Annotated in this window: 37 protein-coding genes and 2 rRNA genes (2 of these 39 running past the window's edge); 10 read left to right on the top strand and 29 right to left on the bottom strand. The window is 43.3% G+C overall.

The features are described from left to right. The 6 genes in view from prsK to ACLD71_RS02265 are tightly spaced (at most 54 nt apart) and all read right to left on the bottom strand, a layout consistent with a single transcriptional unit that may run on beyond the window. Positions 1 to 699 carry the start of an XrtA/PEP-CTERM system histidine kinase PrsK gene (prsK, locus tag ACLD71_RS02240; RefSeq protein WP_411992753.1) on the bottom strand. It extends 1,341 nt beyond the left edge of the window, so the window shows 699 of its 2,040 coding nt (coding positions 1–699); it begins with the start codon at positions 697 to 699; its stop codon lies beyond the left edge, outside the window. A 54-nt stretch (positions 700 to 753) separates the two neighbouring features. Further along, complete coding sequence (locus ACLD71_RS02245; protein WP_411992755.1) at positions 754 to 1,824, bottom strand: XrtA/PEP-CTERM system-associated ATPase; 1,071 nt, start codon at positions 1,822 to 1,824, stop codon at positions 754 to 756. Between the two features lie 2 nt (positions 1,825 to 1,826). After that, positions 1,827 to 3,314 (bottom strand): TIGR03016 family PEP-CTERM system-associated outer membrane protein, encoded by a 1,488-nt coding sequence (locus tag ACLD71_RS02250; protein ID WP_411992757.1) that lies wholly within the window; start codon positions 3,312 to 3,314, stop codon positions 1,827 to 1,829. Then, a complete protein-coding gene (locus tag ACLD71_RS02255; RefSeq protein WP_411992758.1) occupies positions 3,268 to 4,164 on the bottom strand; it encodes an XrtA-associated tyrosine autokinase in 897 nt (298 codons plus the stop codon). The genes ACLD71_RS02250 and ACLD71_RS02255 overlap by 47 nt, the downstream gene beginning before the upstream one ends. Continuing rightward, on the bottom strand, positions 4,161 to 5,723 hold the full coding sequence (locus ACLD71_RS02260; protein WP_303554020.1) for an XrtA system polysaccharide chain length determinant: 1,563 nt from the start codon (positions 5,721 to 5,723) through the stop codon (positions 4,161 to 4,163). Before ACLD71_RS02260 ends, ACLD71_RS02255 begins: the two co-directional genes overlap by 4 nt. A 17-nt stretch (positions 5,724 to 5,740) precedes the next feature. Beyond that, complete coding sequence (locus ACLD71_RS02265) at positions 5,741 to 6,382, bottom strand: XrtA/PEP-CTERM system exopolysaccharide export protein (RefSeq protein ID WP_174235956.1); 642 nt, start codon at positions 6,380 to 6,382, stop codon at positions 5,741 to 5,743. A gap of 280 nt (positions 6,383 to 6,662) precedes the next feature. Here ACLD71_RS02265 and ACLD71_RS02270 point away from each other — a divergent pair, with 280 nt between their 5' ends. After that, positions 6,663 to 8,066, top strand: a complete 1,404-nt coding sequence (locus ACLD71_RS02270) for a TIGR03013 family XrtA/PEP-CTERM system glycosyltransferase (RefSeq protein WP_411992761.1) — start codon at positions 6,663 to 6,665, stop codon at positions 8,064 to 8,066. Between the two features lie 3 nt (positions 8,067 to 8,069). Next, positions 8,070 to 9,506 (top strand): exosortase, encoded by a 1,437-nt coding sequence (gene xrt, locus ACLD71_RS02275; RefSeq protein WP_411992763.1) that lies wholly within the window; start codon positions 8,070 to 8,072, stop codon positions 9,504 to 9,506. Here the strand turns inward: xrt and ACLD71_RS02280 are convergent. The 9 genes from ACLD71_RS02280 to ACLD71_RS02320 all read right to left on the bottom strand — a co-directional run bounded on the left by ACLD71_RS02280 (position 9,483) and on the right by ACLD71_RS02320 (position 19,404). After that, the gene (locus ACLD71_RS02280; protein WP_411992764.1) at positions 9,483 to 11,021 is read right to left on the bottom strand and encodes a hypothetical protein; all 1,539 of its coding nucleotides are present in this window, start codon (positions 11,019 to 11,021) and stop codon (positions 9,483 to 9,485) included. The two genes, xrt and ACLD71_RS02280, sit on opposite strands and share 24 nt — an antisense overlap. Before the next feature lie 92 nt (positions 11,022 to 11,113). Further along, entirely contained in the window at positions 11,114 to 12,121 is a 1,008-nt protein-coding gene (locus ACLD71_RS02285) for a polysaccharide deacetylase family protein (RefSeq protein ID WP_411992766.1), read from the bottom strand. Then, the gene (locus ACLD71_RS02290; RefSeq protein WP_235836229.1) at positions 12,111 to 13,319 is read right to left on the bottom strand and encodes a hypothetical protein; all 1,209 of its coding nucleotides are present in this window, start codon (positions 13,317 to 13,319) and stop codon (positions 12,111 to 12,113) included. Before ACLD71_RS02290 ends, ACLD71_RS02285 begins: the two co-directional genes overlap by 11 nt. After that, positions 13,298 to 14,470: a glycosyltransferase family 2 protein gene (locus ACLD71_RS02295; protein ID WP_411992768.1), complete on the bottom strand. Its 1,173-nt coding sequence runs from the start codon at positions 14,468 to 14,470 to the stop codon at positions 13,298 to 13,300. Before ACLD71_RS02295 ends, ACLD71_RS02290 begins: the two co-directional genes overlap by 22 nt. Positions 14,471 to 14,472: 2 nt before the next feature. Then, the gene (locus ACLD71_RS02300; protein WP_411992770.1) at positions 14,473 to 15,000 is read right to left on the bottom strand and encodes a serine O-acetyltransferase; all 528 of its coding nucleotides are present in this window, start codon (positions 14,998 to 15,000) and stop codon (positions 14,473 to 14,475) included. Next, positions 14,997 to 16,202 carry a glycosyltransferase family 4 protein gene (locus ACLD71_RS02305; RefSeq protein ID WP_411992772.1) on the bottom strand — a complete coding sequence of 402 codons (1,206 nt, stop codon included), beginning with the start codon at positions 16,200 to 16,202 and terminating at the stop codon, positions 14,997 to 14,999. The genes ACLD71_RS02300 and ACLD71_RS02305 overlap by 4 nt, the downstream gene beginning before the upstream one ends. A 6-nt stretch (positions 16,203 to 16,208) precedes the next feature. Continuing rightward, positions 16,209 to 16,784, bottom strand: coding sequence for a polysaccharide deacetylase family protein (locus tag ACLD71_RS02310; RefSeq protein ID WP_411992773.1), 576 nt, complete (start codon positions 16,782 to 16,784; stop codon positions 16,209 to 16,211). Positions 16,785 to 16,940: 156 nt separating this feature from the next. Beyond that, positions 16,941 to 18,068 carry a glycosyltransferase gene (locus ACLD71_RS02315; protein ID WP_411992775.1) on the bottom strand — a complete coding sequence of 376 codons (1,128 nt, stop codon included), beginning with the start codon at positions 18,066 to 18,068 and terminating at the stop codon, positions 16,941 to 16,943. Further along, positions 18,058 to 19,404, bottom strand: a complete 1,347-nt coding sequence (locus ACLD71_RS02320) for a phenylacetate--CoA ligase family protein (RefSeq protein ID WP_411992776.1) — start codon at positions 19,402 to 19,404, stop codon at positions 18,058 to 18,060. The genes ACLD71_RS02315 and ACLD71_RS02320 overlap by 11 nt, the downstream gene beginning before the upstream one ends. A gap of 294 nt (positions 19,405 to 19,698) precedes the next feature. On the opposite strand from ACLD71_RS02320, the gene ACLD71_RS02325 reads away from it, so the two are divergent. The 3 genes from ACLD71_RS02325 to ACLD71_RS02335 all read left to right on the top strand — a co-directional run bounded on the left by ACLD71_RS02325 (position 19,699) and on the right by ACLD71_RS02335 (position 23,326). Further along, complete coding sequence (locus ACLD71_RS02325; RefSeq protein WP_411992778.1) at positions 19,699 to 20,901, top strand: hypothetical protein; 1,203 nt, start codon at positions 19,699 to 19,701, stop codon at positions 20,899 to 20,901. An 88-nt stretch (positions 20,902 to 20,989) separates the two neighbouring features. Further along, a complete protein-coding gene (locus tag ACLD71_RS02330) occupies positions 20,990 to 22,375 on the top strand; it encodes an oligosaccharide flippase family protein (protein WP_303554043.1) in 1,386 nt (461 codons plus the stop codon). A gap of 39 nt (positions 22,376 to 22,414) precedes the next feature. Next, positions 22,415 to 23,326, top strand: a complete 912-nt coding sequence (locus tag ACLD71_RS02335; RefSeq protein ID WP_411992780.1) for a glycosyltransferase family A protein — start codon at positions 22,415 to 22,417, stop codon at positions 23,324 to 23,326. On the opposite strand, the gene ACLD71_RS02340 is transcribed toward ACLD71_RS02335, so the two are convergent. From ACLD71_RS02340 to tviB, 6 genes are all read right to left on the bottom strand, one after another. Beyond that, positions 23,323 to 24,216, bottom strand: coding sequence for a glycosyltransferase family 2 protein (locus ACLD71_RS02340; protein WP_411992782.1), 894 nt, complete (start codon positions 24,214 to 24,216; stop codon positions 23,323 to 23,325). The genes ACLD71_RS02335 and ACLD71_RS02340 overlap by 4 nt on opposite strands. 20 nt (positions 24,217 to 24,236) lie before the next feature. Next, on the bottom strand, positions 24,237 to 25,127 hold the full coding sequence (locus ACLD71_RS02345) for a polysaccharide pyruvyl transferase family protein (protein ID WP_411992784.1): 891 nt from the start codon (positions 25,125 to 25,127) through the stop codon (positions 24,237 to 24,239). Positions 25,128 to 25,189: 62 nt separating this feature from the next. Beyond that, on the bottom strand, positions 25,190 to 26,518 hold the full coding sequence (locus ACLD71_RS02350) for an O-antigen ligase family protein (RefSeq protein ID WP_411992786.1): 1,329 nt from the start codon (positions 26,516 to 26,518) through the stop codon (positions 25,190 to 25,192). 38 nt (positions 26,519 to 26,556) lie between these two features. Continuing rightward, positions 26,557 to 27,609: a GNAT family N-acetyltransferase gene (locus ACLD71_RS02355; protein ID WP_411992788.1), complete on the bottom strand. Its 1,053-nt coding sequence runs from the start codon at positions 27,607 to 27,609 to the stop codon at positions 26,557 to 26,559. 198 nt (positions 27,610 to 27,807) lie between these two features. Then, positions 27,808 to 28,830, bottom strand: coding sequence for an SDR family oxidoreductase (locus tag ACLD71_RS02360; RefSeq protein WP_411992790.1), 1,023 nt, complete (start codon positions 28,828 to 28,830; stop codon positions 27,808 to 27,810). A 13-nt stretch (positions 28,831 to 28,843) separates the two neighbouring features. Then, positions 28,844 to 30,112: a Vi polysaccharide biosynthesis UDP-N-acetylglucosamine C-6 dehydrogenase TviB gene (tviB, locus tag ACLD71_RS02365; protein ID WP_411992791.1), complete on the bottom strand. Its 1,269-nt coding sequence runs from the start codon at positions 30,110 to 30,112 to the stop codon at positions 28,844 to 28,846. A gap of 176 nt (positions 30,113 to 30,288) precedes the next feature. Between tviB and prsT the strand changes: the two genes are divergently transcribed. Next, on the top strand, positions 30,289 to 33,048 hold the full coding sequence (gene prsT / locus ACLD71_RS02370) for an XrtA/PEP-CTERM system TPR-repeat protein PrsT (protein ID WP_411992793.1): 2,760 nt from the start codon (positions 30,289 to 30,291) through the stop codon (positions 33,046 to 33,048). Between the two features lie 28 nt (positions 33,049 to 33,076). Here prsT and ACLD71_RS02375 read toward each other — a convergent pair whose 3' ends face one another. The 4 genes from ACLD71_RS02375 to ACLD71_RS02390 form a co-directional block, all read right to left on the bottom strand. Beyond that, on the bottom strand, positions 33,077 to 34,036 hold the full coding sequence (locus tag ACLD71_RS02375) for a PEP-CTERM/exosortase system-associated acyltransferase (protein ID WP_137673914.1): 960 nt from the start codon (positions 34,034 to 34,036) through the stop codon (positions 33,077 to 33,079). Between the two features lie 154 nt (positions 34,037 to 34,190). Further along, positions 34,191 to 35,111 (bottom strand): THxN family PEP-CTERM protein, encoded by a 921-nt coding sequence (locus ACLD71_RS02380; protein ID WP_137673913.1) that lies wholly within the window; start codon positions 35,109 to 35,111, stop codon positions 34,191 to 34,193. Positions 35,112 to 35,550: 439 nt separating this feature from the next. After that, entirely contained in the window at positions 35,551 to 36,453 is a 903-nt protein-coding gene (locus ACLD71_RS02385) for a THxN family PEP-CTERM protein (RefSeq protein WP_411992796.1), read from the bottom strand. Positions 36,454 to 36,607: 154 nt separating this feature from the next. Next, positions 36,608 to 37,477 (bottom strand): ThiF family adenylyltransferase, encoded by an 870-nt coding sequence (locus tag ACLD71_RS02390; RefSeq protein ID WP_137674044.1) that lies wholly within the window; start codon positions 37,475 to 37,477, stop codon positions 36,608 to 36,610. A gap of 120 nt (positions 37,478 to 37,597) precedes the next feature. Here ACLD71_RS02390 and ACLD71_RS02395 point away from each other — a divergent pair, with 120 nt between their 5' ends. After that, a complete protein-coding gene (locus ACLD71_RS02395; protein ID WP_411992798.1) occupies positions 37,598 to 38,350 on the top strand; it encodes a S1 family peptidase in 753 nt (250 codons plus the stop codon). A gap of 76 nt (positions 38,351 to 38,426) precedes the next feature. Here ACLD71_RS02395 and ACLD71_RS02400 read toward each other — a convergent pair whose 3' ends face one another. Both ACLD71_RS02400 and ACLD71_RS02405 read right to left on the bottom strand, forming a co-directional pair. Next, positions 38,427 to 39,041, bottom strand: a complete 615-nt coding sequence (locus ACLD71_RS02400; protein WP_137675451.1) for a single-stranded DNA-binding protein — start codon at positions 39,039 to 39,041, stop codon at positions 38,427 to 38,429. Positions 39,042 to 39,093: 52 nt separating this feature from the next. Then, entirely contained in the window at positions 39,094 to 40,464 is a 1,371-nt protein-coding gene (locus ACLD71_RS02405; protein WP_411992800.1) for an MFS transporter, read from the bottom strand. A gap of 165 nt (positions 40,465 to 40,629) precedes the next feature. Here ACLD71_RS02405 and uvrA point away from each other — a divergent pair, with 165 nt between their 5' ends. From uvrA to ACLD71_RS02420, 3 genes are all read left to right on the top strand, one after another. Further along, on the top strand, positions 40,630 to 43,458 hold the full coding sequence (gene uvrA / locus ACLD71_RS02410; RefSeq protein ID WP_411992802.1) for an excinuclease ABC subunit UvrA: 2,829 nt from the start codon (positions 40,630 to 40,632) through the stop codon (positions 43,456 to 43,458). Between the two features lie 45 nt (positions 43,459 to 43,503). Further along, positions 43,504 to 45,405 carry a Wzy polymerase domain-containing protein gene (locus ACLD71_RS02415; protein ID WP_411992804.1) on the top strand — a complete coding sequence of 634 codons (1,902 nt, stop codon included), beginning with the start codon at positions 43,504 to 43,506 and terminating at the stop codon, positions 45,403 to 45,405. 153 nt (positions 45,406 to 45,558) lie between these two features. After that, the gene (locus ACLD71_RS02420; RefSeq protein WP_411992806.1) at positions 45,559 to 45,870 is read left to right on the top strand and encodes a hypothetical protein; all 312 of its coding nucleotides are present in this window, start codon (positions 45,559 to 45,561) and stop codon (positions 45,868 to 45,870) included. 247 nt (positions 45,871 to 46,117) lie between these two features. On the opposite strand, the gene rrf is transcribed toward ACLD71_RS02420, so the two are convergent. Both rrf and ACLD71_RS02430 read right to left on the bottom strand, forming a co-directional pair. Continuing rightward, a 5S ribosomal RNA gene (gene rrf / locus ACLD71_RS02425) occupies positions 46,118 to 46,233 on the bottom strand. A gap of 117 nt (positions 46,234 to 46,350) precedes the next feature. Further along, positions 46,351 to 48,629, bottom strand: a 23S ribosomal RNA gene (locus ACLD71_RS02430) (it continues 610 nt past the right edge of the window).

The raw sequence follows: 48,629 nt of genomic DNA on the forward strand, positions 1-48,629 counted from the left end.
AGCCACTAGCAGTAAGGTACTGTGGTAGATAACATCACGAGAAACGTAGATCTTGGTAGACCAACGCTTAATTCTACGCGCGCTTAATAGCACTAATGGGGCTGCGAGAACGGCAACAAAACCACGCAAACTCCAAAAATCAAAAGAAATCCCTGATGTGATCAGTGCATTCGCATATAAGGCAAAATCAAAAGCAAACATGCCACCAAGGCCTAAACACATTGGTTTAATGGTTGGGCGCGCGTTGACTTCAATCCTGCGGTAAAGCTGCTCTATTAGCCATAAGCCAATAACGGTTTGCGCTAACTGAGTAACCAACCAAAGCTGATTTAACGGTAGGTTGCTAATCGCCACGAAGAGTTGCAAGCAAGCGGTAATGAGTAGCCCGAGAAGAACACCTTTTCTGCGCCATGGGCCGTTAAGCAAGTTAGTTAGCTCAAAGCGAGGAGCTATGGTGGCGTAAAGCAGTAGAAACCATAAACCATTACGAATAGTTTCAACCGCATAAAAGTAGCCTAAGGGGAAGGCGAACCGAATTTGACTGGCACCAACGGCGGCCCAAAGCAGAGTAAAAAATACCACCCAGCTGAGAGCTTTACGTTGAAAACCGCTTTGTACGGTCGTTAACAGCAACAAGCTAAACAGCAAATACACCACTGCAGCTATGCTGTATCCCAATAATCCAACAATAATACTCAAATGAGATCTTCCATGTATTAACTAGGGAGTATTTATAAAAGCGTGCGGCTTTGCCTAATTGTTTTCGCTTAAGTCAACGATTTCTTTGCGCTTCTTTTCGATCATTTTATCTAAGTAGCGAATGATTTTTATCTTTCGCAGCACCACTTCTTCAAGGTAACTAGACACATCCAATAGGTTGGCTTTAATTTGATTGTCACTAAGCACTGCACCGCGAGCCAGATTTTGCCCATCTATGGCGCTTTCATATTGGCGCCCGAGCACTTCGTCAATATCTGAAACACCCTGTTGTTCTGGCGTACCCTGTAGCGATCCAGAAAGCTCGCCCCCCATTTCTTCAATCACTGAAGCAACATCAGCATGCGAAATAGTATGGAGGTCTTCAAGAAAAGCATACAGGAACAAGCGATCTGCAAAAATGTTAATTTTCCGCGGAATCCCTTTGGTAAAGTCTGCAATTTGCTGAAAAATATCGTCATCTAATTTTGGGTTTTCGTTCCAGCCGACTTGTTTTAAGCGATGCAGAATATAACCTTGAGTTTGCTCCGCATCTAATGGCTGAAGGTGGCAAGAAGCTATAATTCGCTGCCTAAACTGCTCCATTTCAGGTAATTCAATAATCGGCTTAAGTTCTTCTTGCCCCAATAAAAAGCTTTGGAACAGGGGCTTATCATTGAGCTGAAAATTAGACAGCATTCGCAGCTCTTCTACTGTTTCAGCAGGCAGATTTTGAGCTTCATCCACCACCAATAGAGCACGTTTTCCTTGTTTGTTTAGGGTTAATAAGTATTGCTCAAAACGTTTAAGAATATCGGCCTTATTGAGCCCTTCTACGTCAATATTAAACTGTGCGGCAACTAAGCGTACTAACTCGTCTGGGTTAAGCTTGGTCGTGGCAATTTGCGCGGCAACAATCGAGTCATCAATTGAGGCCAGTAAACTACGGGCGATGGTGGTTTTACCGGTACCAATTGGCCCAGTGACAACAATAAAGCCCTCTCCTTGCGAAAGGCCATAACGTAGATAAGACACTGCGCGGTCATGGTGCGGGCTAGCAAAGAAAAATTTAGGGTCTGGGCTAAGCTTAAATGGTTTATCACTTAAGCCAAAAAAAGATTCATACATGCTTAAAACTGCTTAGTCGCGTTAATCGATACTCGGTTTTCGTCATAGTTTCTACCTGCAGTATTTGAGCTACGATGGGTATATTGGTAGCGGTACGTGAGAAAGAAACCCTCGATAAGGTCTTGATTTAAAGACAAATCATAGCGGCTATATTTATCAATTTGGTCGGTGCCGTTAAGGCGATCAAATGTATAATGATCGTAATCAAACCCAAAGGCTATGGTCAAATTACGACTAAGCTTGTGGTCAAGGCCAATACCGCCACCGTAGGTAATGTCTTTAATAAAGTCACTATCACTGCGCAAGCCTTCGCGAGTTTGATGACGCAATTCGACATCGATGCCTGACCGACGTAAATTTAAATCAGTGTTCCAGCGAAATGTTTTATCTAACTTTTGCTCTTCTACGCTATCACCTTCTACAAAGAAACGGCGATCAAAACTGGTTGGCTCTTCAATGTAGCTAATGTCTGTTGTTACGCGGCGTTTTTTGTGGTTAAAAGTGAACTCATAAGCGTTGCCGTAAAAGCGTTTGCTGTACTCGAAAAACAGCTTAGTTCGACGGTTAGGCTCCAAGTTTAGCGCAGTGCCTACGTAATCATCGTTTTTATCTTTATCTAAGGAAAAGTTATAGCTGAGTTCTAAGTAACTTAAGCGTGAGCGAAAATAGCGAATAGCCGGGCCCCAGCTTTCAGATTCACCGACTTTTTCAGAAGAACTCACGCCTTCTAGGTAGCTTTCTGCGTAATAACGGATAAATGGGCTGAAGCCAGAACGCTGTTGCAGACCAAACTCACCTTTATACTTTACGTTTTCCGTTTCTTTAGAGTTACCGCGAGCTTCGCGTTTGATATAACTCGAATCCACTAACCAGAAAACAGTATTAACCTTTTGGCCATTCTTAAACAGCAAAGAGCCGTCAAAATCATTATTGTTACCACGGTCATCTTCGTAACGATATAAACTTGCACCCGCTCGAGCGCTTAGATCTATCCATTTACGGCGATTGGACTGGTAACTCAGGCCTAAACCTAGCTCACTACCTTGAATTAAATCCCCAGAGATAATATCTGTAATAGCATTACTGCTTACTTCTGCTGGCAAAATATCAATCGATGCAATCGCATCAACGCTAAAACCTGATTTACCTAATTTTTTGTCGGCAGCAAAATCCAACTCATGGTAGAGCTGGTTTTTGTTTGAATCATAGGAATGGTAGGTTTGACGAGCTTGATAGTCTAAGGACATTTCTCCGTCTTTACCGATAACTTCAGATACGATGCCTGCAGACAAAATACCGATTTCGCCAGCTTCAGGAGACTCTTCACTTAAACCCGCATTGTCGGTATAAACTAACTCGGCACCAATTTCAGGGCGAAACTGCACTTCAGCAGCATAAGCTGAAGTAGGCAGTCCTAAAGCGATAGCAAGCGCAAGAACAACACTAGGCGCTGCGTTCTTCCTCATATCCATAGCCGTATCCGTAGCCATAACCGTAAGTCCCTGTTTTTCCGTGCACTGCTTTATTTAATACGTAACCAATCGCCAGCTCTTCACTAAACTGCGATACCGCTGATTTAATTGCCGCCATTTTGGTACTATCTTGCTCTACCACTACCACTGCCTGACCAATAAAGTTAGACAACACAACGGTTTCATTCACGCCTAATACTGGTGGGCTATCAAACAATACAACGCGATCCGAATAACGGCTATTCAGCTCTTGAGTCAGAGAGCGCATTTTTTCACTCGCTAACAATTCGTTGCTCAAGTGATGCGGCATGCCGGCAGGCATAATTCTTAAATTAGGAATATTGGTGTGATAAATCACATCAGCAACATCATTGGTTTGCCCTAGCAAATACTCCATTAAGCCCATGTGCTGGCCAATACCTAAGGTTTTACTCACCGTCGGTTTAAGCACATCGGAGTCAATTAACAACACCGTTTTATCTTTTTCTAAGGCTAAGCTAAGCGCTAGGTTAATTGAGGTGAAAGTTTTACCTTCACCTGGGTTAGCGCTAGTCACCATTATCAGGTTACTTTTGTTTTGTGGGATTAACCCCGGCTCAAAAGCATTTTTAAGCAGCTTACGCTTAATACCGCGATACTCGTCGCTAAGCATTCTGGTTTCGCGAGAGCGAATGTCAGATAACATACCCAAACGTTTCAGTACTGCTGAATCAATTTGTAGAACCTGTTTATCAACTCTTTTGCTTGGAGTTGTCGCGGCCTCAGTTCCAGGAACTGCAGCTTGCTCTGCTGCAGGGACATCAATTGGTGCTTGATTGGCTTGGGCTTGCTTTGCAAGCTTACCCATTGCTTTTTCTATCGTGCTCATAGCAAACCTACTCCACCTAACCCTGCAATAATCTTATTGTGTAATCCGGGTAGCAAATTAATCACCATAAACCCTACAAAGCCACATAACAAAACGGTATTTGATAAAACAAATAGCCGCATTTTGCGCTTTTCTATTTTCATCAACCCAGAACTTTCAGTCGCCGAAACCACACCCAGCACAGGATAGCCAGTTTGCTGATATAACTGTTGTAGGCTTGATACCACAGGATTTATTTGGCTAAACGCAAACGACATACCACCGCCAACCGCGAGAGCAAAAATCAATACTCCAGCAATTAATAAGGGTCGCTTTGGCCCAGAAGGAACAAGAGGTACACGCGGCGCATCAATCACTCTAAACTTAATGTCATCGGTTGTTTTACCGGCGCTTTGTGAAATTTGCGCGCTCTCTCTACGAGACAAGAGATCTTCATATTTCGATTTAGTGATTTCGTAATTACGGTTTAGGCCGGTTAACTTCGCTTCAACATCAGGCACCTGACGCAGCTGTTCTTGCAAAGTATCTACTTTCTCGGCATGACGTTCTTCACGCACTTTTAGCGAAGCCACTTCATTCTCTAGCTGGCTCACCGTAATTTTTAAGTCTTGGTAAATGACCGACTCGGAAGCGATAGCGGCAGGTGTTTTAGCTGTAGTAATCGCATTATCTTTTTGCTTCTGCAAAGATTCAATCTGGCGCTGAACCTCTACCACATCAGGGTGGCGCTCTGTATAGCGCAGCAGCAAATCATCTAAACGCGTTTGCATTGAGATAATGCGGTCATCAAACTCAGTGCGAACTCTGGCTGTTTGCTGTGACGCTAACAACTCTTCGCTAGCCAATTGAGAACGTGCTGACACCAATTTGGTTTCAGCTTCACTTAGCTCCAAACGGGTTTCTTCAAGCAGCTTTTTAACCCCTTCCAAGTTACTATAATAAGTTGACTCTTTACCGGGTAAAAATGCAGTGTATTCTTGTTTGAATGACGCCAAGCGCTTTTCTGCTTCAATTAGGCGTGTTTCATATTCTTCAATTTGCTGATTAATAAACGAATTAGCGGTATCAGTATCTTGTCGCTTTTCTCCAAGAGTATTTTCAACAAAGACATCAAGCGCTGCTTGCACAACATCGCGTACATATTGCGGAGAGTCGGCCACGAAAGTAATAGTATAAAGATTCTCTCGGCGGGTTTTATCGATGTCGATCTTTTCTTTCAAATTATCTAATAGCTCATCGTACTCAGCGCTATTGTTAACTCGAACGTCAGCATCACTCGCCCGAGCAATCTTCTCTAGGTTGTTACGACTCAGTAAGGTTTTAACAATCATCGCCAGTTCCTGACTAGGATCGGTCTGAATGGCTAAACCTTTCAACAGAGGTTGCAACAACGAACGAGTGTCTGCGTAGACCCTAGCCTCAGCAGTATATTGATTTGGCATCAATGTTACCGCTATCCAACCAATTGGGCAGATGATCCACAAAGCGATTAAAATATAACGGCGTTTTAACCATACCCCTCGCAGGTATTGCAAAAAATCCTCAATTAACTCTTGCATTTAAACGACTACTCCGACTAAAACCAAGCTTCTGGGATAATAATAATATCGCCAGGAAGAACATCTACATTGGCTTCAATCTCACCATCTTGTATTAGTTTGCCTACACGCACGTTATAAGAGCGCTGCTCTCCACTTACTACTCGAACCAAACGAGCATTATCACCATCGGCGTACTCGGTTAAACCGCCCACCTGAATCATTACATCAAGCAGTGTCATGTCTTCGCGGTAGTTAATGGCTTGCGGTTCAAAGGCTTCACCAATAACGCGAACTTGCTCGCTAAACGGCCCAATAAAACCTTCTACCGTTACCGTTACAATCGGGTCACGAATAAATTCGGCCAATTCAGATTCGATAAGACGGGCTAGTTCAGTCGGCGTTTTACCCGACACTTCTAGGTCTTCCACTAAAGAGGTTGAAACCATACCGTCTGGGCGAACAATAAAAGTGCCTGAAATTTCAGGGTTTCGCCAAACGAAGATGTTTAGATCATCACCCGGTCCTATCAAGTATTTATAATCGGCGGGATTTTCGGTGAGCGAAGGGTTAACCGACGCACTAGGTAAGGTGGGTAAATTGTTTGAACATGCGCTAAGGAAAAGCCCTAACGCCATTACCGAGAGTAGTTTAACTACCGCTTGATTTAGTTTTTTCATAGCACTATCCATTACGCTGAGTGTCCATCAAATAACATTGATTGAGAAAGTCCTTTTTCCCATGATAGTGTGCGGGGACGCATGTTGTAAATCTCTTGAGCTAAATAGTTTTAATATATCGATATTTATCTTCAGGCCGTTGTAAATGTAAAGCTAAGGTAACAATTCTGCTGTTAACTAAAGGCGCACAAGTAGAACCGATTTTTTGTGGCTCTGTGTTTAAATCTCGGTATACTGGTCAATCTTAAAATTTAAATTTAAATTGTTTCAAGGAAGAAGCGTGGCTGGTTCGAAATTTCACAATCTAGATCCTGGTAGTAGAGCAATTATTCTCGCCGAATTTTTATTGCTCATAGGGGTTTTTGTCATCGGCGTTGAGCTTCTTCGCTTCAGCGGTTTTGAAGGTATTCCTGCTTACGGTGAGGGTATCTTATTGATGCACTGCCTAGCATTTACCTTTCCTATTCAACTCTCCATCCTTTCTGTTGGCTTATACAACCAAAAAATACGCGAAACCTTTCGAGGAGTCATTCGTCGACTGTTAGTGAGCATTGCCTTAGGGTACTTTATCTCTTCAGTTGTATATGTATTAACGCCGCTTGATGTATTACCGGGTAATTTCCGTGAATTACTTTATGCAGCAGTAATGATGGGCCTTACTACAATTCGTTATTTCGCCTTGAAAATGCAATACGAGCATATGGGCAGAAAGCGCATTTTAGTTTTAGGTGCAGGTGAGCGCGCGAGCATTATTGAAAAGAGAATGCGCCGTAAGTCTGACCGAGTTAGCTTTGAGATGGCAGGTTTCATCAATATGCCTGGTGACTCTGAAGACGGCATTAAACGTGAAACTATCCTTGAGCTCGACCAACCGCTTGAATCTTATGTACTCGCCAATGGCATTGAAGAGATAGTGATTGCTGCAGATGAGCGACGCGCTAACTTGCCAGTGGACAGCTTATTTCTATGTAAACTTCGCGGCGTAGAGATTACCGATATCATTGACTTTATCGAGCGTGAATCAGGGCAAATTGCGGTAAACCTTATTTACCCATCTTGGGTTATTTATAGTAACGGTTTCCACTCTACCAACTACTTACGTAGTTCTTTAGACTGGGTATGTAATACCTTCTTAGGCTTAATCGTATTGTCTCTAACTTGGCCGCTGATGCTAATTACCGTCATTATGATCAAGCTAGAAGAAGGCATTAAAGCCCCGGTCCTGTATTCGCAAGAGCGAATTGGCCTAAACGGTCAGCCATTTAATATTTTTAAGTTCCGTAGTATGCGTACCGACGCTGAAAAAGACGGCGCTAAATGGGCTCAGAAGGAAGACCCTCGCGTGACCAAAGTGGGCAACTTCATTCGCAAATACCGCATTGATGAATTACCACAAATTTATAATGTATTGATCGGAGATATGGGCTTTGTAGGTCCTCGTCCGGAACGCCCAGCGTTTGTAAAAGAATTAGTGTTATCGATTCCTTATTACAATCAACGTCACAATGTAAAACCTGGCTTAACCGGTTGGGCGCAGCTTAAGTATCCATATGGAAGCACTGAAGCCGATGCCTTAGAAAAGTTAAAGTTTGACCTGTATTACATTAAGCACCGCAGCTTCTTACTGGATTTATTGATTCTAGTAAGAACCGCAGAGATCATCTTGTTTGGTAAAGGGCGCTAATTTTTGGAGCCAGATAATGTAGAGCAAGAGCACGCTAATAGCGGTAATCTTCAAGCTATAATGGTCTTAGTTGTTACCGCATCAGTTGCTTTGCTATTTTGGCCAGTGCTATTGGATGTTTGGCGCTACAGTTTTGATGACGGCACCTACTCACATGCCTTTCTCATTCCTTTAGTAGCACTTTATGTGCTTTATGATTGTCGACAAGAACTACAGTTTCGCCAAGCTCCTAGTCTTTGGCTAATCCCTCTGATTCTGTGCCTAGCTTTAGAGCTGCTGCTGTATTTGAGCCAAATTAGTCTACCAGTGCGCGCCCTACTCCCTTTCGTATTACTGTTTAGCTTATTGAGCGTGTTTAAACATCACAAAAGTTTATATGTGTACGCTCTAGTCATGTTATTTGCTACACCAATTTGGGGGATTCTATCCCCTCCACTGCAGACACTGTCTACCAATGTTGTAGAAATGGTGATGGCCTATACCCACGTACCGAGCTTTTTTGAAGGCAATGTGGTGTCTATTCCTTCAGGTCGTTTCGAGATAGCGAATGGCTGTAGTGGCTTGCGCTACTTTATTACTTCGTTGTTTTTATGTTTGTTGTATATCTATTTTAATATTCGAGGCGCACGTAAAGCTGCTACCTTTTTTGTTGTGTGTATGGTCGGCGCGTTATTGGTTAACTGGGTACGTATCATCATTATTATTCTAGTTGGTCACGAAACCCAAATGCAAAGTGACTTAATTCACGACCATAATAATCTAGGTTGGTATTTATACATTCCTTACTTGCTGTTTGCTTTTTATGTCGGTGGTAAACTCGCTCAAGATCCTTTACCACGAGCGAAACCTGTTGAAGTAAGCCAGCCTTCACCAAAGGTATTTGCGTACTTCATTCTTGCTCTATTGGTTTTCTCTCCAAGCCTATTGGATTGGCCAGTGGTTGATGCAAATCAGCTAAACAGCCAGCAGACACCATCAGAAGTCCTCTACCATCGCTCTCTCCAAGTAAGCCAATATCAATCGGTAGAGCACCAAACGCTTTCTGTAGACGATATAGAGCTTCAGCAATGGGTATATTTATTTAGTGGCCTTGGCTTAGACAACAAAGCATCATTTTATTTAAATGAAGTGGTGCCAGAAAGTATGCGAGTGAATAAGACTGAGAATACTCCTCGCGCAAATTTTGTATACTTTCGCTCAAGAGCTAATCAACCAGCCTTGTTAGCCTATAGTTATGCAGGCGCTAACGGCTTAGTGGCCAATAGAGGCGCACTTAGATCTCAGCGCTTTTCCGAGGTACTAGCAGGCAAGCGTAAGAGTGCTATTGTAGCCGCTTCAGTCTTATGTGCTGACGCTAGCTGTAATCGCGAAAGAGCAGCGCTAGAACAGCAATTAGGTTTGTTTGAAAACACCGAGTTATTGTTTCAAGATCCAAGTTAACGAACCGTTACTGGCAAACCACCAATTAAACTTTCTTAGTGGTTTTAAGGCCCAAGCCGGTTGGCCAGCAGCGGTTTTACCTTTTTTATTCATCGTTCCATCGCACGTTTTTAGCAGTTCCTGCCCAAGTAAGTCTAATAAAAACTCGTCTTCGTCACGTTCACGCTTCAAATATACAGCCTTATAAACCATGCCCACTACGTCACAAGCATGTTGCCGCTCGGTCCAAGAATTACGGTCTTGAAAAATAGATTTTTTAAAGAACACTAAATAATCTGGGATATAAAGAGTCTTACCTTTGTATTCCACAGTATATAGCCCTTGTTGAAGCAGCATTTCTGCAAAATCTACAATCAATTGAGCCGCTTGCTGATCGTTAGTTAACCAAAAATAACGCCACAACTGTTCTACTACCAAAGCACTCATCCATGGGGAACACACCATCTCTTGACTGTTTTTATTAGAGTGTGCCTTCAAGCTATGTTTTAAACAGCCGCCCTGTCCGGAAGCGGGCACCCATAGATTTTGTTTAATTCCACCCAGTAGTTGCTCAACCCGGTTCAACGATTGCGCAGTGCTATCGAGCTCCCATTGATTTAGTGCTAAACCGAAAGCTACCGACAAGTGCCGCTCGGTCCAAAACCCGAGTTTGGTGCTGTAAGCTGCTGGCCACTTAAGCCCTTTCGGTGTCATGTTCTCAATCGCTAGCTTGGTAGACAGCTTGGGGTAAAACAAATAATCAATTAGCAGCCCGGCACTTAGCATGTACTTAAGATCTGCCGAGCCCTTCAAGGAAAAGTCTCCATTAGAATCTAACTGACTGATAAAAAACTGTGCTTTTTGATGAGCCGTTTTTTTCCATCGAGAGTCGGCGGTTTTAAAATACAGTTGATAGAAAGTATATGGCCTATCATATAGCCATGGCGCTGCGCTGTTACTGGGTAGCGTCGTTTTCTTCGCTGGGTCTTTAGGTTTACTAAGCTCGGCGATAAGGGCCTCATCACCGCTATAAGCAGCATAACGCCAATACGCGTTATCAAACCAACCCCAATCGATATTATTTGCGTTGTAGATAAGTGGTGAGTAAAGCGCTGAGTTTAACCATTTTTCAGTAAAATTAGCCTCAACCAATAGGGCTTCTTCTAGTTTTACCCCATCATTTGGTTTTGTGAGATTTTTTGCCCAGCGAATTTCAAGCTCACCAGTATCCAAACCTTCGACTTTAAATAGTACACCTCTATAAAACTTAGCGCCTCCTGCTTGCGGCCAACTAAGATGTGCCGAAGCGCTAAAATCGAGTATTTTCCCAGATTGGCTGAGTTCAAAGCCCTGCTGATTTGAAATAATGAAGTTGGGAATCGGTAATACAAAGTAGTGGTAAGGTTTGCTACTTGGTATCGATGAAATGCTTGCTTGAACTAAACCCTCTTCTGCTGCCGAGACTTTTAGCGTTAACAATAAAAACAGCATCAAGGCTGGAAAGTAGCTTGTCGATTTATTAAGGGATTTGCACATTTCTACCATTCCTGATTATGACTAAACGAGGCCAAGAAAAACGGTCGCTCATCAAGTAAAGTGCAAATCAAGAAAGTCGGCAAGTTAGTCCGCTAACGCGCTAACTTGTCATGCAACGCCATCACTTGAACTTTAAGCGAGTCTACGGATTTATTGTCATCAACTGAAATACGCTTTAGTGAGTACGCACTTTGCTCTGTCAGCTTAGTGTTAATCCCGTTCATAAAAGAAAATGCGAGACGATAGCCGCATTGCTTAGCCATCTCTTGGGTCTGCTCAGTAAAGCTATCTGTTCTGCCAACGGGATACGCTAACATACTCACTGAGTTGCTCAACTGGTCTTGAATAAACATACGCGACTCATGCAACTCTATACGTTGTTGCTGCGGCGTTAAGTGAGCCAAAATGGGATGACTTTGAGTATGCGATCCTATCGTCATCCCAGCATCAGCCATCTCCTTAAGCTGTTGCCAATTAGCAAACAAACTGTTGGAGCCGGGCAAAACGGGCGCTTTGCATAGCACTCTAAGTTGAGCTAACTTTTCATCCATCGAAAACTGCTGATCAGCTTTAAACGCATACAGCACTTTACGAATATTTTGAGTTTCATTTTTACCCGTTAAATCAACCGCATCAGGCCAATGTTCTAGTTTTAACTGACTAAGCTGGCAATGCTTAACCAACCAAGCAACTTCATCCCACCAGGCAAAGCTTCCGCCATCGGTATATTCAGTCACCACAAAAAACACAGCGCTTAAATCATGCTTTTTAAGCAAAGGGAAAGCATGCTGGTAACTATCGATATAGCCATCATCAAAGGTAATCAATGCATAAGGCTTGGTAATCGGTTTATTCGAATCTAATAGGCTGAGTAACTCAGATTCATTTACTACCGTGAACTCTTGTTTGTAGAAACGTAAATGCTGCTCAAACTGTTCTGACGTGCAGCTAAAAACATTGGGATCAAACTCGCTAAAACGAGCATCGCCAATTCGGTGATAATTAAATACATACACCCCTGGTGAACGCTGCTGCCAGCGCTTATCAGAAACGGTACGAGCACCAAATAAGAACTGCCTTATTTTGGCTCTACTCAGCATCGGCATGCTCTTCTAAGGTTTTATAGTGTGGCGCTTTAACCACATAATCCCTATAAAGGTGCGGATTACCTGTTTCACCAGCTTCTGCCGCTTTGGCCATGTTGTACATTTCTCTCGCCGACACATAATGCAATACGTAGTTGCTACCGTCATTATACTTGCTCTCTAGGTAGCTACACATATCATCGAAAGGTTTACCTAATAAGGTTGGCATGTCTGCTTCTTGAGTACCATGAGTATGGATCTTGATGAAACGCCATTCAGGACGGCCCTCAACATGGATATTGGCATTGACCCATAAATCTACGCGGTCTTTGGTCGGCATCATGCTGGTACGGATATCGGAATTCTCAATTTGTGGGAAGATCCCCTTTTTGCGGGCTTTCCAGTTCAAATCTAAGGGGCCATTAATCAACATCAAATCACCCCAAGTTTCACCACCTACTTTCACCATTTTGCCGGTATTGTGAGATTTAGGCGCATGTGGGTCATCTTTAGCGTAATAAATAGCATTAACCGTTGCTGGTTGCGTAACACTCGGTGCGGATGGGAAAGTGTAGTCGACAAAACAACCGGTTTCTCTTAGTACAATTAGCTCATCATTTACCCCACAAAGCTTTCCGTCGGGGTGAGAGTTATCCAAGGTCCAATTTCCGTGAATAAAGGCATACTGCAACTTTCCAGTGGTTTCACAACGGACAAAAGCCCCATGTTTCTCGTGTAATAATTCAGTGAAACCTTCTAGGGTTTTACGCAGATTATCACTGGTATCATCGTCATGATGTAAGTGAATTTCAATCTCACCAAAGCCTCGTGCACATAAATCGGCTACTTTGGCTAAATGTTCAAATCGGTATTCTTCTTCTGGGTAGAAAAAGGAATGCTTAGGGAAGCAGCCGTCTGCATCTTGGTGTTTGCCCGCAACTTCTGGGTACTCGTTAAACCACCGGTCAACCCTAGCTCGTTCTTGTTCCAGGCTGATATTCTTACCCCACTGCGGCTCGTAGTGGTCAACAAAACAGAACAAAACATGCGTTGGCCCTTCAAAATGAGCTTTCGGCCTAAACTTTTGCTTTAAATAGTGGGACAACCACAAATGCATGTGTTTTTTGCGAATAATAAGGGTTACCAACGCAGCCCCAAGCAGCGCCAGCAATAAGAAAATAGAAAAGATGATCACCGTGAAGTCCTTTGCCATGTGCCTTGCACATTTTTAAACAAGAATGAGTAAAAGCCTTTTAATAAAGCCATGTTCATTGATACAAAAAAAGTTAAAAAAGCGATACTACCGGGTAGGCTTTTTCCCTGCTTACTCCGGCTATTTCCCCACGCAGCGACTAAGTAGCCGGCGATTTGAATGGCCAATAGGCCGGCGTACCATGCTTCTTTGACTAAAAGTACATTAGAGACAAGCGCCACTAGCATTAAATGCGGAGTAAACCAGCGCAACACCTTATGGCTAAGGTAAGAAAAGAAACGTGCACCTTGTAAAGGGTTTAGCGCCCACAAACAACGTGTGAAAGCTTGATAGTTACCAGTACCAATTCGAATACGACGCTTTTCTTCGTCATGAAGTGAAGGAGCCACTTCTTCGTAAGCCACTGCGTTTGGCTCATATAAGACCTTTTTGCCTACTTTAGATACGTTCATAACAATCATAAAGTCATCAACAATCGTGTTGGCTGGCAGGGCTTGATAGAGCGGTTTAGCAATCGCATAAATAGCGCCATTCGCTCCAAGTAACGCACCAAGACGGGACTCATGAAACTTAAGCATTTGCTCATAACGCCAGTATATACCGTCTTTGTTATCTTTTGATTCAGAGTCGACTAAATGCAACTCACCACATACCGCTCCAATATCGTCGCTATCGAAATGACGGACCAAATTCTCAATCGCATCGGCTTCAAAATGTGTGTTTGCATCAGACATCACCAAAATCGAATCTTCGGCCAGTTCAACGAGATCATTAAGCACATTTATTTTGCCGCGGTTTTGCTCAAAAATATGGGCCTTAAAGTGGCTAGCGTCTACTGCCGTTAAAATATCGGCGCTAGAATCAGTACTACCATCAGAACCAATATGAATGGTTAGTTTATCTTTGGGGTAATTAAGCTGCAGTAGGTTATCGATGCGCTGTTGCAGGCATTGCTCTTCGTTGTAGGCGGCAATAATAATTGATACTGAAGGCCAGTTTTCGGGCTCATCAGAACGACGTTCATAACGACGCCACAAATAGCGAGTATCCCGAATAGCTTGTTTAATACCACTCACAACCAGCAATACTAAGGGGTAAATTACATAACTATAAGCGATGAGAGCAACCGCAATCCAAAAAATTAGCTCCATGACTATTGCTCCGCTTGTTCGGTTGTTCGCTGATACCGACGCGCAGGAATCCCTAGCATGGTCGCGCCCTCTTCTGCCGATTTAGTGAGTACTGCATTGGCACCAATTTTCACCTTATCAGCAACGCGTAAATCACCAATTATTTTAGCGCCAGCGCCGACAAAAATGTTCGATCCTAAGCGCGGAGATTTGCCTTTTTCATCACCAATGACCACCCCACTTTCTAAGGTGATGTTCACTTCACCTTGCACTTTGGAATTAATCACAATGCCTACCGGATGCATAATCACAAAACCCGGGCCAAACTCAGCTCCACTGCCAATAACGCAGCCATTGATAAACTTATTCAAGCATTGAAAAAAGTACGCTACTAAACCTAAACGATGAGAGGCAAACCAGCGCATACAGCGGTAAAGGATATTGGCACTTGAACCGTCAGCCATCACTATTCGCAACATGCTCACATCAGCACCGTCTTCCTTAAAGATTTCTTGTTTTCGGCGGAAATCAGCTTTCAATCGTTCCATCATTTCACCAATGTTAATAGTTGTTCAGCATTGTGGCGCCATTGCCTTTCGCGCTCTATATAGGCGCGCGCTTGTTCGCCCACTAACTGTTGTTGATCTGGCTGCGCAGATAAGGCTAATACTTTCTCAACACAAGCTTCACGGTCATTGGCTTTAAATAACCAACTGGTTTCGCCGTCTGCTACTACTTCATCAATAGGGGTAAAGTCTGGTGCTACCATACCTTTACCCATAGCCATAAATTCAAACAACTTCATGGGCGAGCCATAATCATTTGAGTCGGGTAAAATACCAAAATCCATCGCCGACAAATACGTGGGTACTTGGTCATGAGCGACTCGCCCTGGCATAATAATTTGCGATTCAGCCCCAGCACTGGCAATGCGTTGCTTGATACTGTCGTAACAGGCTCCGTCACCCACCAGCAACAGCACTATATTGGGATAATCTTTAAGGCGCTCTGCTATTAGGTCAACAAACCAATCAATGCCGTGCCAATGCACAAATGCCCCCACATACCCCACAACTACCTTGTCTTCTACCTTAAGCTTTTCGCGTAGTTGTTGGGCAGCGGGTTTATCTATTACAAACTGGTCTAAGTCAGCGGCATTCGGCGAAATAACCGAGGGAGCGATATCAGGGTAGGCATCTTGCGCGACTTGCTGGAAACGGCTAGAAATAAATACTAATCCAGTCGCATTACTAAAGATCCAACGTTCTACCGAGCGGGCAAAGCGTTGAAAAAACAGCTCTCGCACACGATGTACCAAACAAGAGTCATTAATCTCCAACACGATCGGAATATTGTGCCTTTTAGCCCACCACACACTAACAAACATAAACAACGAGTAACGCTCGTAAATAAGCTCGATATTTTGCTGCTTAACCGTTTTACGTAAACGCCACCATGCAAGCAGATTAAAAGCCAACTCAAATAATTCGAACACAAACTCGGGGGTATACTTGGTTAACTCTGTTAAACGAGAAAACAACCCTTTCTTTACAGGAAGCTTCGCCGCGCTGCTGGACTGCGCCGAAGCTTCTTTTGGCCCAGGAGTGGTAGGTAGCTCTTCTTCTGGGTCAGCACCGGGTAACGACAGAATACTCACTTTATGGCCTAACTCTCTCAGCCCTTTTACCACCCCACGAATATGTACGCCTTCGGCACCTCTGCCACGTGTACGATGGTGGAATAAAATATTCATTTTAACTTAGCTCTCCAGTGCTTTAAGTTCAAAACCTTGTGCTTGCCATTGCGGAATAAGCACCGCTAATGCGTCTATACACAAGTTATTGTCATCATGAAATAAAATTATATCGCCAGCAGTAACAGGCTGGTCGTTAAAACGTTTTATCAATTGCTCGGTAGGTTCTTTTTTATAATCAAGAGAATCACGGCTCCAATGCACAGCGGTAATACCATGGCGAATCAAATAACCGAGTAAAGAAGAATCCCAACGGCCTTGCGGCGAACGAAATAAGCGACAATCAGTATTAGTTAGCTGCTTAATCGCGCTGTTAGTTTTTTCAATTTGCTGATTACGTTCAGTAACAGAGATATGGTCAAAACGTGGATGATTGTAGGAGTGATTCGCGAGGGCGTGACCCTCTTGAACTATTTGACTAGTTAATGCTGTAAACTTTTCAGCTCTAGCACCCAACACAAAGAACGTCGCTTTTGCTTGATGTTTAGCCAGTAAATCAAGTAACAAGGCCGTGAATTCAGGATATGGGCCGTCGTCGAAGGTGAGATATAAAGCCGGCTGTTGCGCGCTTTTTTTTATCAAAAACCATCGGTCTGGTAAAACTTTATCTCGTATAAGATATTTGATCTTACTTAACATCAACTACAAATCCGTTTGAGCCAATCACATCACGTTAAAACAAGCTGTTCAGTGTAACAAAATACCAGCTTAGCCCCAGCAATTCATTAACTTATCTTTTTAAGCTTCGCCATTTTTCAACATGCTTAAAAACAGCTGCTGATTAACCTGCCAAGAAAAACGACTTGCATGCTGTTTTATGGCTTGTTTGTCCCAGTCACTAGTGAGTATTTTGGTTAATCCTGCCGCTACCGCTGCAGCATCTTTAGGAGGAATCAACACCCCGCATTGAGATGCATCCATCACCTCAGGGATCCCACCTACAGTCGTTGCTAAAACTGGGGTACCGCAAGCCATTGCTTCTAATACTACGTTAGGCACTCCCTCAGCATAACTAGGCAGCGCTAACAATTGGGCATGGCTAATCCAGGCAGGTAACAGAGCATGTTGCACGGAACCCAAAAAGTGAACACGTTCTGCTAAACCATCGGCCTTGGCCTGTTGCTCAATAGTGGCTTTCATTGCACCCGTGCCTGCATAGACTAATTGTAACTCAGGATGTTGCTCAGCCACTTCAGTAAAACCCTGATAAAGCTCGGTCACCCCTTTATCTACTTTTAAGTTACCCACATAAAGTAAGTAATTTTGAGCAAAAGGTCTTTTGGTATCCACCCCAAATTTTTGATGGTCAACACCGTTGTAAATCACCGATACCTTTTCTTGGTTAATACCCAAGCTTGCCATTTCTTTGGCTAGCGCTTGAGAGACAGACAATATACCTAAGGCATTTTGACTAGCATGTTTAATCTGTTTGGCTCGAGCAGGGTCTTTGGCCAGTTGGTTTATATCACTACCATGAACCTTAAAGAAAAAACGCGCGCCAAACAGCTTAGCCAACCAACTGCTTGCCACCGCCTCAGGAAATGCCCAGCTAGCCATAATAATCTTAGCTTGCTTGCGCTTTAACCAAAAACCACTGTGACTTAACAGCGACAAAAACATCATAACGCTATAAAAACGGCGGCCTATTTTAGGTGTATAAAAGTACGGTAGGTAACGTACTGCGTCACTTTGAGTAATCTGCTTGCGGTGTTTAAACCATTCGGGAAACGCTACCGGCACCAAAATGCTTAATGCGTATTCGGATTTAAGCAGTTCAAACTGTTGATGATTAAACTTAGCTCGATTGGGTTCCCATGGCAGTGGGTACAAGTTGGTAATGATCACCATTGCAGGATTAGACTTCACAGATAGTAACCCTATGTTTGCCGCTGGCAGTAAGCGGAATATCGTCCACTAGTTCGAAGTGTAAAGTCAGCTCACCGTGACTGTATTTATTGATCTCTTCTGTAATCATTGCTTTGTCGCTATCACCAAATTGTTCGTTAGCCACAATCTTCATGGTCACTTGATCAATCTGCTGCTGAATGATTTGGAAGCGCGAAATACCCGCAAACTCTTTAAACAAATGCGGAAACAATTCCCCGGGAATACTTCCACCCGATGGGGTTTTAATAATATCGAGTTTGCGGCCATCAATACTTGCCATAATAGGTAAAGGGTTGCCACAACTACATGCGTCCTCCACCAGCGTAGCTCTGTCACCGTTGACATAGCGAATCAAAGGCATCCCATAATTGTATAAATCGGTCACCAGTAAATCACCGCTACTACCGGTAATCGCCTGCCCTTCGCTATCAATGGTCTCCACTACCAAGTGGTCCACATTAATATGCAAGTTACGCTGCTCTTGGCAATCGGCCGCCATTAGCATGAACTCGCGACAACCAAAGGTGTTATAAACCGGCGTATTAAATGCCCGTTCTATTTCTTCGCGCTGAAAATCATGCAATGGTTCTGCGCCGGTTAAAATAGTACTCGGCTTCCACACTTTAATGTTGTTGTCGTTAATGTAACGCGCCAACTCAAACAAGGGGTTTACATAAGACACCATCGCTGTAGGTTTGTAGGCGTTAATGTCATCTACATATTGCTGCTTGTTATTGTTATTCATAGCAAATGAATTAAGCATTTTACGGTTATAAAAGCCGTGGTATAGCGCATTTTTAATTAACTTAAAGCGTGAGGGTTGACCTAAATCAGCCCCCCAAAGATAGAGCGTTTTTTGTCCCAAACCTGCGCCTAACCAACCATAACCACGCCACATCACCGCTTCTCGGCGTGTATTGCTATTCAGGTCTAATTCAAAATGAAACGGTTGACCAGTAGAGCCCCCGGTAGATTTGCGAATGTTGTTAGGATGCAGATCAGATACAAATTCAGCATAATGCTGTTTAATATCATTTTTAGTCACTATAGGCAGCTGCTGAAAATCGCTTAGGCTGGCAATATCCCTGAGATCGTTAATGCCCGCTTCAGCCCACACTTTTGGGTAGTATTGAGTATGCTGATAAGCATGAGCCAACAGCTTTTGTAACTCTTGCCATTGATGCGCTAACAACTGTTCTTTAGACCATGTTAGCCGTTGTTCATAGCCGTTTAGGTGATTGAGTAGTTGTTTACCTTTAATTGCCTCATAGCTAGGCATTAAAATTTTACGTAAAAAAGATGGGTAAATGGCCATCAGTGACTTCCATATCCGTATGTTGAACAATCGCTAAGGTTTAGCACGCGAAAACAAAAAAGGCGCGTATTGTGTCAATAATCAATCGCTTGCTGTTTGGCCACTAGCCTAACATTTAAGCGAAGTACAAGCACCCTATATACAGTGCAGTACTGATGTTCTAACTCTGCACATAGGCGACATTTTGGCGCTAAAGCGCAAAAATTTAAACGCTTCGCTTACTACTAATTTAAACATAGATACGTTAGCCTAAGTCTCAAATAAGGGATTCTCTCGTGTTAAGGAAAACGCTGTATGGACATTAGTCCAGTTTCAATTGCCTCAAAAGAGGGTGCAATTGTTTATCAGGTTAATTTTGACCTACGCGGTCAGGCTCAGCAACTATGGTTCGAAGTTAGTCATTTTGGCAATCTTAGCCTCTCAACTAACGCCGATACAGCCTTAGTCTCATTATTGCTACCTGCAATGTTAGCTAACGAGAATATTCATATTGCAGGCTCTATTTCAGAACAGTTGCTGTTTAATCTGAACGGCGCTTATCAAACTCTAGTGATCCAACAAATTCCCCAATTAAATAGAATTAAAATTAGCGCCGAGAAAACCTCTAGCCAATCAAGCCGCGCCAAGGGCGTGATTACTGGGTTTTCTGCAGGCGTGGATTCATTTTGCACTCTTACTGACTACTTTGCCGAATCAACACCCGCCGCTCGTAAAGTGACACACTTGTTGTATAACAATGTAGGTTCTCACGGAAAAGGTAAGGAGCGTTTGTTTAGAGAGCGTTACGCGCAACTAAAGCAATCGGCTGATAATTGGCAACTGCCATTTATCATGGTGAATTCAAACATGAATGATTTTTATGGGAAGGCATTGGACTTTCAGCTTACCCACACCATTCGTAACGCAGCTATTCCAATGTTGTTACAGGAACACATCGGTCATTTTCTCTATTCATCCGCTTATAGTTATAAGGATCTGTTCGTCGGCCCAAGTTACGACATGGCCTACAGTGATGTGTTTAGTCTACCCCTTTTATCTACAGAGTCTTTGCAAAGCCACTCTGTAGGTAGCGAATACACCAGAGTTGAAAAAACTGCAGTGGTGGCTAAAAATCCAGAGTCATACAAAGTGTTAGATGTTTGTGTGAAGGGAGACCAAGCTGAAAACTGCTCCTACTGTGATAAATGCTTACGCACTATGCTGACGTTGGATATGACCAATCAGCTTTCTCTATATAAAGATTGTTTTGACCTAGCGGTATATCAACAGCATAAAGATGCTTTTATCGGTGGCATGCTGGTAAGTGATGACCCATTGTTAAAAGAAATTGTGGTTTGGGCAAAACAGATGAACTACCCGTTCTCTTTTAAACACTATGTATATGTAGCTGTATTCACATTAAAGCACTTAAGCAAGTTAAGCATTAGAAACGCTAAGAAACCAGTGAAATATCTGCTGGCTAAGCTAGGTTTATACCAGCCTAAGCAGTATCACTAAACCCTGCCAAGCGAGCAATATAAGTAACACGATGACCGACAATTCCAAGCTAAAAAGCCAAGTTTTATCATCCCTAAAGTGGGTTGCTATGGGAAAAATAGTTACCCAGCTATTGCGATGGGCAATGACCTTTTGGGTGATTCGATTACTTAGCCCTGATGACTACGGCCTAGTGGCAATGTCAGATGTGTTATTTGGCTTTTTAAACTTGCTACTTGCATCTTTATTTACCTCTTCGATAATCCAAGAGAAACACTTAAGCAAACAAAGTCTAAAACAACTATTTGGCGCAATAATCCTTAGCCATGTGGGCTTTTTTGTACTGCAGTATTCTTTAGCCGATGTCGCAGGTAGCTATTATCAATCGGAAGTAGTCAGTAAAATTCTCAAAGTGAATGCTTGGTGTTTCATTATTTTAGCCTTAGAGGTAATTCCCGCAGCCTTACTAGCAAAAAACATGGAATTTAAGAAGGTGTCGATTATTGCGGCCATATCCAACATTGCGGCAGCTATTTCCACCTTGGTAATGGCATTTATGGGCTATGGTTTCTGGGCTTTAGTGATAGGAGAGGTAATATTTATTAGCCTGCGAGCGTTATTAACTTTTGCGGCCAAGCCTATCAACTTTCTCCCTAGCTTCAGAATTAGTGATATTACCGCGATGTTGAAATTCGGCGGTATGCTATCAATACAGTCAGTACTATTTTACGTATTTATGCACATGGATGTTGCCATTGCAGGCAGAATTATGAGCCCAACCGAGGTAGGCCTTTATGCAATCGGTTTACAGGTCGCCTTAATGCCGCAAAAGAAGATTATGCCCTTGTTACGCCAGGTAGCCTTCCCTGCCTTTTCTAAAATTCAGGATCAACCTGAGCTAATTTCAAAGTACGTATTAAAAGCACAGCGCTTATGTATAAGTTTAACCTTACCCATATTTTGGGGCTTGGCTTCAGTCACTGATTTAGTCATTCCATTGCTACTTGGTGAAAAATGGCTTGGTGCGATAGTCCCCACTACCATCATGCTGATGATCATGCCACTGCGCTTTAGTGAAGAACTGTTTAATCCTGCGTTAAAGAGCCTAAAACTGGTGAACCACATGCTAATAAATCTTAGTATTATGGCGACGATAATGTTTATTAGCATTATTGTAGCCGCTAACTATGGCGCGATAGGGCTTGCCCTTGCTTGGTTATGTGGATTTCCATTTGCTTACTTAAGTGTGGCCTGGAGAAATAGCAGAGCGCTAGGTACCCAGCTTAGTCATTTTGTTAAATTACTCGTTGCCCCTATGCTCTCTGGCGCCGGAATGCTAGCAGCCGTTTACGCATTAAAGCAACTCCCAATGTTTACACCAATTTTCCAACTTGCGATCCAAATTACCGTTGGTGGATTATGTTATATTGGGCTAATTTGGCTACTAGATAAGATGTCTTTAAAAGAAGTCATCAACTTGCTTAGGAAGAGCTAAACCCAACACCGATTAAAGTAAAACTAAAAGGACTACATTTTGCTTTCTATTGTTGCCTGCCTAAGGCACCCTGCAACTGCCAATGATTTTGGCCGAGTCAATCAACTCCTACAAAAGACTATCGATTCACTCAAGAATCAATCTAATCAAAATTTTCAACTGATTATTGTATGTAATGAAGGAACCAAACTCTCAATTAATACGGGAGACATTGATACTCAACTTATCTTCGTAGATTTCCCACCCACCGAGAAAGTAGAAGTCGTTGATGATGAAACTCAGCTGCAACAATGGAATAACGTTCGCAAAGACAAAGGGACTAAATACCTAACAGGATTAAATACGGCTTTAAGTAATGACGCTGAGTTCATTGCATTTATTGACGCCGACGATTACCTACACAAAGATTTAGTTACCTATATTTACGACAACAAAGACAAAAATGATGGTTTCATTATTAACAAAGGCTTTGGCTATAAGCTAGACAGTAACATCGTTTATGAAATACACCCTTTCCATCACTCTTGCGGAACCTGCAACGTCTATAGAGCTAATCTATTTAAACCTTACTTAAATAATGCTTCTTTTGCTAACCAAAATTCTTTGTTGAGCAGTGTCGACGACTTTATAACTTACGACATCTTAGGTAGCCACAAACACGCTAATGAGTTATTCGAAAAAGTGGGGGCTACCTATAATTACATTCCTTTTGAAGCCGCAATGTACATTGTAGATAACGGTGAGAACGACAGTGGTATTAGCCAAGTCACCTATAAAGCACAGCCATTGACCAAAGCGATTATTGACAACTTTTCCTTACAAACACAGTTGAGCAATCCACTTGCAATCAAACTAGAGTTACTCAAACACTATTGCCGAACCTCTATCAAAAAGAACAACCAATCTAAATTGATTCGAGCAGCAGTACGCCTAAAGCAAAAGCTAAATTAACCGCGCTTTGATTTGATAAGGGCCTTCACCATTGCCTTGGCAATAAGCCACAGAGTAAAAACTCGAAAGCGTTGTTTTAAAGATGAAAACAATACCTTCATTGCAGAAAAGGCTTGCTGATTCCACAGTAAGTCTTTTCCCCAGTCCAGATAGATTTTTGCCTTTACCTGTTTCGCTAAATCCCGCCACAGCTCTTGCCGATTCGTTTGACGCACAAGAAACGAGTCGACGACAGTGAGGTTATCTTGATAAGAAGAGAGCAAACTTCCCAAGCTCCCTTCTATATCGGCTTTCCACACTAAGCTTTTTTGCACTTGGCCAATAATGCCATGCTCTGCAACTCGCAAATATAAGTCGATGTCTTCCGCCGTCTCTAAACGCTCATCAAACAAACCCACTTGGCTTAATGTTTCTCGCTTAACCATAAACGACGACGTCACTAAATACGGATGTAAAAAAACTTGCTCGAGAGTTTTGGCCACTAGCGCAGCATTTTGCTTATCTTTAGTTAGACCTTGTTCTTCATCTGCTTTATATGAGGTTTCGCTGTAACACGCGACCCAATCGTTGTTTTCTCGCATCGCTTTCACTTGCAGTTCCAACTTTTGGCTTCGCCATAAATCGTCAGAATCGAGGAAAGCAACAAACTCACCCGTGGCAGCTTGTATACCGGTATTTCTAGCCTTAGAAGCCCCACCATTGGCTTGTGAGATGATGGTAATCGTCTCCCCATAAGCTTGTAAGACCTCAACAGTATTATCTTTAGAACCATCATCTACCACGATAATTTGATAATCGCTAAAGCTTTGGCCAAGGATCGAGTCGATGGCTTTACCGATAAATGCGGCGGAGTTATAAGCGGGAATAATTATGCTAACAGCTGCTGTCATGAGTTATGCCTTGTCAATTATTACTGAGACTGCAGCGCTTCTAAGCACTGATTAAGGCGAGTAATGAGTTGGTTTTGAACAAGCTCACCACTTAGCTCGCCCTGAGCATTATTGGCAATTGCCGTTAATCCCTTGCATACCTCAGAACGCGTTTTATCGCTAGAGTTGCGCGGTTTAGGTTTATACCAGTTTTTACCCAAACCAAACCCTTGCAATTGCCGCTTAAGTTCATCTTTAATAGCGCTAACAGGACTATTAGCAGGGCTATAAAAATAATTGGGAACAGACTCCGGCTGATACTGCATTTCTACGGTAGATAGCCAATCCTGCCATTTCACTTGGTTTACATGGTCACCTAATATCACCGCTTTCCAGGGTAAACGTAGTGCATCAGCAACAATCGCCCCGTGCATTGCTTCAGTAAGCATTAGCTTACACTGCGCCATTTCGGCGAATACTTTATCTACTGACCACTCAGGTGAAATAAACCTAAACCCACAGGCTTCGGCAATGCTTTCCCAATTGGCGCTGCGACAGCTAAGGTAATGCGGCATAAAGCCAATATCACCATTTTCTTTATGAGTAGGTTCCATTACATTTCGAAGTAATAAGGCTGAATCTGTTACCACTGTACTTGGATCTAAGTTCAGCGTTTTGGCGCTGTAAGGCCCTCTTACCGCGTGCACTTTCCAATTATCTGTCACTTCAGGTAATTGACCATACCCCACGCCAGACCCCACTATGTGCAAAGTTTTATCGTTAGGTAAACGATGGTTAAGCAAAGTGCCTATTCCAACCAATAATTCTGATTCATCGTCATTAAAAAAATCAGGCAATAACTGTGGCCATAACCAAGGATTTAAGTCATCCCCAAAATTGCCCACTTCATCCTTGTAGTAAAATAATTGCATTTTTAACCTAGTTAATCCTTTGCTTTAAACCTTGCTGTGCAAGGCTACGTTCTAGTCTAATTCTATAAACCCACTTTTAGGGTCAAATAAACAGCCACAATTACCGCCCAACTATATCCCATGCATCGCCATACCATTTTGGATGAGAACATCTCGGTTAAATCCGGCCGTAGTTTCATTAAACGTAGGTGACTGGCTGTTTGCATTCCCATAAAAATAAACATTAATAGCGTAAATTGACGACTCAAGAAGAACGCCGTAACCATAAAGCCAATCATTGAATAAAACAGCGTTTTATTTAAACTCGCCTCTTCTTTATATTCCTTGGATGTCTCTTCACTTACGTCTAAGTCATCGGGATCTTCATCATTTGGGTAGCAATTAAAACGTTTTAAAATAACGTAACCCACCAGCATGTTTAATACTAAGGCGCCCCCCCAGAGACTATAACCTGGTACGCCTAACTCGCCGGCCACATGCACGTAAGAGTTATGGGCTACCTTACCGTGTTCATCCATAAAGTTACCCATACCTACCCCAAAAACAGGGTTATGAATGAGCATTTGAATTCCATCGTACCATGCATCTAAACGGCCAGCCGCAGAAGACTCCGAAGAAGACAAACCACCAAACGAAGCTAACAGTGTTGCAGCAATCGGTGCGCTTAAACACACAAACAACACCAAACGAGCGCCCGCGTTACTAATAAGGAAATACAAGCTAACAACCGCAACGGTACCCAGTAAGGTACCTCTAGAACCGGTCATAAATACGCCGTACCCCAAGGCCACAAATATCGCTAGCATCAGAATTTTGACGACACCACCACCGCGCCCGTAAAAATACGCGACAAATGGCATATTCATCACCAGAAACATACCTAAGTCATTAGGATCACTAAAAAAGCCAAGGTAACTGATACGCATTTCTTCTCGGCCAACGGTAATACTGTCGCCTATCCCGATACCATATTTACCGTTAAATGACGCTTGTTGAATGTGGCCGTTATACACCATGACAAGTGCCGCGGTAATGCATATCAACATCAAGATCCGTTGCCGACCGGGAGTTGCCACTAAAGCACTGTAGAGAAAAAACGGAATGATAGAGCTAACAAATAGTCGCTGTGCCTGAAAGATCCCGCCAGTGCCCCAACCATTTAAAAAAGCTGACACCATGATAAACGGCACTAAGCCCAATAATAAATAGTGCTGAGGATATAGTTTTAAAGGTCGGAACGTGAGCAAAGTAAAGCCGAATGACAAAATCGCAAACACTTTAATAAAGATGTAGTTAGCGGTAGATAATGAAAACTCATGGGGTCTAATTAAGACCGATACCGTATATAAACACAAAAAGAAAAACGCCAAAGGCGCAATTTTTTCTTTCACCGGAAATTGCTTTCTTCCTAGCGGAGCGCTTCTTGCCCCTAAAGGATTTTGTTGACGAACTTGAATAGTCTTATCCTCCAAGGAGAGTTAATAAAATAAAGATTAGCCATACTAGTTTCTTCAGATGAAAATTTGGCTTTATAGCTCTCGCTTTGTGCACCCATCATAAAATCATAGCGCGTAACCGGATTGTTAATAATGCTCCAAACATGCAAAGCAAAGCCAGGCGAATAACGAGAGTAATTTTGCTCATCCCAACCAGATTGATAAAAGTACAAATTATTTTGATCGAGTAAGTAGTAATTTAAAGCTATTGCTTGGCCTGCAATGAAGACCCCGCTCATTGCTACATTTTCCGGGCAACCCTTAGCAAACTGTTCATGGAAAGCTATAAAACGAGAGTCTGAGAATGCACCTGCTTTACCTTTCTGTTTCCATCTAGCTTGGTGAAAAGCAATTAATGCTGGCCACTGCAGGTTAACCTCATCGCTGTTAAGCCATGTAAACTCGGCTTTCTGCTGCTTTAAGGCCTTATCCGCTCGTCGCCATTGCGAACGCCCGTTGCGGCTAAGTTGATTGATTGACCACCCCCCAGAGCCCAGCGAATAACCTTTAGCGCTATTCACAACCAGCTTTGGCTGACTCGCCAAAAGCTCATACAACACACTACTTTGTTTCAAGGCTCGGCAATAAAACACATCCACCTTAAGCTGCGTGAACCATTCTAATATTGTCGGCTTAGCTATGCTCTTATATACAGGGTTAACCAAAACATCTGGATACTCAGAGGCCAGTTCCGCACGCTCTTCTTCCCCTTGAGCCATTACTGATAGCCGTTGCAATTTTAGCCCGCGCCCTTCAACTTGAGAGTAAAATGGGGCCAGAGCAATTAAGGTCTCACCATCAAATCCGGCTAAACAGCTCAAACAACATCCTGAATGCCAGAACTGCTCAGCCCATTGTTTCACCCAACTGCATTGGCTAAACAAACTCGCGCTGCACGTTAATGCTAATTGGTTCCATTGTTGCTCTAAAGAAAACAACTCATCCAAGGTTTCCACGGTTTGCCAACGTAGCTTAGCTGCGCTCATTATTGGCTAACTCGCAGAGCAATTTCTGAACTTTTAATAACGCATAACGCGTTAAATAATAAAGACAAAAACCAGCGATTTTTTTGCCGCTGGTTTATTGCTTGGGTCGCTCTTTCATTCCTTGAAAGGGTCATAGTACTGCTTCAACTCTTTACGCTTTCATAGGCTGCAAGCCAACAGCACCAATCTAATCAAATTTTAGAGAGTAGACTGATTAATGTACCAAGGCATCGCAAGTGCTAAACCTTGTCCAATAGTAAAAGCAGGATCATAGCCAAGCAGTTGATTAGCTTTACTAATATCTGCCCTCGAATGCCTAACATCTCCGGCTCTAAAATCACGATACTCAGGTTTCGCTTCACGCTGTACACCGTGCTGAGCGAGGTTCTCTTTCAGCAAGTCGTATAACTGGGTCAAACTAGTTTGATCATTTAAAGCTACATTAAAGACTTCACTGCTAGATAAACCTGCCGTTGCAGCCAAAATATTCATTTGCACAACGTTGTCGATGAAACAAAAATCTCGGCTGGTTTCGCCATCACCATTGATAAACACTTGTTCTTGATCGATCAAGGCCGCAGTCCACTTAGGAATAACTGCGGCATAAGCGCCGTTAGGATCTTGGCGAGGGCCAAACACATTAAAATAACGCAAACCAATAGATGGAAAAGCATAAGTACGCTCAAACACAGAGCTGTATAGCTCATTCACGTACTTGGTCACCGCGTAAGGTGATAAAGGATTACCGATTTTATCTTCCACTTTAGGCAAATCAGGGTGGTCGCCATAAGTTGAGCTAGACGCCGCATAAACAAAGGCTGACACCTGTTGCTCTTTGGCGGCCACCAACATGTTTAAGTAACCAGAGATATTCACTTCATTCGTGGTAATGGGATCGTTGATTGAACGAGGTACCGACCCTAATGCAGCTTGATGCAACACATAATCGGCACTACTAACAAATTGCTTGCAGGTCTCAGGGCTTCGAATATCGCCTTCAATAAATTGAAACTGTTGCCATTGCTGCTCGCTAACTAAACCTTTCACTTCATCAAGGTTATGTTGGTGTCCCGTAGCAAAATTATCTAAGCCAATAACTTTTTGGTTTAGCTTGAGCAAGGCCTCTAGCAAGTTAGAGCCTATAAAACCCGCTACACCAGAAATGGCCCATACTTTAGGTTGCGCCTTTAATTGCTCACAAACTTGTTGAAAACGTGTCACTGTTTAGCTCCAATTACAAACGTAAATCGCTAGCATCTGCTGGCAATAGATATTTAAGATCGTAAAGCACGTGTTCAGGCTTACCAAAGGCTCGAATGTCTTCAACTGTCATATCTTTAAACTGCTGATGAGCAACCGCAAGAATAATCGAGTCGTAGCTTCCCGCTACTGGAGACTCAACTAAATCAATACCGTATTCGTCATGGCATTCTTGTTTGTCGGCCCATGGGTCATAGGTGTCTACCTGCACACCATAATCTGCAAACTCATGCACAATATCGATAACTTTGGTGTTACGAATATCAGGACAGTTTTCTTTGAACGTTAAGCCCAAAATAAGAATTTTGCTGTTTACTACCGAAATATTGCGTTTAACCATCGCTTTTATACATTGCGATACCACATAACGGCCCATGTTATCGTTGATACGACGTCCCGCTAAAATAACTTCAGGGCGATAACCAATTGATTCAGCTTTATGGGTTAAGTAATACGGATCGACGCCAATACAGTGACCACCAACTAAACCTGGGCGGAATGGTAAAAAGTTCCATTTAGTGCCGGCGGCCTCCAATACAGCTTCAGTATCAATATCTAAACGATTAAAGATAAGTGCTAATTCATTGATTAAGGCAATGTTTACATCACGTTGAGTGTTTTCAATCACTTTTGCGGCTTCAGCGACTTTAATGCTACTCGCTTTGTGGGTGCCCACAACAACAATCTCGCCATACAAGTTATCTACGATAGTGGCTATTTCTGGAGTAGAACCTGAAGTAATTTTTTTGATGGTAGATACACGGTGGGTTTTATCGCCTGGGTTAATTCGCTCAGGGCTGTAGCCTACATAAAAATCTTTGTTAAATACCAAGCCTGAATTTGTCTCAAGTACCGGTACACACTGCTCTTCAGTTGCGCCTGGGTAAACAGTAGATTCGTAAATAACAATATCGTTAGGCTTTAGTACTTTGGCCACGGTTTCGCTAGCACGTACTAAGGGCGTAAGATCAGGCTGTTTATGCTCGGTGATTGGCGTCGGTACCGTAACAATGAAAACATTACATGCTGCCAAATCTTCAATTTGACAGCTGTACGACATATTGCCTGCAACTTCTTGCAATTCGTCATTGCTAACTTCTTGTGTTAGGTCAACACCTTGTCGTAACTCAGATACCCGCCCTTGGTTAATATCAAAGCCAACTACGCTGCGTTTTTTGGCAAATTCAATCGCTAAAGGCAAGCCAACATAACCTAGACCAATTACGGCAATACTTACGTCCATGTATACATCCATTTAATTTGAAAAACAGTTTTCTAATGCTAATTAAACCGCATATTGAAACAGAAAGTAAGAGCCTTCCTTCAGATAGCAACAAATCACCCCACAAAGTAGGACATAAGCTTAATTAAGCTGTATGATTTTAACGTAATTTATCAATCCAACAAACAGGGAATAATATGAGCAATCATAGGTTTGGAATGAAGAAAATTCTGGCTGCCACAGCCTTAACCATGGCATTAACTGCGTGCGGTGGGGATTCTGCAGAACAGCATTTATCTAAGGCGTCTGGCTATCTAGCTGAGAACAATCAAAACGCCGCTATCATCGAATTAAAAAATGCCATTAAAAAAGATGCTGCCTTGGCTCAAGCTCGCTTAACGCTTGGCGAAATATATTTAGAACGCGGCAACTATTTAGCTGCCGAAAAAGAACTAAATCGCGCTTTAGAACTCAATGCAGAGAAAGAGCAAGTCATTCCGCTTTTGGCCAGAACTTACCTAAATCAAGGTCAACCCGATGAAATAGGTAGCCTGCTGACAGATAACCGTCCTTTCAAACTAGAAACAGAAACTGAATTACTGGCTATTCATGCTTTAGCATTATTTAGAAACGGACAAATTGATCAAGCGAGAACCACCTTAAGCCAAGCGCAAGAGTTAGGCATTGAAGGCACTTACTCCAAAATGGTGAAAGCCAGTATTTCCGCAGCAGACCAACAACTGGCGAGTGCCAACGAAACCATTAATCAGTTAAGTGAAGAAGCCCCCAATAATACCGATGTGTGGTTACTTAAAGGTCATTTAGCTTCTCTAGCCGATGATAACGCAACCGCAGTACTGGCTTACCAAAAAGCCGTAGAACTAGCACCAGAAGCGGTTCAATTTACTTTGTACTTAGCCCAAGCAATGGTTAAAAACAAACAATTTGATGAAGCTGAACCTTATTTGGATAATATTCTTAAGGTTGCGCCTAACCATATGTTAAGTAACCAGTTAAAAGCTTACATTCGTTTTCAAGCAGAAGACTTCAATGCTGCTTTTGGGCTATCAACCAAAGCGCTACAAAATGGTTCGCACAACACCGCTACCCAAATTGTGGCCGGCATTTCAGCTTATAAGTTGCAAAAGTATGAACAAGCCCTCACTCAGTTAGAAAGAGTGATCAACAAAGATCCCAACAATGCGTTAGCGCAACGACTATATGTAACAACTCAGTTTCGAATAGGCCAGCTAGATAGTGCGTTTAACCAACTCAACCAACCCTCTATTGCCGCAGCACAAGATAGCGACTTTTTAAGCACGGTAAGTTTGCAATTAAACCGCTTAGGCAGAACCGAGGAAGCCATTCAAATTGCTGAGAAAGCGGCTCAATCTGGTGGTTTAGCAGAAAAAGCTAAACTTGGTTTACTGAAGTTAAAGCAAAATGATCTCGATGGTATAGAAATTCTCAATGAAGTACTCGCTGAGCAACCTAACCACGCTCAGGCATTTTTAGGATTGCAAACCTATAGCTACCAACAAGGCAATACGGAAGAAGTGCTTAAAGCCTTGAACCAATGGATAGCAGAGCATCCCGCAGATCAAAGCGTTAAGTTATTTAAAGGCGCGATTTTAGAGCAACAAGAGCGTTACGACGAAGCACTTAGCGCCTATCAAGCAATCCTCAAAGATCAGCCTAACGATGTAGCGGCTAAACTATTTAGTTCATCGGTATATGTACAAAAAGGTGAAATTGATAAAGCTTATCAATTAGTTTACGAGGTAAAAATTGAGCAGCCTGAAAACTTAAGAGCCTTTGAGTTCTTAATGAGCCACGCTTCGCAGATTGATAAGATTGAAGAAGTAAAAAGCTTAATTGATGAACAGCTAGCTACTGCTCCCGAGTCGACCTTGCTGACTGAGCAACTAGGGCGCTACTACTTATTTAAAAAAGATTTTCCACAGGCAATTGCCACCTTCGAAAAAATCGACCCAATGCTAAGAGACGATAGAGTTTGGCAATTAATTGGTGATTTATACCTTCAAGCTGAACAACAAGATAAAGCTGTAGCCACTTTTAAAGAATGGTTAGAGAACTCACCATTGTCATTAGTGGCCTACGTTAAAAACATTAATATTTTAGAAGCAGCGGGAAAACTGAAAGAAGCGGTAAGCCTTAGTACCCAAGCAATGAAGCTGTTTAAAACCAATCAAAAGATCATTTTTGTAAATTCAGTCCTGCAACTAAAATCTGGAGACGCTGTCGCTAGCCAAGATGCGCTCAATCAACTTGAACCTTTTCAGCTTGAAACGCCAGCAGCCTTGCAACAACAAGGTTACATCTACTTAGTACAAGAAAACTGGCCAGCAGCAATCGAAACATTCGATGCACTTTATAAAAAATACCCTAGCACTCAAACCGCTAACCTTTTGATTAAATCCTATAAAAATGCAGGAAACATCGATCAGGCAATTAGCTTTATAAAGTCAGCTATGGAGCAACATAAAGAAGCAGCTCAACCGCTACAACTTCAGCTAGCGGAGCTACAAATGCAAGCTGAGCCAAACGAAGCGTTAGCTCAATATCACGTCATTATTGAAAAAGAACCTGAGAACGTTATTGCATTAAATAACTTGGCTTGGGTTTATCATGAAATGGGCAAACCTGTTGAAGCTTTACTGTATGCTGAAAAAGCCCACACTCTAAAGCCCGACATTCCACAAGTTACCGATACCTACGGTTACATGTTGCTAAAAGCGGGCAAAGTTCAACAAGCCACTGTTGCACTTAAACAAAGCTATCAACAGCAAGCCAGTAACGAGATAGCGCTTCACTACGTAGAAGCACTCATTGCAGACCAACAGACAAAGAAAGCGAAAGGTGTACTGGATAACCTCAGGAACCTAGAACCTGAACTTACAGATAAAAAAGCTGAACTAGAAGCTCAGCTAAAATAAAGTAGGAATAAGTAGCTGCTAAGTGCGGCTAGCGCGGAAGATAAAGGCCGCTAGACTCAGACCAATTAAAATTCTCCCGCATGGAAATGTTGGGAGATTTTTTTTGTTCAAAAAAAGACGATGAATACATTCTCTTGATGTACTCGTCATTGTCATCATTGTTTCGTGCAGCCAAACACCCTTTCTCTACTTCTTTATCAATGTTATTCATTAATACCTGAAAACCAACAGGTAAGCTGCGAGTTAACATGCCAGTGCTAATGTAGTAAGGCGCACGTAGGCCATGGTAATCAACAGCTGGGCCTAATTGCTCAAACTTAATACCCAAGAAGCTCATACTGCGAGCTAATCGAGGCTCCATCATAACAAAGGCATGGTGAGTGCCAGCTCGCACAGCTAGAGCTGCAATGGACAAATACAAACCAATTGCTAAAAAAGGAAAGCAACGTAACTCTTCCTCAGAATAGGTTTGCTCGTTAATAGCACCAGAAGCGGCACCCTCAAAATTATCAGCCTTACGACGGCGAAATTGAGGGCGAACAGCCAAACGAGAAATTTCACAAATCTCGCTTCGGTCAAACTGGGAGGGATGAACCTTAGCGTTTTTAATCGCTTCAGAACAAAATTTTTCAATCGGTAACAATTCACTTTTACTCGTTGGAGAAACTATTCGCACACAACCGGCGAAGTTAGAACTAGGTTTGTGTTCAATGAGGCAAAAGCGGGAGTAATCGTCAAACTCATCTTGTTCCATACCGTCATCACGAACGGGCTCAAAATTGAGCTCTTCGCAATATACGTCGTGACGAATTTTAAAAGCTTCGTTAACTATATCTGGTTTAAAGGCAACAACGGGGCGGAGGAACTCAGCAAAATGTTCGGCGATGAGTTTAGCTTCACGCTTCACCAACATCGAAATCCCACCTCTTACAGCTGCCCCCAAAACCGGCACAGTGGATAGTTTTTTCACATATTTGTTACGGATCATAACGGGCTCTCTAAGCTGTTTAATTATCTATTTACAACACTTAAGCCTTAGAAAAATAATGAATTGAAATAAAGTAGGCTTGAAAAAACAAAGCGCAGAACTAGGCTGCGCTTTGGGTATTCAATGCTAATAGTTAGCGACTTTTAAATAAGCATTATGCACGGCGACGAACTGACGCCAAACCTAACAAGCCTAGACCAAAGATAGCTAAAGTGCCTGGCTCTGTTACTTGAGCAGCAGAGATAGCGAAACCAGCTTTTAATTCATTGGTTTTATCTTCTTCTGTTAGGAAGCCGATACAAGTAGCATTTGGACCACAATCAATATCACCCAATACATCTAAACCTTGAAGGCGAGTAGTAAGCGTGTATACGTAGTCATCGTAGCCAGGGATTGGCAATACAAAGCTGTTTTGAAGGTAGATATCATCACCAACTTCAGTGTAGGTAACATCCGGGCCTAGTACTAAAGTGAATAAGTCTGAACAACCTTCTTGGTTAATACCTACTGCACCAACTAGTTGGGTAGGTTCGTACTTACAGATGTTGTTCGTAGGAGTGTTATAGGTTTCTTCAAAGATAACACCAAATTGTAGTACTGGTGCTGGCGCTAGTGGGAAAGCAACTGGCGCTGTAGGCGCTAGGAACAAACCGTCAAATAAAGTAGCCGCAACTAAAGTATCACCGGTAACGCCCCAGTTTTCATGTACAAGACCAGTACCTTCAGAGAATACCAATGCACCAACACCATCGACAACACTAGTAGTAACAGTACCTTCTTTAGCTTCTTCAATCGCTAAAGCACTTTTCTTCAAATCTGGGTTTTCAGCACCGTAAGGTACACCCCACTCAAGCGTTTTAGGTAATTCACCACCAAACAAACCAACTGGATCAAATTCGTCACGAGTAGCACCAGAAGCATCAATTCCGGTAGGGTCAATAGAACCGGCATCTGAAGTCCACTGGTCAAAACCAGCATCATTTAAATAGTCCCAATCAGTAATAAGAGCAGAATTTGCAGCAACGCTTGCAAAACTTAAGCTAGCTGCCAAGCATGTTAGTTTTAATTTGTTCATGTCACCCATCCATTTGGTTAGTACGATTCAAGATACAACCTGTACATAGCAATCTAAGTGCCAGTTTTAAAAACCCTTTTAAAACAACCCATTAACAAAAACAAAACCCATTGATAAAACGTTGATGTAAAAATTACTGACATAAAAAACTAAAGCATTTATTGAATAAAATACTCATGGGATCCCTAATTCCACTGCCACTTTTACGGGCTAACGTCGTTTTCGCCAAAGGCTTTTAGCATGCCAGCTAAACCATGAGTAATTCATTAACGTTTAGTTCACTGTTAACAATGTACGATGAGCCTTGAGGATAAAAAGGTAATTTGTAGTAAGGGGGGAACCAAATAGCTTGGCACAGGTTCTTATTGCAGGAGCGGTATTGGAAGGAAAACAAGCAACTACTGCTACTAGCAGCAGCTGCTTTAAACACTAACAGCGATTAAGCGCGACGACGAACAGATGCCAAACCTAATAAGCCCAAACCAAAGATGGCTAAAGTGCCTGGCTCTGTTACTTTTGCAGCAGAGATAGCAAAAGCGGCTTCTAGTTGGTTGGTTTGGTTTTCTTCAGTCAAGAAACCAATACAAGTAGCATCAGGCCCACAATCTAAACCATCTAATACTTCTAAGCCCTGCAAGCGAGTCGTTAAGGTATAAACATAATCATCAAAACCAGGGATTGGTAATATGAAACTGTTTTGAAGGTAGATATCTCCACCAACTTCAGAAAAAGTAACGCCATCATCCAACACTAAAGTGAATAGGTCTGAACAACCGGCTTCATTAACACCAGCCTCACCTACTTTAGTATCACCGTATTTACACACGTTATTTGTTGGTGTGTTATAGGTTTCTTCAAATAGTACATCAAATTCAAGTACTGGCGCAGGAAGTGCAGGACCTACAAAAGGTGCTAGAGGCTGCAAGAACAAACCATCAAACAAAACCGCTGACGATAAAGTATTACCTGTAACACCCCAGTTTTCGTGAGTAAGGCCGGTGCCTGTTACAAAATCTAAAGATGCTACATCACCTGGCGCGCTAGTGTTTACTTGGCCAGACTGAGCATCATCGATCACAAGAGAACTCTTTTTCAATAAAGGATTCACTGCACCATATGGGTCACCCCACGCTAAGCTCTTAGGAAGCTCGCCACCAAAAAGAACATCAAAATCATCTAGTGTTGCACCGTCGGTGTCTATACCAACTTGGCCAGCACGAGAACTCCACTCTTTAAAACCCGCATCATTTGCGTAGTTCCATTCAGTAATCAGTTCCGCACTAGCAGAAATACTTGCTAATCCTAAGCTAACTGCTAAGCAAGCATGTTTCAATTTGTTCATGTAACCCATCCGTTTGGTAAAATCGTTTATAAATAACGGTGGGCTTAAAGCAATAAGTAAGCCAAGATTAAAAATCAAATACTTACAACAACTTAAACTATATTAATACAAATATAAATAACATTTTGTAAAACTTACTGACACCAAGTCACAGTTAAGCCCCCCCACTCAATACTATTTTTTTCGCCACACCAAATACAATACGCTGCAGTGGGTTGCGGTTACCCATTGGCCGCCAGGTTTTTTTGAAACGATTTCGGTAGGCATCAAAGTGCAAACCGTAAGGAGCAGTAATTAACTCACCTCTATTCAATAATATTTTGAGCACATAAGTGCCGGCAATTCCCCCACACATTTTCACAGCCATAGGCATCGACGGGCCTTTTTTAGCGTGGAAGTCCGCTTTACTAGGGTCAACTAAGTATGGTCGCTGTAACATAGCGGGCGAAAGTCCAATCAAGAATTTAATGTATTGCTCATTTTCACTGCTTGCATCCTCAAAGCGAAAATATTCTTCATAGGTCATTCCTCCCGGCATAAAGCAAAGAAATGCGCAGCCCATACCTAAAGGAGCTGCGGTTACTAGCGGTATATTTTTTTCCAAACACTTTTGAAAAACCAACTTACGCGCCGATAGCGCAAAAAAATCTAAGCTATCTACATATACATCAACGCCATCTAAAAATTCATCAACATTATGTTCGAAAATCCCTTCAGGGAAAGACTTCACTTCAGCTTCGGGATTAATATCCAAGCAAACTTGTTCCATCACTTTAACTTTATCTTGGCCCACCGTAGACATAAACGCCCCAGCCTGACGGTTAAAGTTATGTACTTCATATTCATCAAAATCAGAGATATGAAACTTGCCAACCCCCAACCTTGCTAACGTCACTATGTGTTCACTACCCACGCCCCCGGCACCGGCCATAGCCACACGCTTACCACGCAGTATCTGTTGCTCTGCATCTGTAACCCAGCCAATATTTCTGGAGAACGCATCTTCGTAATTAAAACTCATCATCATTTGGCCTTTTTCGCTTCACAGTATTACGCACTACACAAACCTAGTCGCTTTTATACTAACTTGCTCTAGTACCGAGTAAAAATTAAGATGAAATAGTCTCTCAAGGAAGAATATAGTATGAAACTCGCCTTCATTATTGCCATCGCTTCATTTTTATCGATGTTTAGCGCTGGCGCGTTAAGCGATCTTGCTGACACTATAGAAAGAATTAAACCTTCTGTAGTTGGCGTTGGCACCTACAACAAGCTTAACTCACCTCGTGCAAATCTTAGAGGAACAGGGTTTGTGGTTGGGCCTCATTTAATTGCTACTAATGCCCACGTCATTCCCAAAAGCCTAAATCAACAGCAGAACGAAAAACTCGTAGTGTTTGTTGGGCAAGGTCGCTCGCCGGAAATACGAATAGCCAGTTTGGTGGCAAGCAATCAGAAACATGATTTAGCGCTGCTAAAAATTGAAGGTAAAGCCCTAAAAGCGATGAGCCTGTCTAATAAAAAGGTACGCGAAGGAGAACTGTATGCCTTCACTGGGTTTCCTATTGGTGCGGTATTGGGACTTTACCCCGTTACTCACCGCGGTATTATTTCGAGTATAACGCCAGTGGTGATACCCGCCCGAAATGCCAGCGAGCTAAACTTAGCACAACTTAAAAGACTTAAATCGCCGTATAACATCTATCAATTAGACGCTACCGCCTACCCGGGTAACAGCGGCAGCCCTTTATATCACCCTGAAACGGGTGCAGTAATCGCTATCATTAACAAGGTGTTTGTGAAAACGACTAAAGAGGCAGTGCTAGCTGACCCTAGTGCTATTAGTTATGCCATTCCAGTCACTTACCTAAAGCAGTTAATCAATTCACTTAAATAGCGAGTACAGCTAAATAAGCTATAGATACTAAAAAGCCTCAATTTCTTGAGGCTTTTTATTTTTAGCTCTTAGCAGCCTAAAAGGGGATATCGTCGTCAAAATCCATTGGCGGCTCGTTAAACTGTGGTGCAGCTTGTTGAGGCGCTTGCTGCGGAGCAGCAGGCTTAGCTTGTTGCTGATAGCCACCTTGCTGAGGCGCAGCCTGTTGTTGCGGCGCTTGCTGCTGGAAACCACCTTGTTGTGCGGTAGGAGCAGCCTGTGGAGCTGCTTGCTGTTGGCCACCCCAGTTATTTTGCTGCTGTGGCGCTCCACCCATGCTTTGACCTTGACCACCGCCTTGGCGACCACCTAGCATTTGCATTACGCCATTAAAGCCTTGAACAACTACCTCTGTTGAGTAGCGGTCTTGACCATTTTGGTCTTGCCACTTACGCGTTTGTAATTGGCCTTCAATATAAACCTGTGAACCTTTTTTAAGATATTCACCAGCCACTTCGGCCAGTTTGCCAAACAACACTACGCGGTGCCATTCTGTGCGTTCTTTCTGTTCACCACTTTGCTTGTCTCTCCAGCTTTCTGAAGTAGCAATAGTAATATTGGCGACGGCCCCGCCGTTTGGCATAAAACGTACTTCAGGATCTTGTCCTAAGTTACCAACCAAAATTACTTTATTAATGCCCCGAGTGGCCATGTATATTGCTCCTATATTCTATCTGTTGTGGCGAGGAAGACCCGCTATCATACTAGGCTGCTCGCACCAAATCCAATGCTCTAGCCAATTCAAATTCTTTTGTTTTCACTTTTAGGTAGACAGTACGGTCACTGGAAATCACTACCGCTTCTACAACCCCAGGTAATACCTGCAGTTTTGCCAATAAACTCGCTGGTTGGTCGGCAGATGATATCGCCAACGAATAACTTTTTATGCCACTTTGCGCACGCATTCCTAAACTAACAACTAACCAAATAAGCAGCAAAGCAATAGCAAGCAGGCTTACTCCATAAGCACCCGCTGCCATATACAAGGCTCCCGCGCTAGAACCGCCAATAAACGCCCCTAAAAATTGACTGGTAGAAAACACCCCTAAAGCAGCGCCTTTATTACCTGGAGGCGCTAAATTAGAAATAAGCGCTGGTAAACTCGCTTCTAAATAATTAAAGCCGATAAAAAATATCGCTAAAATTGCGCCTAACAACCAAATAGAGGGTACATCAACTAACAGTAGAACATTAGCCAATAGCAATAAGCTAATTGCAAACAAAAAGTAACCACGTTGTTGATTACGTTTAGCGGCAATAATAAGTAACGGAACCATTAATACAAACGACACTAATACTGCAGGCAAATATACTTGCCAATGACTTGCGGCTTCTAGTCCAGCATCCACCAAACGTAGCGGCATCACCACAAATAATGCAGTCAATACTAGGTGTAGCGTAAATACTCCCCAATCTAAACGCAGTAATTGAGGGTGTTTGAGTAGTTTGAACATTTGCGTAGTGTTAGCACTCACTTCACCACTAGGGGCTTTAGCGTGAGCATTTGGCACAGAAAATTGCACCACCAACATAGCCGCTAACGATAAGCCTGCAATTAACCAAAACAACCCCGATAAACCTAGCTGTGCAGACACTATAGGCCCAAGTACTAAAGATGCAGCAAAAGATAAACCAATGCTTACCCCAATAAACGCCATCACCTTGGCACGCTGGGTCTCTCGGCTTAAGTCTGCAGCAAGTGCCATAACCGTACTCGCAATTGCCCCCATGCCTTGCAAAGCTCGCCCAATAGCAACGCCATGAATCGATTCAGCCATAGCGGCCACCACTGAGCCTAGTGCAAAAATGCTCAAACCTAAAAAGATAACCGGTTTTCTACCAATGCGGTCCGATAGCCACCCCATGGGGATTTGAAACATAGCTTGGGTTAAGCCATATGCGCCAATAGCTAAGCCAACCCAAAGAGGCGAAAAACCTTTTAACTCTTGACCATACACAGCCAAAACCGGCATTAACATAAACAAGCCAGCCATGCGCAAAGCAAACAACAGCGCAAGCGAATAAGCACCGCGTTTTTCAGTAGGATTTAAACCTTCTTCCACAGCTATAACCATAAAAAATTCGTCAATTGAGAACCGGCAATGCTAACACAGGCACTTGGCTGCAAACCAGCTTAAGATTGCCGCCTTACTATTACTTCATCCACACCAGCAGAACGGCGCATTTCAATAAATAATGTGTAATACTGGACGATTTACTGCAGCAATGATCAGGTAACAATGGACAGTATCGATATTAGAGGTGCACGCACCCACAACCTCAAGAACATTTCGCTTACCCTCCCGCGCGACAAGCTTATTGTTATTACTGGGCTCTCTGGTTCGGGGAAGTCATCGCTAGCATTTGATACCCTCTACGCCGAAGGTCAGCGCCGTTATGTAGAATCTCTTTCAGCTTATGCGCGTCAATTTTTGTCATTGATGGAAAAGCCCGATGTTGACCATATTGAAGGTTTATCTCCGGCAATCTCCATTGAACAAAAATCTACCTCGCATAATCCGCGTTCTACTGTTGGTACGATTACTGAAATTTATGATTACTTAAGATTATTGTATGCGCGAGTGGGCGAGCCACGCTGCCCGCATCACCATCAACCCTTGGCTGCACAAACCATTAGTCAAATGGTAGACAAAGTGTTTGAAGAGCCAGAGAACAGCAAACTGATGTTGCTGGCGCCCATTGTTCGAGACCGTAAAGGCGAACATGTAAAAACCCTAGAAAACCTTGCTGCTCAAGGCTTTATTCGTGCACGAATAGATGGCGAGGTCTGTGACTTAAGCGATCCTCCAGAGCTCGAGCTACATAAAAAGCATAATATTGAAGTGGTTATCGACCGTTTTAAAGTACGCGCTAGCGATGACTTATCTCAACGCTTAGCCGAGTCGTTCGAAACGGCGCTAGAACTTGCTGAAGGCACAGCCATTTTGGTGGATATGGATAGTGGTGATACCCGCCAGCTATTTTCCGCCAACTTTGCCTGTCCAGTATGTGGTTACAGCATGACAGAGCTAGAGCCTCGGATCTTTTCGTTTAATAACCCTGCTGGCGCTTGTCAAACCTGTGATGGCTTAGGTGTAGATCAGTTTTTTGATGATAACAAAGTCATCGTAAATTCGAGTTTGAGCCTGTCGGGCGGAGCCATACGCGGCTGGGACAAACGCAACTTTTACTATTACCAAATGCTTAAATCTTTAGCAGCTCACTTTGAGTTCGACTTAGAAACTGCCTTTGAAGAACTCAGTGAAAAACACCAAAAAGTCGTTTTGCATGGTTCAGGTCGTACTAGCATTGAATTTAAGTACATGAATGATCGCGGCGACGTAACCGTGCGCAAACATCCCTTTGAAGGGATAATCCCCAATATGCGTCGCCGTTACAAAGAAACAGAGTCTAATGCCGTACGGGAAGAACTAGCGAAGTTCATTAGTAATCAAAACTGTCCAAGCTGTAACGGTAGTCGCCTACGCGAAGAAGCCAGAAATGTGTTTATTGGCACTACCAACCTGCCAGAAGTCAGCTGTAAATCCATTGGCGAAGCCATGGAGTTTTTTGACTCACTCAGCCTGACCGGACAACGCGCACAAATTGCCGACAAAATTCTCAAGGAAATCTGTGAACGCTTAAACTTCTTAATTAACGTTGGCCTAGATTACCTTTCATTAGATCGCAGCGCAGATACTTTATCAGGCGGTGAAGCTCAGCGCATTCGACTTGCCAGCCAAATTGGAGCGGGCCTTGTTGGCGTAATGTACGTACTTGATGAACCTTCGATTGGTTTACACCAGCGTGATAACGAAAGATTACTCGCTACCCTCAATCATCTACGAGATTTGGGCAATACTGTAATAGTGGTTGAGCACGATGAAGACGCTATTCGCGCCGCCGATTATATTGTTGATATTGGTCCTGGAGCAGGTGTGCATGGTGGCGAAATTGTTGCTCAAGGTACTTATCAACAAGTAATAGACACTTCCGATTCACTCACCGGGCAGTATTTGTCGGGCGTTAAGGCAATAGATGTTCCCGCAAAACGACATCCTGTAGGTAAAGACTGGTTAAAGGTGCTTGGCGCAAGTGGCAATAACCTCAAAGAAGTTGATCTAGCGATTCCACTAGGCTTGTTAACCTGTGTTACAGGCGTATCGGGCAGCGGAAAATCTACCTTAATTAATGACACCTTATATAAAATTGCCCAGAAAGAGCTAAACGGTGCCGCCGGTGAAGATATCGCTCCACACAAAGCTGTAGAGGGCCTAGACAAGCTCGACAAAGTAGTAGACATCGACCAGAGCCCGATTGGCCGAACACCGCGTTCTAACCCAGCAACTTACACAGGTATTTTCACACCCATTCGCGAGTTATTTGCTGCGACTCAAGAATCTCGTTCTCGCGGCTACAAACCTGGTCGATTTAGCTTTAACGTAAAAGGCGGTCGCTGTGAAGCGTGCCAAGGTGACGGCGTTATAAAAGTTGAAATGCACTTCCTACCCGACGTTTATGTGCCCTGTGATGTCTGTAAAAGCAAACGCTACAACCGCGAAACACTAGAGATAAAATACAAAGGTAAAAGTATTCACCAAATCTTGGATATGACTGTTGAAGAAGCCCGCCCATTCTTTGATGCTGTACCAGCCATTGCTAGGAAATTACAAACACTGATTGATGTTGGTTTAACGTACATAAAGCTAGGGCAATCTGCTACTACCTTATCCGGCGGTGAGGCTCAACGTGTAAAACTGGCACGAGAGCTCAGCAAGCGAGACACCGGCCAAACCTTGTATATATTAGATGAGCCAACCACTGGCTTGCACTTCCACGATATTGAATTGCTATTAGAAGTGATTCACCGCTTACGCGACCACGGAAACACCATTGTAGTAATTGAACACAACTTAGATGTGGTTAAAACCGCAGACTGGGTGGTAGATCTTGGCCCTGAAGGCGGTAAAGGCGGAGGAGAAATTCTGATAGCTGGAACACCAGAAGATATTATAAAAGAACAGCGCTCTCATACTGCTCGCTTCTTAAAGCCAATGTTAAACAAATAGTGATTGAAAGGGCACTTGATGCTCGCATTTTTCAAAGGAAATGATATGTCAGCCAAGTTGACACTAGAACGTTGTTTTATTTATGTATTTGCCGCAATGATGCTTGTTGGTATGCATTACTTCCAACATAACCAGGGTGGTACCGGCCTCGCGCTTCCATTTAACTTAGTAGTATGGATGTTCGCCTCAGTGCTTATTGGCATTGGTCTTATTAAAGTTAGTGCTGCAGAGCAACTACGATACAACCAACCTTTAATTGTTCTTCTCGCTGGTGTTGGCCTTCTCTGGATTCCGTTGTTTTATCCAAATGCCGAGTTCGGCGAGTTCGCCTTAGATAGACTAATCGGATTATCCGCGGGCCTTTTGCTTATTTTTGCGTTTATGCAGTTAGAACTAACACGTAAAGACTGGCACCTAATGCTGTTTCTAATTGTCGCGGGAGCCTTAATAGAAAGTGCTTACGCCTTAACTCAGATGTACCTGCTCACTGAAGGCAATTGGGTTGGCTTTAATGTCAATTCCACCCGTGCGGCCGGAATTTTTCAGCAACCCAACGTACTAGGTACCTTTGTCTTATTTGGACCTTTAGCGTCTGCATGGTTAATTTCTGAAAAAACTATAACAACCAAAGCCCAGCTTACTCTAGTGGCTGTAACCAGCTTTCTAGCAGCCTGGGTATGTTTTTTATCAGGATCAAGAACCACTACCCTCTCCTTGTTTTTAATCTTACCGCTACTAGCTCCTTATCTATATAAAACCTCAAAAAAGAAAGAATTGAGAGTATGGTTATGCAGCATTGCTCTAGGTGTAGTAGCTTCAAGTATTCCGGGAATGCTAAGTGAATCAGTTGCACGTGACGCCATAGGTGGTGTTACCACTGCCTACCGAATCACCTTGTTAGAAGTAAGCTGGGAATTATTTAAACAACAACCTTTACTTGGTTGGGGTTACGGCGGATATGATGGGGTATATCATGAAGCGCAGGCTCTGTTAAACCAGCAAAACATTATAGATGGCTATCATTTCAATGTTGCTCACCCTCATAACGAGCTAGCTTATTGGGCGGTCGAAGGCGGAATACTTCCTATTCTAGTATTGCTGACATTAGCCGGATATTGCTTAACCCTTTGGTTTACCAAAGGTTGGCAGAAAGGTCTCTTCTATTTTGCGATTCTATTACCAAGCTTATTCCATAGCATGACCGAGCTTCCGTTTTATCACTCATCAATACTGTGGGTTTTGTTTTGTATAGTGCTAGCTAAAACATTTATGGAAACTGGAAAAATCACCGTCATAGGTTTCCCCGCTAAATTTGCTCCAAAAATATTCGGCGTGTTAATACCATTATTCACGGTGATGTTCATGGCCTCCGGTTTACAAAGTATTAAGCTCATCAAGGACTATGAACGTACTGGCAGTGTAGATGTAAGTTACTTAGAAAAAGTAAGCAATCCCTTACCAATTCAAACACGTTATGAGTTTAACGCTATGGTATTTAGACTAAAAGCAGCGATTGGTTTAGGCTTGCCAGAAGAGCTACATGGTTATCTAGCATGGTCGGAAAAATTGATGCGCCGCCAAACACGTACTGAGCAATTCTATAATCATCACCTAGCCCTAACAGCTCTTAATAGGAATGATGAAGCTGACGTACTGTATCGTCACGCCTTAGAGGTTTACCCTGATAATCAACGAGTTTCATACCGCTATATCCATGCCTATAACTATGGTGAAGAAGCTTTAGAAGAGTATGTAAAATGGAACAACTCACTTAGCTCTGACGAGTTATCACCAGAATTGTTCGTACACAAAATAAATGCACTAGTACAGCTGGATAAAATCAAGCTGGCTGTTGATGCTCTTATTGCTGGGCAGACACAGTTTCCTCAAGAGTTAAATCTTAATAGTGTCCCTAGACTTAAACCTTATGTGCGTATTGAAGGCTAGCGCTAACGACTAGAGGGAGTTTATCTCCCTCTAAAAACCGCCTTATACAACTCAGCACTAAGTCACCACAGATACCTTCCTTTAAACTAAATAAAATTACACCTATGCCGGCATGCACATTTTATTGGGCACCTCGGTGGCGATGACTTTATAGTGATTTTTACCCGACAAGGCTGGCAACCATCGGTACTGCAATTGCTCAATCAGTTTGATTCTCGGCGAGAACCGCTTTATCGCCAAAAAGACTTAGACGCTGGCGGAATTGTCGCTAAAGACCGCGATGGCCAGCAGCGTTTTTTTCACTTAACCGGTTTAGCTGTAGGAGTCACCCGCTGGACAAGCGCAACTCAACTCAGTATCCAAGAGTTAAGTGAACTCGCCAGCCTTGCTAAGAAGCAAGCCAAAAAAAACCATTGGTCTACCTTGTATGTTCAAGAGAGTGATGAGCGGGAAAGGGTAGAATAAAGCTCTTTTAAAAACACAGAGTAAATTGCCTCGAGCGATAAATCGCAGACAATAAAAAAGCCCGCTCATTGAGCGGGCTTAGTAATAAGAGCCTGGCGGTGGAACAGGGGCGCAGCATAGCTGCTTCCGCTTCGGCCTAAAAAAGCACGCTTTTTCCTGGCGGCCTTCGCCCTACTTGAAAGTAGCCCACTTTTTTTGTCCAATAAAAAACCCCACTGTCTTGCGACAATGGGGTCATCTAATAAGAGCCTGGCAGTGACCTACTTTCACATGGGGAAACCCCACACTATCATCGGCGCAGTTGCGTTTCACTTCTGAGTTCGGCATGGGTTCAGGTGGGTCCACAACGCTATTGCCACCAGGCAAAAACTTGTTGTCTTTAACATTCGAAAAAGCTGAAACATCCCACGAGTCTAACAAGCACTCTTGGTTTCTAAATAAGATAATCTTCATCAAACATACACACCACTTAGGTGTTGTATGGTTAAGCCTCACGGGTAATTAGTACAAGTTAGCTCAATGCCTCACAGCACTTACACACCTTGCCTATCAACGTTGTAGTCTCCAACGGCCCTTCAGGGGACTTAAAGTCCCAGTGAGAATTAATCTCAAGGCCTGCTTCCCGCTTAGATGCTTTCAGCGGTTATCAGTTCCGAACGTAGCTACTGGGCAATGCTATTGGCATAACAACCCAAACACCAGCGGTTCGTCCACTCCGGTCCTCTCGTACTAGGAGCAGCTCCCTTCAATTCTCAAACGCCCACGGCAGATAGGGACCGAACTGTCTCACGACGTTCTAAACCCAGCTCGCGTACCACTTTAAATGGCGAACAGCCATACCCTTGGGACCGACTTCAGCCCCAGGATGTGATGAGCCGACATCGAGGTGCCAAACACCGCCGTCGATATGAACTCTTGGGCGGTATCAGCCTGTTATCCCCGGAGTACCTTTTATCCGTTGAGCGATGGCCCTTCCATACAGAACCACCGGATCACTATGACCTACTTTCGTACCTGCTCGACGTGTCTGTCTCGCAGTTAAGCTGGCTTATGCCATTGCACTAACCGTACGATGTCCGACCGTACTTAGCCAACCTTCGTGCTCCTCCGTTACTCTTTGGGAGGAGACCGCCCCAGTCAAACTACCCACCAGACACTGTCCGCAATCCCGATAAGGGACCAACGTTAGAACATCAACACTACAAGGGTGGTATTTCAAGGTCGGCTCCACATCATCTAGCGACAACGCTTCAAAGCCTCCCACCTATCCTACACATGTAGGGTCAATGTTCAGTGTCAAGCTGTAGTAAAGGTTCACGGGGTCTTTCCGTCTAGCCGCGGGTACACCGCATCTTCACGGCAATTTCAATTTCACTGAGTCTCGGGTGGAGACAGCTTGGCCATCATTACGCCATTCGTGCAGGTCGGAACTTACCCGACAAGGAATTTCGCTACCTTAGGACCGTTATAGTTACGGCCGCCGTTTACCGGGGCTTCGATCAATAGCTTCGTCCAAAGACTAACCACATCAATTAACCTTCCGGCACCGGGCAGGCGTCACACCGTATACGTCATCTTTCGATTTAGCACAGTGCTGTGTTTTTAATAAACAGTTGCAGCCAACTGGTATCTGCGACTCTCAGCAGCTTAGGGAGTAAATCCCATCACCATCAAGAGCGTACCTTCTCCCGAAGTTACGGTACCATTTTGCCTAGTTCCTTCACCCGAGTTCTCTCAAGCGCCTTGGTATTCTCTACCCAACCACCTGTGTCGGTTTGGGGTACGGTTTCGTATAATCTGAAGCTTAGAGACTTTTCCTGGAAGCAGGGCATCAACCACTTCATGTCCGTAGACACTCGTCATCAATTCTCAGCCTTAGACACCCGGATTTTCCTAAGTGTCCAGCCTACAACCTTAAACATGGATAACCATCACCATGCTGGCCTAGCCTTCTCCGTCCTCCCATCGCAATTATACGAAGTACAGGAATATTAACCTGTTTCCCATCGACTACACTTTTCAGTCTCGCCTTAGGGGCCGACTCACCCTGCTCTGATTAACATTGAACAGGAAACCTTGGTCTTTCGGCGAGGGGGCTTTTCACCCCCTTTATCGTTACTCATGTCAACATTCGCACTTCTGATACCTCCAGCAAACCTTACGATTCACCTTCAACGGCTTACAGAACGCTCCTCTACCATGCTTACAAAGTAAGCATCCGTAGCTTCGGTGCATAGCTTAGCCCCGTTACATCTTCCGCGCAGGCCGACTCGACCAGTGAGCTATTACGCTTTCTTTAAATGATGGCTGCTTCTAAGCCAACATCCTGGCTGTCTAAGCCTTCCCACATCGTTTCCCACTTAGCTATGACTTTGGGACCTTAGCTGACGGTCTGGGTTGTTTCCCTTTCCACGACGGACGTTAGCACCCGCCGTGTGTCTCCCGGATAGTACTTAGTGGTATTCGGAGTTTGCAAAGGGTTGGTAAGTCGGGATGACCCCCTAGCCTTAACAGTGCTCTACCCCCACTAGTATTCGTCCGAGGCGCTACCTAAATAGCTTTCGAGGAGAACCAGCTATCTCCCGGTTTGATTGGCCTTTCACCCCCAGCCACAAGTCATCCGCTAATTTTTCAACATTAGTCGGTTCGGTCCTCCAATTGGTGTTACCCAATCTTCAACCTGCCCATGGCTAGATCACCGGGTTTCGGGTCTAATCCCAGCAACTATGCGCGCAGTTAACACTCGGTTTCCCTACGGC

The sequence above is a fragment of the Agarivorans sp. DSG3-1 genome (assembly GCF_046774965.1).
In the GTDB taxonomy this organism is placed as follows: Bacteria; Pseudomonadota; Gammaproteobacteria; order Enterobacterales; family Celerinatantimonadaceae; genus Agarivorans.

Coding starts and splice junctions, on each gene's coding strand:
- ACLD71_RS02245 (WP_411992755.1), bottom strand. CDS start 1,824: ATGTATGAATCTTTTTTTGGCTTAAGTGATAAACCATTTAAGCTTAGC.
- ACLD71_RS02250 (WP_411992757.1), bottom strand. CDS start 3,314: ATGGCTACGGATACGGCTATGGATATGAGGAAGAACGCAGCGCCTAGT.
- ACLD71_RS02255 (WP_411992758.1), bottom strand. CDS start 4,164: ATGAGCACGATAGAAAAAGCAATGGGTAAGCTTGCAAAGCAAGCCCAA.
- ACLD71_RS02260 (WP_303554020.1), bottom strand. CDS start 5,723: ATGCAAGAGTTAATTGAGGATTTTTTGCAATACCTGCGAGGGGTATGG.
- ACLD71_RS02265 (WP_174235956.1), bottom strand. CDS start 6,382: ATGAAAAAACTAAATCAAGCGGTAGTTAAACTACTCTCGGTAATGGCG.
- ACLD71_RS02280 (WP_411992764.1), bottom strand. CDS start 11,021: ATGTGCAAATCCCTTAATAAATCGACAAGCTACTTTCCAGCCTTGATG.
- ACLD71_RS02285 (WP_411992766.1), bottom strand. CDS start 12,121: ATGCTGAGTAGAGCCAAAATAAGGCAGTTCTTATTTGGTGCTCGTACC.
- ACLD71_RS02290 (WP_235836229.1), bottom strand. CDS start 13,319: ATGGCAAAGGACTTCACGGTGATCATCTTTTCTATTTTCTTATTGCTG.
- ACLD71_RS02295 (WP_411992768.1), bottom strand. CDS start 14,470: ATGGAGCTAATTTTTTGGATTGCGGTTGCTCTCATCGCTTATAGTTAT.
- ACLD71_RS02300 (WP_411992770.1), bottom strand. CDS start 15,000: ATGATGGAACGATTGAAAGCTGATTTCCGCCGAAAACAAGAAATCTTT.
- ACLD71_RS02305 (WP_411992772.1), bottom strand. CDS start 16,202: ATGAATATTTTATTCCACCATCGTACACGTGGCAGAGGTGCCGAAGGC.
- ACLD71_RS02320 (WP_411992776.1), bottom strand. CDS start 19,404: ATGGCCATTTACCCATCTTTTTTACGTAAAATTTTAATGCCTAGCTAT.
- ACLD71_RS02325 (WP_411992778.1), top strand. CDS start 19,699: ATGGACATTAGTCCAGTTTCAATTGCCTCAAAAGAGGGTGCAATTGTT.
- ACLD71_RS02330 (WP_303554043.1), top strand. CDS start 20,990: ATGGGAAAAATAGTTACCCAGCTATTGCGATGGGCAATGACCTTTTGG.
- ACLD71_RS02340 (WP_411992782.1), bottom strand. CDS start 24,216: ATGACAGCAGCTGTTAGCATAATTATTCCCGCTTATAACTCCGCCGCA.
- ACLD71_RS02345 (WP_411992784.1), bottom strand. CDS start 25,127: ATGCAATTATTTTACTACAAGGATGAAGTGGGCAATTTTGGGGATGAC.
- ACLD71_RS02355 (WP_411992788.1), bottom strand. CDS start 27,609: ATGAGCGCAGCTAAGCTACGTTGGCAAACCGTGGAAACCTTGGATGAG.
- tviB (WP_411992791.1), bottom strand. CDS start 30,112: ATGGACGTAAGTATTGCCGTAATTGGTCTAGGTTATGTTGGCTTGCCT.
- prsT (WP_411992793.1), top strand. CDS start 30,289: ATGAGCAATCATAGGTTTGGAATGAAGAAAATTCTGGCTGCCACAGCC.
- ACLD71_RS02375 (WP_137673914.1), bottom strand. CDS start 34,036: ATGATCCGTAACAAATATGTGAAAAAACTATCCACTGTGCCGGTTTTG.
- ACLD71_RS02380 (WP_137673913.1), bottom strand. CDS start 35,111: ATGAACAAATTAAAACTAACATGCTTGGCAGCTAGCTTAAGTTTTGCA.
- ACLD71_RS02385 (WP_411992796.1), bottom strand. CDS start 36,453: ATGAACAAATTGAAACATGCTTGCTTAGCAGTTAGCTTAGGATTAGCA.
- ACLD71_RS02390 (WP_137674044.1), bottom strand. CDS start 37,477: ATGATGAGTTTTAATTACGAAGATGCGTTCTCCAGAAATATTGGCTGG.
- ACLD71_RS02395 (WP_411992798.1), top strand. CDS start 37,598: ATGAAACTCGCCTTCATTATTGCCATCGCTTCATTTTTATCGATGTTT.
- ACLD71_RS02400 (WP_137675451.1), bottom strand. CDS start 39,041: ATGGCCACTCGGGGCATTAATAAAGTAATTTTGGTTGGTAACTTAGGA.
- ACLD71_RS02405 (WP_411992800.1), bottom strand. CDS start 40,464: ATGGTTATAGCTGTGGAAGAAGGTTTAAATCCTACTGAAAAACGCGGT.
- uvrA (WP_411992802.1), top strand. CDS start 40,630: ATGGACAGTATCGATATTAGAGGTGCACGCACCCACAACCTCAAGAAC.
- ACLD71_RS02415 (WP_411992804.1), top strand. CDS start 43,504: ATGTCAGCCAAGTTGACACTAGAACGTTGTTTTATTTATGTATTTGCC.